The 57,671-nt window shown below is 69.8% G+C and carries 40 protein-coding genes (1 of these 40 running past the window's edge); 23 read left to right on the forward strand and 17 right to left on the reverse strand.

The features are described from left to right. A partial coding sequence (locus tag SOM13_RS02315) for a 3'-5' exonuclease (protein ID WP_320478795.1) occupies window positions 1-897 on the reverse strand: 897 nt, incomplete at its 3' end. Window positions 898-1,180: 283 nt separating this feature from the next. Here SOM13_RS02315 and SOM13_RS02320 point away from each other — a divergent pair. After that, entirely contained in the window at window positions 1,181-1,858 is a 678-nt protein-coding gene (locus tag SOM13_RS02320; RefSeq protein ID WP_320478796.1) for a uracil-DNA glycosylase family protein, read from the forward strand. 192 nt (window positions 1,859-2,050) lie between these two features. Here SOM13_RS02320 and SOM13_RS02325 read toward each other — a convergent pair whose 3' ends face one another. Further along, window positions 2,051-2,791, reverse strand: a complete 741-nt coding sequence (locus SOM13_RS02325) for a DUF4839 domain-containing protein (RefSeq protein WP_320478797.1) — start codon at window positions 2,789-2,791, stop codon at window positions 2,051-2,053. 693 nt (window positions 2,792-3,484) lie between these two features. Here SOM13_RS02325 and SOM13_RS02330 point away from each other — a divergent pair. From SOM13_RS02330 to SOM13_RS02340, 3 genes are all read left to right on the forward strand, one after another. Further along, window positions 3,485-3,811: a DUF4234 domain-containing protein gene (locus SOM13_RS02330; RefSeq protein WP_320478798.1), complete on the forward strand. Its 327-nt coding sequence runs from the start codon at window positions 3,485-3,487 to the stop codon at window positions 3,809-3,811. Between the two features lie 353 nt (window positions 3,812-4,164). Beyond that, window positions 4,165-4,485 carry a nucleotide pyrophosphohydrolase gene (locus SOM13_RS02335; protein WP_320478799.1) on the forward strand — a complete coding sequence of 107 codons (321 nt, stop codon included), beginning with the start codon at window positions 4,165-4,167 and terminating at the stop codon, window positions 4,483-4,485. Then, window positions 4,472-6,280, forward strand: coding sequence for a DNA/RNA helicase domain-containing protein (locus SOM13_RS02340; RefSeq protein ID WP_320478800.1), 1,809 nt, complete (start codon window positions 4,472-4,474; stop codon window positions 6,278-6,280). The genes SOM13_RS02335 and SOM13_RS02340 overlap by 14 nt, the downstream gene beginning before the upstream one ends. Before the next feature lie 159 nt (window positions 6,281-6,439). On the opposite strand, the gene SOM13_RS02345 is transcribed toward SOM13_RS02340, so the two are convergent. From SOM13_RS02345 to SOM13_RS02375, 7 genes are all read right to left on the reverse strand, one after another. Beyond that, on the reverse strand, window positions 6,440-9,505 hold the full coding sequence (locus tag SOM13_RS02345) for a hypothetical protein (RefSeq protein ID WP_320478801.1): 3,066 nt from the start codon (window positions 9,503-9,505) through the stop codon (window positions 6,440-6,442). A 296-nt stretch (window positions 9,506-9,801) separates the two neighbouring features. Continuing rightward, window positions 9,802-11,085: an exonuclease domain-containing protein gene (locus tag SOM13_RS02350; RefSeq protein WP_320478802.1), complete on the reverse strand. Its 1,284-nt coding sequence runs from the start codon at window positions 11,083-11,085 to the stop codon at window positions 9,802-9,804. 130 nt (window positions 11,086-11,215) lie between these two features. Next, window positions 11,216-17,089, reverse strand: a complete 5,874-nt coding sequence (locus SOM13_RS02355; RefSeq protein WP_320478803.1) for a DUF4011 domain-containing protein — start codon at window positions 17,087-17,089, stop codon at window positions 11,216-11,218. Between the two features lie 103 nt (window positions 17,090-17,192). Further along, window positions 17,193-18,857, reverse strand: coding sequence for an alpha/beta hydrolase (locus tag SOM13_RS02360; protein ID WP_320478804.1), 1,665 nt, complete (start codon window positions 18,855-18,857; stop codon window positions 17,193-17,195). Window positions 18,858-19,142: 285 nt separating this feature from the next. Then, the gene (locus SOM13_RS02365; protein WP_320478805.1) at window positions 19,143-20,237 is read right to left on the reverse strand and encodes a type I restriction endonuclease; all 1,095 of its coding nucleotides are present in this window, start codon (window positions 20,235-20,237) and stop codon (window positions 19,143-19,145) included. Between the two features lie 112 nt (window positions 20,238-20,349). Then, window positions 20,350-21,435 (reverse strand): McrC family protein, encoded by a 1,086-nt coding sequence (locus tag SOM13_RS02370; RefSeq protein ID WP_320478806.1) that lies wholly within the window; start codon window positions 21,433-21,435, stop codon window positions 20,350-20,352. A gap of 101 nt (window positions 21,436-21,536) precedes the next feature. Further along, on the reverse strand, window positions 21,537-23,930 hold the full coding sequence (locus SOM13_RS02375; protein WP_320478807.1) for an McrB family protein: 2,394 nt from the start codon (window positions 23,928-23,930) through the stop codon (window positions 21,537-21,539). Between the two features lie 159 nt (window positions 23,931-24,089). Between SOM13_RS02375 and SOM13_RS02380 the strand changes: the two genes are divergently transcribed. Together SOM13_RS02380 and SOM13_RS02385 are read left to right on the forward strand one after the other, a co-directional pair. Next, on the forward strand, window positions 24,090-24,845 hold the full coding sequence (locus SOM13_RS02380; protein ID WP_320478808.1) for a hypothetical protein: 756 nt from the start codon (window positions 24,090-24,092) through the stop codon (window positions 24,843-24,845). Window positions 24,846-24,914: 69 nt separating this feature from the next. Further along, window positions 24,915-25,295 carry a helix-turn-helix domain-containing protein gene (locus SOM13_RS02385; RefSeq protein WP_320478809.1) on the forward strand — a complete coding sequence of 127 codons (381 nt, stop codon included), beginning with the start codon at window positions 24,915-24,917 and terminating at the stop codon, window positions 25,293-25,295. 78 nt (window positions 25,296-25,373) lie between these two features. Here SOM13_RS02385 and SOM13_RS02390 read toward each other — a convergent pair whose 3' ends face one another. After that, window positions 25,374-25,928, reverse strand: a complete 555-nt coding sequence (locus SOM13_RS02390) for a hypothetical protein (RefSeq protein ID WP_320478810.1) — start codon at window positions 25,926-25,928, stop codon at window positions 25,374-25,376. Between the two features lie 224 nt (window positions 25,929-26,152). Next, complete coding sequence (locus SOM13_RS02395; RefSeq protein ID WP_320478811.1) at window positions 26,153-26,434, reverse strand: hypothetical protein; 282 nt, start codon at window positions 26,432-26,434, stop codon at window positions 26,153-26,155. Between the two features lie 172 nt (window positions 26,435-26,606). Between SOM13_RS02395 and SOM13_RS02400 the strand changes: the two genes are divergently transcribed. Continuing rightward, the gene (locus tag SOM13_RS02400) at window positions 26,607-26,969 is read left to right on the forward strand and encodes an SdpI family protein (RefSeq protein WP_320478812.1); all 363 of its coding nucleotides are present in this window, start codon (window positions 26,607-26,609) and stop codon (window positions 26,967-26,969) included. Between the two features lie 178 nt (window positions 26,970-27,147). Here SOM13_RS02400 and SOM13_RS02405 read toward each other — a convergent pair whose 3' ends face one another. Further along, window positions 27,148-28,413 (reverse strand): ROK family transcriptional regulator, encoded by a 1,266-nt coding sequence (locus SOM13_RS02405; protein WP_320478813.1) that lies wholly within the window; start codon window positions 28,411-28,413, stop codon window positions 27,148-27,150. 107 nt (window positions 28,414-28,520) lie between these two features. Between SOM13_RS02405 and SOM13_RS02410 the strand changes: the two genes are divergently transcribed. The 7 genes from SOM13_RS02410 (at window position 28,521) to SOM13_RS02440 (ending at window position 39,172) form a co-directional block, all read left to right on the forward strand. Continuing rightward, the gene (locus SOM13_RS02410) at window positions 28,521-31,034 is read left to right on the forward strand and encodes a glycoside hydrolase family 2 protein (RefSeq protein ID WP_320478814.1); all 2,514 of its coding nucleotides are present in this window, start codon (window positions 28,521-28,523) and stop codon (window positions 31,032-31,034) included. A gap of 288 nt (window positions 31,035-31,322) precedes the next feature. Then, entirely contained in the window at window positions 31,323-33,026 is a 1,704-nt protein-coding gene (locus SOM13_RS02415) for an ABC transporter substrate-binding protein (protein WP_320478815.1), read from the forward strand. Window positions 33,027-33,091: 65 nt separating this feature from the next. After that, window positions 33,092-34,081 (forward strand): ABC transporter permease, encoded by a 990-nt coding sequence (locus SOM13_RS02420; RefSeq protein ID WP_192060532.1) that lies wholly within the window; start codon window positions 33,092-33,094, stop codon window positions 34,079-34,081. 103 nt (window positions 34,082-34,184) lie between these two features. Continuing rightward, window positions 34,185-35,165 carry an ABC transporter permease gene (locus SOM13_RS02425; protein WP_192060531.1) on the forward strand — a complete coding sequence of 327 codons (981 nt, stop codon included), beginning with the start codon at window positions 34,185-34,187 and terminating at the stop codon, window positions 35,163-35,165. Beyond that, on the forward strand, window positions 35,162-36,118 hold the full coding sequence (locus SOM13_RS02430) for an ABC transporter ATP-binding protein (RefSeq protein WP_320478816.1): 957 nt from the start codon (window positions 35,162-35,164) through the stop codon (window positions 36,116-36,118). Before SOM13_RS02425 ends, SOM13_RS02430 begins: the two co-directional genes overlap by 4 nt. Next, on the forward strand, window positions 36,115-37,020 hold the full coding sequence (locus SOM13_RS02435) for an ABC transporter ATP-binding protein (protein ID WP_320477303.1): 906 nt from the start codon (window positions 36,115-36,117) through the stop codon (window positions 37,018-37,020). Before SOM13_RS02430 ends, SOM13_RS02435 begins: the two co-directional genes overlap by 4 nt. Next, complete coding sequence (locus SOM13_RS02440; protein WP_320478817.1) at window positions 37,007-39,172, forward strand: beta-galactosidase; 2,166 nt, start codon at window positions 37,007-37,009, stop codon at window positions 39,170-39,172. Before SOM13_RS02435 ends, SOM13_RS02440 begins: the two co-directional genes overlap by 14 nt. Window positions 39,173-39,430: 258 nt before the next feature. Here the strand turns inward: SOM13_RS02440 and SOM13_RS02445 are convergent, their stop codons facing one another. Further along, entirely contained in the window at window positions 39,431-40,210 is a 780-nt protein-coding gene (locus SOM13_RS02445; RefSeq protein WP_320478818.1) for an inositol monophosphatase family protein, read from the reverse strand. A gap of 314 nt (window positions 40,211-40,524) precedes the next feature. Between SOM13_RS02445 and SOM13_RS02450 the strand changes: the two genes are divergently transcribed. Genes SOM13_RS02450 through SOM13_RS02480 form a run of 7 tightly spaced genes read left to right on the forward strand, consistent with a single transcriptional unit; the run spans window position 40,525 to window position 48,966 of the window. Then, window positions 40,525-42,150 carry an ABC transporter substrate-binding protein gene (locus SOM13_RS02450; RefSeq protein ID WP_320478819.1) on the forward strand — a complete coding sequence of 542 codons (1,626 nt, stop codon included), beginning with the start codon at window positions 40,525-40,527 and terminating at the stop codon, window positions 42,148-42,150. Then, window positions 42,147-43,229 carry an ABC transporter permease gene (locus SOM13_RS02455; protein WP_320478820.1) on the forward strand — a complete coding sequence of 361 codons (1,083 nt, stop codon included), beginning with the start codon at window positions 42,147-42,149 and terminating at the stop codon, window positions 43,227-43,229. The genes SOM13_RS02450 and SOM13_RS02455 overlap by 4 nt, the downstream gene beginning before the upstream one ends. Next, entirely contained in the window at window positions 43,226-44,167 is a 942-nt protein-coding gene (locus SOM13_RS02460; protein ID WP_320478821.1) for an ABC transporter permease, read from the forward strand. The genes SOM13_RS02455 and SOM13_RS02460 overlap by 4 nt, the downstream gene beginning before the upstream one ends. After that, window positions 44,164-46,041 (forward strand): ABC transporter ATP-binding protein, encoded by a 1,878-nt coding sequence (locus SOM13_RS02465; protein WP_320478822.1) that lies wholly within the window; start codon window positions 44,164-44,166, stop codon window positions 46,039-46,041. The genes SOM13_RS02460 and SOM13_RS02465 overlap by 4 nt, the downstream gene beginning before the upstream one ends. Beyond that, a complete protein-coding gene (locus SOM13_RS02470) occupies window positions 46,038-46,256 on the forward strand; it encodes a hypothetical protein (RefSeq protein ID WP_320478823.1) in 219 nt (72 codons plus the stop codon). Before SOM13_RS02465 ends, SOM13_RS02470 begins: the two co-directional genes overlap by 4 nt. Next, on the forward strand, window positions 46,253-48,319 hold the full coding sequence (locus SOM13_RS02475) for a CocE/NonD family hydrolase (RefSeq protein ID WP_320478824.1): 2,067 nt from the start codon (window positions 46,253-46,255) through the stop codon (window positions 48,317-48,319). The genes SOM13_RS02470 and SOM13_RS02475 overlap by 4 nt, the downstream gene beginning before the upstream one ends. Next, window positions 48,316-48,966 (forward strand): TetR/AcrR family transcriptional regulator, encoded by a 651-nt coding sequence (locus SOM13_RS02480; RefSeq protein WP_320478825.1) that lies wholly within the window; start codon window positions 48,316-48,318, stop codon window positions 48,964-48,966. Before SOM13_RS02475 ends, SOM13_RS02480 begins: the two co-directional genes overlap by 4 nt. An 81-nt stretch (window positions 48,967-49,047) precedes the next feature. Here the strand turns inward: SOM13_RS02480 and SOM13_RS02485 are convergent, their stop codons facing one another. From SOM13_RS02485 to SOM13_RS02500, 4 genes are all read right to left on the reverse strand, one after another. Next, window positions 49,048-49,221 (reverse strand): CsbD family protein, encoded by a 174-nt coding sequence (locus SOM13_RS02485; protein WP_192060521.1) that lies wholly within the window; start codon window positions 49,219-49,221, stop codon window positions 49,048-49,050. 150 nt (window positions 49,222-49,371) lie between these two features. Then, window positions 49,372-52,890 carry an ATP-binding protein gene (locus SOM13_RS02490; RefSeq protein ID WP_320478826.1) on the reverse strand — a complete coding sequence of 1,173 codons (3,519 nt, stop codon included), beginning with the start codon at window positions 52,888-52,890 and terminating at the stop codon, window positions 49,372-49,374. Continuing rightward, window positions 52,887-53,792, reverse strand: coding sequence for a DUF4194 domain-containing protein (locus tag SOM13_RS02495; protein WP_320478827.1), 906 nt, complete (start codon window positions 53,790-53,792; stop codon window positions 52,887-52,889). Before SOM13_RS02495 ends, SOM13_RS02490 begins: the two co-directional genes overlap by 4 nt. Then, window positions 53,789-55,648: a DUF3375 family protein gene (locus SOM13_RS02500; protein WP_320478828.1), complete on the reverse strand. Its 1,860-nt coding sequence runs from the start codon at window positions 55,646-55,648 to the stop codon at window positions 53,789-53,791. The genes SOM13_RS02495 and SOM13_RS02500 overlap by 4 nt, the downstream gene beginning before the upstream one ends. Window positions 55,649-55,745: 97 nt before the next feature. Here SOM13_RS02500 and SOM13_RS02505 point away from each other — a divergent pair, with 97 nt between their 5' ends. Both SOM13_RS02505 and SOM13_RS02510 read left to right on the forward strand, forming a co-directional pair. After that, a complete protein-coding gene (locus tag SOM13_RS02505) occupies window positions 55,746-57,209 on the forward strand; it encodes a hypothetical protein (RefSeq protein ID WP_320478829.1) in 1,464 nt (487 codons plus the stop codon). Between the two features lie 152 nt (window positions 57,210-57,361). Next, window positions 57,362-57,671, forward strand: partial view of an alpha-L-glutamate ligase gene (locus SOM13_RS02510; protein WP_320478830.1) — the beginning only. It continues 650 nt past the right edge of the window; only the first 310 of its 960 coding nucleotides appear in the window; its start codon is at window positions 57,362-57,364; its stop codon lies off the right edge, out of view.

Raw genomic sequence — 57,671 nt, forward strand, 5'->3', positions numbered from 1 at the left:
ATCGACGATCCCGTCGAAGTACTCGTGGTGGAGTTCGACACGACGGGTCGGGGTGACGCCGATGGCCTCGGCGACGCTGCGCAATTCTTCGCTCTCGGACACCGACAGGAAGCCGTCGGACAACGCCCGGTCGAGCACGGCGACGTAGTCGAGCTCCCGCCCTGTTCCCTCGATCGGACGCAGACGATCGGTGGTCCGATCGAGGAACGACTTCGAGTCGCCGACCAGCGATGCGCCGGGCTGACCCGCGCGCACGAGAGCCGGGGCGCCGACGCCGAGTCCGCGACGGCGGGACATCCACGGAGCCGACGACCCCGTCGTGAGCACCGGCCAGGGAGCCTGCGCGGCGAGATCGCCCCACTGCGCCCACCAGGCGCTCTGATCACGGCCCGCCTCGAGGTACGCGCTGAGGAGGTGCGCCGTCGCACGCGCATCGGCCAGAGCCTCGTGGGCGTCGATCAATGGGATGTCGAACGCGGCGCAGCAGTCCGCCAGCTTGCGCCCCGACCCCGGCAGATACGTGGTCGCGAGCTTCATGGTGCAGAGCGCGCCGTCGTCCGTGACGGGAGACGTCACGCCCAGCTTGCCGAGCTCGTGACGCAGGAATGTCGTCTCGAACCGGGCGTTGTGCGCGACGAGCACCCGGCCGCGGAGGTGCTCGACGAGCTGCGGTGCGATGTCGGCGAAGGGAGGGGCGTCTTTGACATCCGCACCACGCAGCTGGTGGATATGAGTCGGGCCGAGGTCGCGAGACGGGTTGATCACGGTCTCATAAGAGTCCTCGATCGTGCCGTCAGGAGCGACGTGGACGATGCCGACCTCGATGATCCGATGGTGATGCTGAGGTGAGAGCCCGGTCGTCTCGAAATCGATGACCGCATAGCCGTTGTGCACCACGTTCGTTCTCCTGATCCGACTGCGCATACGCCGAGTGCAATCCTTGATCTATGCTCACATACGCAGGGGCCTCAGTCACACGTGCCGGCGTCCCCGTTCTGGGGCCGCCGGCAGGTGCCGAGCGCTCGGCCTAGCGGCCCACCGGCGCAGGGACAGCCGCGACCAGCCTGCCGAGCACACCCTCACGGTCAGCGAGCCACTCGGGCAGCCACACGCGCATTACCTGGGTTGACCCTCGAGAACGCATGAGAATTGCCTCGTGCTTCCAATAGTGTGAATCCTCGTGATCCCCCGACGAATGAGAGACCCGGCGTATCGAGAAAGCCAGAAGGCTGCGCTGGCCGAGAAGCGGATGCTTCCATTCAAGGACTTCGCGAGTCGGCTCCGAGCCGAGCACCCGGAGCTCCCGGGCATGCCGGACATAGCCCCGCATTATGACCCGTCATCCGCACGCGTCCTGTCGCTGTCCTCGAACCCAGGGCCGAGAGCAGGGGGCATTGAAGGTTCGGGATTTCTCTCGGTTCAGAATGACGATGCCTCGGCCGAACGGCTCTTGCACGTGTACGCCTCTGCTGGACTGACAAGGGAACACGTCGTGCCATGGAACGCTTTTCCCTGGTACGTCCACGACCGCATGCCAGACGGTCTTCCCGTGGAACACATCGAAGAGGGAGTGCAAGCTCTTCGTCGCCTGCTCGAACTCTGTCCGAATGTGGTGTCCATCGTCGCCCACGGCGGTGATGCTCACCGGTCCGTGCGGATGCTCAGATCGACTCGTTACGTCGGCCCCTTCGTGCGACACCGAGGAATACACACTTGGGACACTAGGCACACCAGCAATAGGGCGTTCATCCTGGCTCCACAGCAGAGACAGGACGCCTTCGACGACATGGTCGAGACGTATAGACAGGCGATGGTGCATGCCGATCTTCGACCGAATGAGTCGCTGTCGCTGCGTTAGTGCGGGGGAGTGCGTTGCTGGGGGCGCTGAGGCGGCCCGAGCGCCCGTGCCAGAGCGGCAGGCCGGGGCGGGTCGGCAGGAGGTGTTAGGCCAACTCAGGAGTTTTACGAGTCGGTCGGACGGTCAGGACGATTGAGAGCGGCATGGCGGACAGGATCGCGCTAGTTCCCAGCGCGGCGAGCTGACGTGATTTCAGCGGAATGTGGTCTCGATGGGTTCGAGCCGGAAGAGGCACGACTCGGGTTCAAAGTCACCGACGCGCGCTGTGAGTCGTAGGTTCGTGCCCACGCCGACGGAATCGTTCGTCCTGGCCGAGTAATTGAGATCACTGATCGTATTCACGTCACGGTATTGAAAAGCAGGCCCCAAAGCAGTTGTCGGGCTGAAGTCACCGGATCCAAGCAGGATGTCGTACCGCGTCGTGCTGCTTCCATGATTGTTCAATGCGGCTATGTGGCCGTCGAAGGTGACGATCTGGTCTTCATGAGCTTCCGCAAACAACGCTATGGAGGGATCGCAGTAGTCACCAAGGTTCAGGAGGGCCTTGAATTCTGCATCTCTGTCCTTAGAGACAGCAGTCGAGGTCGCCACGGGAGACGGACTATCGACGCTCGTAGGCGTCGGCAGTCTCGAGACCGTTCGAGAGGGTTCCGCTGAGGCTGCCGACGAATTCTCTTCAGGGGCGTCTCCCGACAGCGCTCCGGCCAGAGCAATGGCACCTATCGCGAGGGCAAGCACTGCGCCGCCGACGGTGTAGAGCAGAACAGGGCGTCGTGGTCTGGGTCGCCTCAACGTGATGTCTGTTCTCAGCCCGCGCGGTGTCTCGCTGATTACTTCCCAGCCATCGGCTTCCCATTTTGATCGCGTACGGGCTTCGAGGCCTCGTAATGAGCGGATCGTTCTGGTCTCGTACGAAGTTTTCTCGTCAGTCATCCGATGCCTCTAGTCGCTGGGTGCGCGGTACCAAAGAGTAGAGGATTCACGACCAAGGCGTTGACGCGGCGATTGTCGAGAGTGCGCCGACCTGGCCGGCCGCATGACCGAATGATCGACGGCAGGTGCATCTGAGTTCAGATCGCCGGCCCGAAGGACGGGACCAACTTGCCGAGGTGGGAGACGGCATCAGCCGTCTCCCACCGGATTGCTACATGCGCTTGCAGTTTCCGCAGAGCGGCCAATCATGGGTTCCGGTGCGCGTGTTGGCGGCTGGAATCTGTTGCCCGTTGGGGCAGTTGCTGAAGACGTGGTGCACGTCGGGGTCGGTCAACACGATGGAATGGTAAGCGGGTACTCGCATAGGTGACTCCTTTGTCGATGAACAGCCCATTGCTGCTCAAGGAGACACTACTGAGCACCCCCGACAATGATGGTTGTCGCAAGGAGCATGATTATCGGCGCCACGCTCGATATGTCGACAAGGCACAACGGTGGAAGAAGTCGATGCCCCTTCTTGCGAACGGACGAGTTCTCGGCGGAACTACCCTTATCTGATGGTCCACCGTCTGGCACAGGCTGCACTGAATCGGCGCGCCATGGGCCGACCTTGTGTGCCAGGGCCCCGTAAGGGGGCTAGGTGTTATGTCTCCTTGGCCCATAGCTTGTGCGGTGACGACAAATACTCAGCTGATGCGACGATCCGCGGCGGCTGTCCTGCTCTTGCCTCTCATCACCTTCGGCATCTACTCGATCGTGTGGTGCGCGAAGACTCGAGGCGAAGTCAACCGTGCCGGTGCTGCTGCGATGACCACCTGGTGGCTGCTGTGCCCGTTCGGCGCTTTCTGGTACTTCTGGTCGCTCGCAAAGGGCATGAACGCCGTGACAGGTCTCGGCACGGGCGGTAATTACGCGCTCATGCTCCTACTCGGAAACATCGGCCAAGCCATCGTGCAGGCACGAATGAATGGCCTTGGCGCCACGGCGGCGACCGCACCGTCGGTTCCTGTCGTCGCCTGACCAGAAGGGTGGCCTCACTACGGCTCCGGCGTCGTGAGAAGGACGTTCGCGCTAAGCAGTTCGACTGATTCGGGCCGCGTGTCGTCGATCCAGGAGTGGTCGTGGTGAGCCCCGCATCCTCGGCTCTCCAACAGGCGTAGAGGTTCGACGGGAACTCCGCACTGCTGACCAGCACCTCGCTCCGCGGCAGACCGACCGCCACCTGCATCAGCCCCAGGGAGGTGCTGCTCGCCAACGCCACCCCGCCGCGCTCTCACCGCGAGAGCGCGAAACGGACAGGCCGGCGGACGGCGCCGTCAAGAATCGTTACTTGAGCAGGTGGTCAGTTCGTCGACGGCTGTTAGCGTTCGGTCATGGCACCTACTAAGGCCCAGGACGCGGTCCGCGCCTTCGTGCGCGAACGTGAGTGGGATCAATTCCATTCGGAGGACAACCTCTCTCGGAGTATCGCCATCGAGGCGGGCGAGCTTCTGGAGTGCTTCCAATGGGGGCCTGATTTCGACCCCGCGCTTGTCCAGGGTGAGCTCGCAGATGTCCTGACGTACTGCCTCCTCCTGGCTGATCGGCTCGGGGTGGACCCGGATCAGATAGTGCTCGACAAGCTCGAGGTGACGCGGCGGAAGTACCCGGTGGAGAAGGCCCGAGGACGAAGCGAGAAATATGACGCCCTCTGAGATCGTGCCTCTGGCCTTCGACAAGGAGTCGGTGGATGTCTGGGGCCTTCTCGACCCGAGGCACAGGGACTGGCCCGTCGTGTACGTGCTCGACCAGACGAGTGCGTCGAAGTCGGGTCGGCACCCGGAAGAACGACTCCGTGACATCTACGTCGGGGAGACCCGCAACGCCGTCGCCCGGCTCAGACAGCACCTCGCCAATCCCGAGAAGCGCCAGCTGGACAGCATCCGCGTCATCGTCGACGAGACCTTCAACAAGTCGGCTTGCCTCGACCTTGAGTCGCGCCTCATCCAGCTGCTCTCCGCCGACGGCTCGTACAGCGTTCTGAATCGCAACGACGGCATCACCGCTGCGAACTACTACGACCGGAACCGCTACCGTTCCGTCTTCGACGGCGTCGTCAACCGGCTCCGCGCGGACGGTGTCTTCACCAGGCCCATCCCCGAGATCGAGAACAGCGATCTCTTCAAGCTCTCTCCATTCAAGGCCCTGACGCAGGATCAAGCCGCTGCCGTCGAGGACATCCTCGAAGGGCTCTTCGACGACATCCGCGAGGGGGCTGGGGGCACCCTCGTGATCGAAGGTCAGCCGGGGACCGGCAAGACCGTCGTGGCCGTCTACCTGCTGAAGCTGCTCATGGACATCGTCGCGCATCCGTCCGTTGAGGAGATCGACGGTGACTCGCTGTTCTCGGACTTCTTCCTCGGGGACTACGCCGAGATGCTCGCAGGTCTGCGCGTCGGGATGGTCATCCCGCAGCAGTCGCTTCGGGACTCGATCAAGAAGGTCTTCCGTAAGACCCCCGGCCTCAGCCCGAGCATGGTGATGACCCCGTTCGACGTCGGGCAGTCGGACGAGGAGTGGGATCTTCTCATCGTCGACGAGGCTCATCGTCTGAACCAGCGGGCGAACCAGTCCACGGGTGTTCTGAACAAGAAGTTCCCCGAGATCAACACGCGACTGTTCGGTGCCGACGATCTGTCCAAGACGCAGCTGGACTGGATCGTCGCGAAGAGCCGCCATCAGATCCTGCTGGTGGACGTGGCTCAGAGTGTGAGGCCGGCGGACCTCTCGAATGAGACCGTAGAAGCTCTCCTGCGCACGGCCCGCTCTGAGGGGCGTCACTACGGGCTGTCGACGCAGATGCGGGTGCAGGCGGGCGCCGACTTCGTGGGGTACGTCCGACGAGTCCTGCGTATCGACGGTCGGACCCCGCAGGTCGACCGACCTTCTCCTCAGCAGTTCGACGGTTACGACCTCCGCATGTTCGACGATCTGGGGGAGTTGCATCGCGAGATCCGAGCACGAGACGCGGAGGGTGGGCTGGCCCGCCTCGTCGCCGGATACGCCTGGAAGTGGGTGTCGAAGAAGGATCCCTCCGCAGCCGACATCGAACTCGACGGCGTGAGTCTCCGGTGGAATGGGACGACGAAGGACTGGATCTCGTCGAAGAACGCGCTCGAGGAGGTCGGCTCCATCCACACGGTTCAGGGCTACGACCTGAACTACGCAGGCGTCATCATCGGGGGCGATCTTCGTTACGACGCGGCGACGGGTCAGATGTTCGTCGATCGGAGCTCGTACTTCGACGTCAAGGGCGTGGAGAACAACAAGCAGCTCGGACGGCGATACACCGACGCGGAGGTGCGCCAGTTCGTCCTCAACATCTACGGCGTGCTGCTGACTCGGGGGATCCGGGGGACTTATGTGTACGTCGTCGACCCGGCGCTCCGCGCCTACCTGAAGCCGTTTCTGGCGCCCAACCGGGCGGCTGTAGGACCGAACGCGACTTAGTTTCGTGACGTTCTGTCCGCCGCGGTCTTGACCGGCGGTAGATGGCCTCGTAGGTGAGGTCGAAGTGACCTCCTACGTGCGCAGAAGACCCACCTTGCTGGGGACCGGTCCCCCACGAGGTCGATCTGCGCTCAGCGGTGTCTAAGCTGACGTCAGGGGCTACGCGATCGGGCTCTCAGCCTGCGCCTCTCCCGTTCCAATGGATGTCGTGTCTCGGGGCGAGGCCATCTTTGAGCGTTCATCTAGCTGTGCCGTCGCAACAAACCTGACGAACTCATCCGAGTCTCTAGTCAAAGCCTCAACTATTTCGACGGGTGCGTTCGGATTCAAGGCGACCATCACAGCAAGCTCGGAACTACGCCCGGCGAGATCAACGAGCACGTCTAGAGGAGTTTCGCGGTGGAAGGCAATCGACACAAGAATGTCGGCGTCATCTCTCATCGCCAATGACCTCAGCACTGTTGAAGGCGTCTTTGGATGGGCCGCGACCGCCCGGCGGACCCTGCTGCTGCGTCGCTCGCCCCCTAGGAAAGCCAAGATGTCAGGTGTCGCGTGTTCGCTGTACGCGACGCGTATGCGCACTTCAGCCCTGGGGTTCGCTGCCATCTCTCGCAGCTCTTCGACAGTCGGAATGGTGCTTCGTGCGGCAAGCATCACCGCGGCTGACCGCGTTTCTTGCTCCTGGCCGGCCTCGGCGTCCATAGCCGGATTCCCGTACGCCGCGAGCCGCACCTTCAGATCGTCATCGAGCAGCAGAGCGTTCAGCGTGTCCTGCGTGAGTCGTTCGTTGCATGCGACGCTTTGGCGCACAGATGCATCCTGGTCATGAGCCAGCGACTCTAAGGTCTTCAGTGGAACGCGAGGATTCTGTGCGAGCGCACTTCTCACCGATTCATCCTTGCTCTTGGCGAGCCGTTCCAATGTCCTTCTGCTCGTCCGCTCATTGCATGCGACGTACAACCTTCCGTCGGGCTCGCGGATCCTGCTCTTCGCGAGGAGGTCAAGCCTGTCTTCGATCAGGGCCTTCTGAAGTCCAAGATCCTGGCGGTGGTCAACGGCCTTTAAAACCAGGTACAGATCGAGATTTTCTGATACCTGCAGCAGTTCTCGCGCGATGGACGTCGCGAGCGACGAGGATGTGCTGGTGTTCGCCAGCACTGCCAGGCAGACGTCGAACGAATGATCTTGTGAGAGCGAGTGAAGAATGTGTTCGGGCGAAGCCGAGTTGCCGGCGACAGCGACTCGAACCGTCACATTCTTGTCCCTGGAGAGGCCCTCGAGAACGACGACTGGGGTACTTCGTGAAGCAGCTAACACCTCACGCGCCTCCTCGGATCGTGTCCTCGACATCTTCTTGGACAGCCTTGCGAGCGACTCGGGGGTGAGTGATGGATTACCAGCCAAAGCGAGTCGCACCTGGGTGGACTTCTCGACAATAAGGCTCGCCAGTACTTCTGGTGGCGTCGACGGATGCCCAGCGACCAGCTCCAGGACTTGCGCGCCAGAGTCGGAAATTCCATTCCATGTGTTGAACGGCTCAAGCCCATCGGTGACGAACTTCAGACGAGCAAAAGTTGAACTCCCGAGTTCAGCCAGCACCTCACCCAGCAGCGGGTCAGGATCTGTGACGGAGCGTCGGAGCGCATCACAGCGGATATGCGCGTCCAGGTCGCTGAAGAGCCGTTGACGAACGGCGGTTTCCGCGACCGGCAGCATTTCGGCGGCTATGCGGCGCACATACGCCGGACGCTGATCGGACATGAGATCGGTGATGACCTCCGTAGGCAGGCCTTGTAGCACTCGAGCGGGCAGCCGGAGCGATCGACCGATCCTAAAAGCCCAGCACCGACTGGCTTCGGGTAAGAACGAGTCGAAGTCGCCTGCTTCATGCCCGAAGAGGACCGACCGCAAGATCGGTCCAAGCGAGACACCCGGTGTCCCAGCAGGATTGCGGTCTTGTCTGATCACTATGGTGCGGTCATTTGTCAGCGCCGAGGAAATTGTCTGCAAATGCGCGATCTCGCCGGGGGAGCCGTTGGCCGAGGTGATATGCCCGCCCGCCGCCTCACCCAGGCTGGCAATCTGAAGCTGCGCCGTTGCTCCGCGCCAGGCCGGGTTCGCGGCCACCGCGCGGCGCACGGACACGCTTCGATCTGCCGACAGATGCTGAAGGAGGTCCGCCGGCGCGGCCGGGTTCATACCGACGCCTTCACGTACGTGTGCATAACGATCAGCTGCGAGCCGCCTGGCGACTTCCATCGACGACGACGTGTTGCGCGCGACCCGGAACCTGAGATCGACGTCGTCGCCCTGAGACAGCATCATCAGCATTGCGTGCGGCGTATGCCGGTTGTCTGCCAGGAGCTGCAATTTGCGACGCTCCGAAACCGGCACGTGAACGGCAATTTGACTTCGCTCCGTCGCTCGCACGAAGCCCTCGCGCAGGGTCGGAAGCAACTTCTCGGGGTCTCCACCAAGCAACTGGCCGAGAGTCCACTCCTGCAAACACCGCTGGCGAGGTAGCCAGACTCCCACTCGGCGAATGCCTAGGGCGTCGTCGAGGTCGAGCATGACGTAGCCCAGCAGTTGGCGCAGGAAGTCTCGCAACCGTGGGACCTTGAGTTCGTTGTAGACCTTGCAGTCGATCAGCGTGTCACCGATCAACCAGTCACCGTCTGCCCCTCCCAACAGCCTCGCACCGCTGAAGCTCGGGTTCGATTCGAAACGGACTCCGGCCGCTATGCGATCGTGCCACGAGTCGAGCTGCGAAGAGTTCAACGCCAGAAGAGCGTCCACATCCGCGAGAACTTCCTCCGGAATTGAGCGTGCGAATTCGCGGCCGTTGGAGGCCGCGTCGCACTGGTCTCCGAGCGCGCCTGCAAGCGCGTCCGCGCCGGCTCGATAGATTTGCTCGCAGTAAGCCAGCAGGATCGACGCTCGCGTGAGATCCGACTCGTTGCCGGTATTGCTCAGCAGCTCTTCGGCGAACTGAAATGCCTCAGCGAGGACCCGATTCCGATGGTCACCGTTCTGTGCTGGATCGACCAAACCAGGAAGGGCCGCGATTCCCTCGGCGGAAGCAGACTCAGCCGCGTCGAAGCCTCCGAGTGCGATCCGCGCACGAATGTCGAAGGCTGTGCCTGAAAGCCCACCATCGACTTCTACTGATGCAGGCACCAAGGACGGCTGACGAGCGAGGTCTGCAAGACCGAGAGCGATGGCCATCTCACGTGCCACTGGACCGCTCCCACGCGTGGCAGCCAAGACAGGCGAGGCCCCATCGAGATACGCACGAATGGGAGAACCCGCATCGCGTAATTCACTCGTAAGGCTCATAGGGCGATCCTGTCAGAACAGGACCTTTAGAGGCGCATGAGTTCCCCGTGGTCGGGAAAGTCTCTTAGTGGCGTCTCATAATGTTTGGCTAGAAGGCACGAAGGAGACAGGCCTTCGAGGTCAATTCTTGGCCAAGTAGTTCGACTCAATGTCATCAGGTCGACAAGCGGACGATGGGCTCAGCTTCACGTCATCTGCAGCAAGGCGCGCAGCTCGGCCTCGCCGACGATCGGGATGCCGTACTGGCGGGCCTTCTGGGATTTGCCGGAGAGGCTGTCGGGGTCGGCGGCCACGAGAAGGGACGTCTTCTTCGTGATGCCGGCCTTCACGACGACCCCCAGCGCGATCAGGAGTGCCTCGATGCGCTCGCGGGGTTCGGACATCTCCCCGGTGAGCACGACCAGATCGCCGGGTGCCAGACGCGTCATGGGTGCCGTCTCCGCGACGATCGCTGTGGCCGCCCGCGACTCGAGTGCTGCGCGGCGCGGCCCGGCGGCGATGTCGAGCATGATGGCCACGGCCTCGATGTCGGCCTTCTCAGCCGGGGTGAGCACGCCGTCCGCCCACGCCGCATCGACGATCCCGTCGAAGTACTCGTGGTGGAGTTCGACACGACGGGTCGGGGTGACGCCGATGGCCTCGGCGACGCTGCGCAATTCTTCGCTTTCGGACACCGACAGGAAGCCGTCGGACAGCGCCCGGTCGAGCACGGCGACGTAGTCGAGCTCTCGACCTGTTCCCTCGATCGGTCGCAGACGATCGGTCGTCCGATCGAGGAACGACTTCTCGTCGCCGACCAGCGCTGCGCCGGGCTGACCCGCGCGCACGAGAGCCGGAGCGTCGACGTCGAGTCCGCGACGACGGGACATCCAGGGAGCGGACGACCCCGTCGTGAGCACCGGCCAGGGAGCCTGCGCGGCGAAGTCGCCCCACTGCGCCCACCAGGCGCTCTGATCACGGCCCGCCTCGAGGTACGCGCTCAGGAGGTGCGCCGTCGCACGCGCGTCGGCCAGAGCCTCGTGGGCGTCGACCAACGGGATGTCGAACGCGGCGCAGCAGTCCGCCAGCTTGCGCCCCGAACCCGGCAGATACGTGGTCGCGAGCTTCATGGTGCAGAGCGCGCCGTCGTCGGTGATGGGAGACGTGACGCCGAGCTTGGCGAGCTCGTGACGCAGGAAGGTCGTCTCGAACCGGGCGTTATGCGCGACGAGCACCCGGCCTCGGAGGTGCTCGACGAGCTGCGGCGCGATGTCGGCGAAGGGCGGGGCGTCTTTGACGTCCGCACCCCGCAGCTGGTGGATATGAGTCGGGCCGAGGTCGCGGGACGGGTTGATGACGGTCTCGTACGAGTCCTCGATCGTGCCGTCGGGAGCGACGTGGACGATGCCGACCTCGATGATCCGATGGTGGTGCTGAGGTGAGAGCCCGGTCGTCTCGAAATCGATGACCGCATAGCCGTTGTGCACCACGTTCGTTCTCCTGATCCGACTGCGCATACGCCGAGCACAATCCTTGATCCATGCTCACATACACATGGTCCGCAGTCACCCGTGGCGGCGACCCCGTTCTGGGGCCGCCGGCAGGTGCCGAGCGCTCTGCCTAGCGGCCCACCGGCGCCGGGACGGCCGCGACCAGCCTGTCGAGCACACCCTCACGGTCAGCGAGCCACTCGGGCAGCCACACGCGCTCGACCGCAGGCCACTTCATCAACCCGCCGAGCACCTCCACGGGCAATGCATCACGATCGGCGACCGTGCCCCGCTGAGCCCAGCTCGGACCGTCGAGCAGGACGGCGGTCGTCGGCGCACCAGGGTGCCCTGCGGCGGAGACTGCGAGGTCGACCTTGAAGTCCGAGAGTCCGACGTCGGTCGTGACCTCGAGACCACGACCCCGCAGAGCCTCGGCCAGATCCTCACGGTGGAGGTCCGACCTCGTCGTGGTGCGGGCGGCCGAGAGGACGTTCTCCGCGCCCCGCTGCGCGAGCTCGAGGTACGCCCGGAGATCGCGGATGCCGCGCGACGTCGTCTCTTCGGCCCGAAGATCACCCGGGTCGAAGCTCGAGAACAGGATCACCTGACGGCGGGCTCGCGTGATAGCCACATTCAGCCGGCGCTCGCCGCCGAAGTTCGTCAGAGGGCCGAAGTTCAACGGAAGCACGCCCTTGTCGTTCGCGCTGAAGGCCGTCGAGAACAGGATGGTGTCGCGCTCGTCCCCCTGCACGTTCTCGAGGTTCTTGACGAACAGCCCGTCGGTGGAGGCGTCCAGCGCGTCGACGATCCGCTCGTCGCCCGTGTCACGTAGCATCGACTCGATGAGCGTGCGCTGCTGGGCGTTGAACGTGACGACGCCGAGCGACGGCGTGCCCGCCGGGTCGGCGGCGAACCGGTGACGGATCTCGGCCACGATCGCGTCGGCCTCGACCTGGTTCGTCCGCAGGGTCTTGGCGGGGCCGGACCGGAGGAACCTCCCGTCGACGCGACGCAGGGTGATCCCGTGACCACCGACGCCGTCGTCGACGGAACCGTGGGCCGGAGCAGGGAACGACGTCAGGCGGTCCTCGTAGTAGTTGCGGTTGCTGAAGGCGATGAGGGACTCGTCTTGGCTGCGGTAGTGCCACGACAGCCACCGGCTCTCGATCCGGGCCTGCTTGCACTCCGCGAGGATCGACTCCTCGTCGCGGGCGAGGACGTCCTCGATCTGGGCCTCGGCGTCGTCGTCGTCGATGGCGGCCTCCGCGAACGACGTGGGAGGCATCTGCTTGCTGTCGCCCACCACGACCACCGAGGTGGCCCGCCCCATCGCTCCGACGGCGTCGGCCACGCGGACCTGCGAGGCCTCGTCGAAGACGACGATGTCGAAAAGGTCGGCCTTCGCCGGGAAGAACCGGGCGACGGAGTCCGGGCTGACGAGGACGCACGGGGTGATCTCGGCCACGAGGTCGCCGTAGGTCGTCATGATGTCGCGGACGCTCATGCGGCCGCGCATCTTGTTGACCTCGGCGACGAACTTGCCGGCGCGGCCCTTGGCCGTCTGATGGTCGAAGCCACGCCGCCCGAGGAGCTGCGCCGGGATCGACTGCGGAAGCTCGTCTCGGATGTCGCGGGCAGAGTCGGTGTAGCGATCGATCGCCCGCGCCTGCCCGAGCGCGTCGAACTCGTCCAGACCGGTCGAGCGTGCGCGTTCGTGTGCGCTGGCCGTCGCGAATCCGCGCTCGAACGCGTCGCGGGCCTCGTCGGCGGGTAGACCACCCGTGAGCACGGTGCCGTAGGCCTCGAGCAGCCCATGAGTCCGCAGCGGGGCGACGGCGCGTCGCCACCTGATCCAGTTCGCGAGACTGACCCCCGCAGGCTGCAGAGGGTCCCGCCCGGCCCGAGTCGACCTCCACGAGACGAAGAACGGAGTCTCTCCGGCCCAGGAGGCCCATGCCTCGGGCGTCGTCCCGGGCGCGGACCTCAGCGCGTCGGTCGCATCGGCCAGCCGGGTCACTCGCGTGGCGGATTCGGGAGCCCCGCCCTGCCGCTCGGCCGTCAGGCTCTCTAGAGCGCTGCGGAACGCCCGCCCACTCGCATCGCCCGTCTCCGGATCGGTCACGGACGACAGCCACCGCAGCCACGAGACCTGAGCGCCGACGTGGCTGCGGTCAGATTCGCGGACGGGATTCCAGCCCGACCAGACACCGAGCCCGGGGACCGCATCGATCTGCGCGGCGAGACTGCGGACGGCGTCGCGCAAGGCGACGAAGCGTGCCGTCGACGACGGCAGCGACTTGAGATCGACGGTCACACCCGGGCGGGTGACGTGAGCGAAGGCGGCGGCCACGGCTCGTCGACGCTTCTTGCGTCCGAAGAACCCGGAGGAGTGCGCGACCGTCGCCTCATGCGCGATGCGGTCGAGGTCGAGCGCCAGGATGTCGGGCTCGACGACCGTCAGCACATCGCCGAACGCCGGGGTGAGACCCTCGAGCTCGGTAAGCAGTCGCTGAGTCTCTGTTCGCCAGTTCGCCGTGCGCGCCTCCTTCAGGACGGATCGGCTCACGCCGCCTCCGTTGAGCGTCCCCACCAGCGTGCGGAGTTCGGAGACGGTCGATGCCGTCTCCAGGACGGCGGCCGTCGTCCCGTCGGCGCTCGCCGTGTCGAGGGCGTCGTCGAGTTCGGCGACGGAGGCGAGAAGGGACGCCTCGTCGATGGTGTCGCTCTCGGTCAGGTCGACGAAGCTCCAAGCGTGCCGTGCAGAGGGGCGGGCGCGACCGGCGTGGTCGGCCAGTTCGCGGAGCGCGGTGTGCACCGCATGCAGATCATCGGCGGAGGCGGTGGCCGCGAAGTGCTCGGGGACCGCGAGCTCGAAGGCCGCGTCGGCATGCACCAGCTCGGCGACGTGGGCGGAGTAGAGGCTGTGACCCGTCGCGTTGACCTCGTGGACCTGGCCGGTGTACCGGGCCAGGCGACGGCGGGCGGAGTCCATCGAGTCGGTCGCGCGGGCGAGCCCCTCGGCGTCCGCGGAGGCGCGCTGAGCCAGAGAGGTCCGCAGGTGCTCGCGGAGGGGCGCCGGCTTGCTGCCCTTGTCGTGCAGGTCGAGCGTGAAGGGCCCGAGACCGACGCCGGCGAGCCGCCTCTGCACGACCTCGAGCGCCGCACGCTTCTCGGCGACGAACAGCACCTTCTTGCCTTCGGTGATGGCCTTGGCCAGCAGGTTCGTGATCGTCTGGGACTTGCCAGTGCCGGGCGGGCCTTCGAGGACGAACGTGCGCCCTGCCGTGGCGGCCGCGACGGCCGCGGCCTGAGACGAGTCGGCCGAGACGGGGAGCGTCGCGAGGAGCGCGTCGAGATCCGTGCGCGCCGGCTCGGACACGCCTTCTGCCGCAGCGGTCGACGCGTCGACGAACGGCTCGGTGGGGGACTCGATCAGGTGACGCACCAGATCGTTGCCGGCCAGCGCCTCCCAGTTGTCGTCGAGGTCCTTCCAGAGTCGGAACTTGGCGAACTGGAGGATCGCGAGATCGACGGTCGGCTCGACGTTGGCCTCGATGCCCGAATCGAGGATGGCCAGACGCGTCTCGGTCAGCACGCGCTGGATGTCGATGCCGGACGCGTCGCCGGCGGGATCGGCCAGAGCGGGGATGCGGAGCCCGTGCTCGGCGCGGAGCTTCTCGAGCAGGCAGTAGTTCGGGGTCGAGGCCCCGGCGTCGTCGAGGATCACCTGGTACCCGCCGGACTTGCCCTTCGCCCGCAGCGTCACCGGTACGAGGATGAGGGGCGACCGGACCGTCTTGTCTTTGACCTTCCAGACGAGCGAGCCGATGGAGATGTACAGGTTGTTGGCGCCGGTCTCGTCGAGCACGGTCTTGGCCTTGTAGGCGAGGGCCCGCAGGAGGCGCGGGTAGGCCTCGGTCGACGCGTCCGTGTACAGCTGATGCTTCGTGTGGAACAGATCGGCGCGGTCGTCGGACGACAGGTCGCGTCCCCACCGGACTCCGCGCTGCACCTCGACGGCCGGGAGAGCGTCGGACGGGAGGAGCTCGAACGCCTTGCCGCCGTTCAGGTAGTCCTCGAACTCGGCGAGGCCCTCTTCGGCGACGTGCAGCGGGAATCGTGCTCGGTCGGCGAAGTTGATGAGACGGTTGCGGAGGCTGAGGTCGAGGAGGGAGTTCTTCCAGCGCTGGACGCGGGGCGGGACGGATGCGACGTCGGTCTGACCGCCGTCGTCCGTCCGGCGTTCGGGCACGTACGCGGCGGGACGCGAGTGCACGGCCTGGTAGTCGACCACGACCACGGCTCCGTCGGCGGATGTCACACGCGCCGGCAGCGGGTAGACCCTGCTCGTGCGCGCCTGGTGCACGTCGGTGATGCCGACGACGCGGTCGAGGTCGCCGGAGAGGTGCTGTTCGAGCGGCAGCCGGCGGATGTCGTGGAGACCGACGTCAGCGTGGTCCTCCGTGAGCATGGTCGTCTCGATCACCCGGGCGTAGTCGGTGCGCACGAGGTTCGGGAGCGCGAACGCGCTCGTGGTCGCCGGGCTCGCCAGCGAAGTCTCCTCGCGCCAGTAGGCAAGGAAGGCGTGGCCTTCGACGACGACCAGCATGGGGCGGATGCCGACCCGCTCGAGGGCCGCGGCGAGGGTCACGGTCGTGTCGAGGCAGGTGCCCAACCGGCCGACGAGGACCTCGTGGGGCGTGCGGACCTTCTGCCCGTCGTCCGACCAGCTGGCCGGCGGCACGCTGTACCGGATCGACCGGGCGCGCATCGCCGTCATGATCGCGTCGACCGTCGCATCCACCCGCTCGGGACCCTGCTGGTATCCGACCAGGGCGCCGCTGCCCGTCTGCCTGGCCAGTTCGTCGGCGGCCTCGGCGACGAGGGACTCGAGGGCGGGGTGGTTGGGCTGCACGTGCGCCGCGAGCATCTCGAGCGACATCAAGGTCGGACGCGCGAGCCACTGGTTCGCGGCGAGGAGCAGCACGTCGACGGTGCCGCGGCCGAGCTCGAGGTCGTCGTGGACGACGGTGACGACGACTCTGGCCGGCCGCGCTTCCTCGATGCCGAGCATCACCGCGGGGTCGACCTTGATGTCGAGCTGGGGGAGCAGCGTCTCGGACCCTGCGACGAGATCGACGAAGTACTCGGTGGGAGCGCCGACGGGCCCGGCGGCCGACTCGATGCCCACGGTCAGTCGAGCGCCTCGGGCCGTCGTGGTCGGGCTCGTCAGGGTCACTTCGGAGATGACGGTCAGGCCGTTGTGCGCCATCGCGTAGCTGATGACCGGGGCGCAGGAGATGGAGACGGTGACGGGTGCGGAGGCGCGGGCGGGCGGTGTCGACGCGGCGACTGCGGTGGGGGCTGCCCACGGCGCGGGTGCGGGCGGTGTCGAGGCTGGGACTGCGGGCGTGGCCGCCGCGGGTGAGGGTGGCATCGAGGCGGGGACGGCTGGAGGCGTCGGAACGCGCGGGGGAGTCTGGGGCGGCGGGGCGAGTGTCAGAGACGCGGGCAGGTCGGGCGTCGTGGCGACCGGAGTCGGTGACGGGGTCGTGGCGGCCATCCGCACCTGCAGGTCGCGCCGGAGGGTGCTGAGCGCGTCGGCGCTCGCGGTGGCGCCGCAGATGGTGAGGAGGCGCTGGGCGGAGTCGACTGCGCGGTAGGCGTCGTCGTCGTCGAAGGCGACATTGTGGGCCCAGTCGTTGCGGACCTCGCGGAGCTCACCGGTGAGACGTGTGCCCGCCAGACCGAGCAGGGTCTCGAAGGGGCGGCCGAGCGCGCCGAGCGACTCGGTCATGGTGCGGAGGATGACCTGGAGGTCGGTCTCGGTGTAGACGCCGCCGTTTCTACCGCCGGCTTCGTCGCGTCGTTCGAGCAGAGTCGTCCACGACATCCCCGCCAGCAGATGCGGCGCGAGAGTGTCGGCGACGACCGGCTGCAGTCCACGGGCGAGTTCGGTGACGGCTCGTCCGACGTATTCGTGGTTCGTGATGCTGGTGCTCACGTGCGCCTCCCGGTGCGGTGTGCGGAAGACCCTGTGACCGCGTCGCTCGACGCGTCCCTCTCGATTCCCCCTGGTGCTGCTGTCATCGTGCCATGCGGCACCGTCACTGCTGTGCGGAGACTTCTCCGGGCTCTAGACCGTTCTCCGTCAGATAGCGCAGCGCTCTCTCGACGGTGAGGATCTTCCGTTTCAGGTCTTTCAGGCCCGGTGCGGACTCGTCGCTGAACTCGTCCATGCGTTCGTGCTGGCGGCGGACCTCGATCTCGATCTGCGCGAGAACGCTCCAGACTGCGGGGTCGGGCTCGAGCCCCTGCAGCTGCCTCAGGATGGTCGCGGCGAGGCGACGCTCGACGATGGCCTCGAGGGTCTCGGCCGTCGTGCCCTGTCCGGCGAGACCGTACGCGATGCCACCGCCGCCTGCCGAGACCAGGGTTCCGGCCGTCAGGAGACCGCCGATCATCCCACCTGGTCCGAACGTCGCCAACGCGCTCGTGATGGCTGCAGCTCCAGCGAGGCCCGGCGCGGCCGCCAACGCCAAACCCCCGGTGGCTACGACGATCGCTGCCGCGCCGACGCTGAGGGCGCCCCACTTGATCCAGCCGGCGCCGCGGCCCGGGCTGAGGACACTCCGGGCGCGCTTAGCAGCCTCGAAGATGTCGATGCCGTACTGCGTGCCCAGCCCCATCTCGGCGCAGAGTTCTTTCATCGCCTCGAGCCACTTCTCACGCGGCAGGTCGATCTCGAAGGGGCGGAGGACGTTCTCGGCCGCCAGCACGGTCAGGAGGACGACCGCCTCGTCTTTGCCCAGGTAGCGCCCCGGCTGCGGTTCGACGAGGTCACCTGTCGGGCTGGGCTGATGGACCATGAGCCGCGTCACGTTGAGGGGAACCTGTCGGCCCTCAGCTTCATTGCGCGTGACGATGTCCGTCACGACATCCGTCTGAACACGGCGGAGTGCGCCGGTGAATCGATCCAGCTCGTCGCCCTTCAGTCGCCTCCGCATGAGATGGGCGTAGCGCAGCGCCATGAGCGCCATCGATTCAGCCGGATCGAGAGGGATGTCCACGCCCTTTTCGACAGCCTCGAGCTCGGTGGACAGGGAGCCAAACAGGGCGTACCCGATCGCTGCACCCACGGCGTCTGATCCCAGGTACTCCTCGGCGAAGTGTCCTCGGACGAATGACGGTGTCGTGGCGACGCGGAAGTCCACCATCCATGGGAACACGGACGACAGCCCGCGGTGAGCCGCGACGGGGTCTGACGAGTTCCAGAAGTTGACCCACCAGGCGAGGTTGAAGGGAGGCTCCTTCAGGCCGTCCTTCAACTTGTCGACGTCGAAGGCGCCGTTCGCGAGAGGGCTCCCGATCGTGACCATCCCGACCACTTCGACCTCGGCAGGAAGGCGGCGCAGGAGATCGGCCGCGATGACCGAGCCGAGGCTATGGCCCACGAGGACGATGCGACCCGTCGAGGGCAGGGCGTTCAACACCCGGTTGAGCACCTGAGCGCGGATCTGCGGGTTCGACAGGTAGTTTCGGGCCTGCTTGAAGACGGGCACGGCCACAGCGGCACTCACCGCGGTGTCCAACCCCAGCAGGCCGTTTCCCCGCGTGTGCTTGCCCAGGCGCCATTCGACAGCACCCATACGGCTTTCGAAGGCTCGGCGGTTGGTCTTGGCGGCTTCGCGAGTCGGAGCCTTCCCGGTGTAGTCCGGAAGTGTCTCGCGGACATCCCAGTCTTTCAGCGCATGGGCGTACTTCGGGGCCACGACCTCCGCCGAGTCGAGACCCGGGTACCCCAAGCGCACCAGAGACTCCGACAGGGTGGCCTTCCATTTGTCGTCTTGATCGCCGTCGCCGACGCCGTGGAGGAAGACGAGGATGGGGGCTGTTGTCACAAGTGGCTCCAGTGCAGTTCGAGAGGTCCTATTGGTGTGAGCGGCGCAGGCTCTCGCCCGGCGACTCGCAGATGTGGCACTCGGTGCCCGTGCTCCTGGGACGGGGCTGACACGACCGACGGGTGCATGCGTCCCTGTCGCGTCGACGGCGCGTGCCTAGGCGTAGGCCTTGACGGACTCGCGGATGGCGTCGGCGTGGGAGTAGATCTCATCGAGGGACTCGATCGCGTGCTTGGTCTCGACCTTGGCGGCGTCGAACAGGCCGAGGTACTTCTGCTTCTTGCCGTTGAAGTGCAGGCGCGCGATCGGCTTGCGGTTGTTGTCGTCGAGCAGCACCGCGAAGTAAGACTTCGCGTCACGATGGACGACCCGCTGCGGCTTGACCTCGCTGCACGCGATCGCCTTGACGATCTGATATCCCTCGAGCTCCTCCAGCGTGGTCTCGGTCTCCGTGTCGCGATCCAGGTCCGCCTCGACGACAGCCTCGCTCGTCACCGCGCCGGTGGGCGCCTCCGCCGGGATCGACGGGAAGCTCGACGAGCCCAGTGCCGTCTTAAGCCGATCGTTCACCTGGTCGTTCAAGAACTGCTTCGAGGCCTTCGTCACGAGCGGCGTGAACTGCTCGCGCACCTTCTGCGTGAACGACCCCTCGTAGACCCGCGTGGTCACGAACTTGATCCAGTCGTCAGACGGCTCGCGGAACTGCGCGGCGATGGCCCGCTTGAGCTGGCCGACGTACTTGAGCTCCTCGGCGGCGCTGATGACGGAGTCGAGGTCGAAGACGTCTTTCGTCAGCTTGCTCAGCTCGGGCAGCAGGGTCTCGTCGATGTCCGACAGATCGAGCACCAGGAAGGGCTTGTCGTCCATGCGGTTCGGCGCGTCGAGGTCCGTGTAGAAGTGGTAGCTCTCGCCGTTCGTGAGGACGGCGATGCGGGCGTTCGTGACCGCGAAGTAGCGGTACAGCTGCGAGGCGTGCTCGATGCGGAGCGGCTCGGTCGACTTCTTGCACTCGATGAGGATCTGCACCTCGCCGTCGCGCATGATCGCGTAGTCGATCTTCTCGCCCTTCTTCACACCGACATCGGCCGTGAATTCGGGCACCACCTCGAGCGGGTTGAAGACGTCGTATCCGAGGATCGTCGAGATGAACGGCATGATGAACGCGTTCTTCGTGGCCTCTTCGGTCTGAATGGCCTCGCGCTGGTTCTTGACCTTCAAGGCGAGTGCGGCGAGCCGCTCGGCAAACTCCATCGTTGTCCCCTTTTGTGACTGTTTCTCAAGACACTAATTCATGTGCATGGAGTGTCCTGACGTATTCTCACAACCGAGGGTCCCAGTTCTGGTGACGTGACACTGGACTCTTTCAGCGGTATGGCCCTCCTGGGGCTGCAAGTCGGGGCGATAGGCCATGGGCGAGCTCCCGCAGTTCACCGAGCAGAGACTCCGGCGTCAGCGCCACGTCGAGTCGAGAGGTGCGGACGGCGACGGTCGAGCCCGCGATGTGTGCCACGCGCGGTGTCGCATTCGACTCACCTGCCAGGTAGATCAGCGTCCCCTCGTTGAGCCCGAGCACCGTGCAGTAGGCGAGCATCTGATACAGATCCTCGACCCGCGGCGCACCCGTCTTGTACTTAGCGTCGACGACCACGGTCGGTCGGCCTCCCACGAGGTGGACGAAGTCGGGGCGGATGGGCTGACGCCGTTCCTGGTCGAGGTGCGTCGGGTACTGGCCGATGCTGACACCCCTCGAGTTTTCGGCGAACGCCTCGGTGAGACCCGCTGTCACGAAGCCCTCGAAGGCCTCGGCCATGTTGACGACGAACGACGCGATGCGCTGTCCGTCTCCCGTCGTCGAGGGGGCCAGGCGGGCGAGCAGCAGCTCGGCGAATCGGAGCGGCGCGTGGAACCGCTCGTTAAGACGCGACGGCTGCCACGACGGCAGCGGGAGACCGGCCCGCAGGGGCGTGACCCCTACGAGCTTCGATTCCAGATGCACGAGTCGACGTCGTGCATCTGAACTGACCCGGGGTAGCGCGAGCAGCATCTTCAGCGCCGCCTGCAGGATCTGGTTCTCCGCGATGTCGACCGTGTACTCGTCGACCGTCAGCTCGACGGGCAGCAGTTGACCCCCACGCCTCGACATCTGGTCGGAGAAGCGGACCCGCCCCCGGATCGCGACGGCGGTCTCGTCGAGCCGACGGTAGCCCTGCAGCACGCCACGACCCAGCGCCCGCTCCAGCAGTCGGGCGAACGTCTCGGCGATCGCCGGGAAGATCTCGGTGCCCTCTCCCGATACCTCTTCGGGACGGAACCCCGGGTCGGCGGCATAGCCGAGCATGAACAGCACCGACGAGAACTGCGCCTTCGGCTGGACGACGAACTCATGGTCGCCGATCGACACGGCACCGACGCGGTTCAGCTGCGGCTTGACCTGAGGGCCCGTGGCCACGATGCGAGACTCGAGCAGTCCTGTCGCGCAGGCCCGCTCGACGGTCTGCGGTTCGAACGGCGCAGCCGCCCACCCGCCGTTCTCTCGCAGCTCGAGGCGCGTCACTCGCTCGCCGCGTCGTCCCGCTCGGAGAGGATGCCCGTGTCGTCGAGAGGGTCGAGGTCGCCGGCCGCGTCGGCGACGAGAGCTGTCAGGCCGAACCGGACCCGCACCTCCTGCCGGGTGAATCGGCCGTAGTAGTGCTCGTCGAGCAGGGGGAGGATGTCGTGCTCCCAGATGCGTGCGAGGCCGGCCGAGGTGCGAGCAGATCGACCCATGAGGTACGACGGGCCGATCTGGAAGTCGCGGTCGAGGTCGCCGATGCGGTCGTTCAGCTGACGGAGGAGTGCTCCGCGGCTCACATCGTGGTCGTTCGCCGAAGACCACCGGTCGAGGAGGCCCCGCACGGGCTCTTCCCCGGGGTGGAGCTCGACGAACGCGAACCGGCGACGGATGGCCGCGTCGACGAGCGAGATCGAGCGGTCGGCGGTGTTCATCGTGCCGATGACGAAGAGGTTCTCGGGGAGGCGGAAGTCCTCTTCGGGCGAGTACAGCAACGCGACATCGGCATCGCGGTATTCGAGCAGCAGGTAGAGCTCGCCGAAGACCTTGGCGATGTTGGCCCGGTTGATCTCGTCGATGATGAGCACGTGCGGCACCGTGGGGTTCTCAGCGGCGGCCTTCGCGAGCAGGCGCACGGGGCCCGGTGCGAGACGGAATGTGGCCGTGCCGTTCTCGTCGACGGTCGGACGGAAGCCCTCGAAGAAGTCCTCGTACGAGTAGGAGGGGTGGAACTGCACGATCTTCATAGCCCCCTCGGGTGCGATGAAGTCGGCCAGTGCCCTCGCGAGGAACGTCTTGCCCGTGCCGGGAGGGCCGAAGAAGATCACCTGGCGACGCTCCTCGAGCAGGTCGATCGCGTCGTCGAGCCAGGTCTTCTCGTAGTGCAGGCGTTCGGCGAACTCGGGGGTGGCGCGAGGGAGGCGCACCGGGGTCGGCAGGTCGAGGCGCGGATCAGGAGTGGGCATGAGGAAGTCGACCTCGGCGATCGTCGGGCTGCTGTCGAGGATGTCGAGAACGGCGTGGGGGAGGTCGGCGGGGGAGACGGGGTCGCGCCAGGTGACTGGGCGTTCTCGGATGGGGTCGAGGTCGCCTACTTCACCGACGCGGATGCCGTCCGACGAGCGGACGAAGATCTGGTCGCCGACCTGCATCGTGACGAGGTAGGCAGTGGCGGCGTCGATCTGGGCGAGGAGGTCGGTGATCGGAAGCTGCTCGTTCCAGGCGCCGAGCACCTCCTGTCGGATCGATCCCCGACTGGAATGGAAGTTGGGACGGGTCGTCTGGCGACGCAGAGAAAGCGCCTCTCCGTGACGTGCTTCGGCCATGACCCAGCCTCTCCGGTGGGGATTCGGCTCGGCCATCCTCCATTCGTCCCGCCAGGGAGACCGATACCAATCGATGTCCAGGTCACCGTTGGCGTCGAATCGGTCGCGAAGCGCTAAGAGGTCACGGTCGACGTCATGTTGCTCGGTGCCATCACGTCTGCCAGGCAAGGCCGCGGCGAAGGCCTCGCGGATGGCCTCCTTGTCGGAGGTGGACACGATGCTCTCGAAAGTGGAGGGCCAGAGGAGGGCGAGGAGCGAGTTGCGCATCGGCGCCGCGTCGGACTCGACGTCGAGAGTGCGGCTGCGGAACGCCCACGGATCGTCGATGGCCTCGAGACGCGTCTGGTCGGGCAGCTGTGCCCAGAGCTCGACGAAGTGCGCCAGCCACTGGACATGCTGGGGGATCTGCTGGTTGAAGCCCTGGCCGCCGTGGAAGGTGCCGGGCGTGGCCAGGGCGTCGACGATCTCGTCGGGCAGCTGCAGGCCATCGGCAAGGACGTCGAGGATGTCCTGCAGCAGCTTGCGCTTGGTCTCGGCTCGGACGTTGAGGAGCGGGAGGCGCTGGAGAAAGCAGAGCTCGGCGGCGAGGAGCACGACGGCGCGGGTCTGACCGGCCAGTTGGGAGAGCAAGCGCTCGCGGAAGGTGCCCTCGGCGTCGGAGGTCTCTAGTGCGCGGCGGAGGGCGCTCGCCGTGTCGGCCGTCCAGGTGATGGTGGCGCCGTCGAAGACGGACGGGCGTTGGTGCAGACCCGTTTCGAGGACGGGGCGGGCGGCGTCGGCTATCGCCTGACGACGGGCGCGGGATGATGTGGGCGCCTGCTCGTCCTTGCCTTCTCGAGTGCCGTGGACGGGGAAGCCCAGGGCGCTCAAGATCCTCTGGGCGCGCGGGGACTGGAACGCATCATGGGAGAGCCCCGTCGCGGCCGCGAGGGCCTGCTTCACGGGAAAGGCTCGGCCGTTGACTTCGATCGAGTAGGTGTTGATCGTCCCGGGCTCGCGGGAAGCGAGAGCTGTGCGCACGCTCTCTTGCGTCAGCTCGTACTGCGAGCCGTCGATGGTGAACTGCATGGCATCCCCTTTGATCGTCCCGGTGATTCTGCCCGAGTCGCGGAAGCGCGTGGGTACGCTGCGTCGCTTTGCGGGAGGATCGAGTGGTTAGAAGATGTCCTTCGCGCGTCGACGAAGGACATGTTCTGACCAGTCGATCACGGGGGACTTCGAATGGCGATGACTCGCAGCACCAGAACCAGCACCCGCGCCCGCGGCCTCGTCGCCGCCGTGCTCGTCGCGACGACGGTGGGACTGCTCGCCGGGTGCGCACCCGGGGCCGAGTCGGCACCGGGTGCATCCGACCGGCCCGACGTGAGCGAGTTCGACGTGAGCCACGACGGCCCGGCACCCACCGCCATGACGATCCAAGACGGCGTCGAGGTCTGGGACCTCACCGTCTCACCCAGCGCCGAGGCCTTCGGCATCGACACGAGCGACGAGTCGATCTCGGACATCGAAGTGGGCGCCTACAGCTCCTCAGGCGGCGGTGGCCGCCCTGTGCGATTCCTCCTGCCAGGAGGGAAGACCGTCGACGCGCACGCGAACGAGGTCGTCTTCGAGCTGCTCGACTCGCCCGACGGAGTCGTCAGCCCGACGACCGGCGAGGTCCTCGTGCCCAAGGGACGCACATTCGGGTTGCGCGTCGACGCTCCCGCCGTCGAGGGGGCGGACGCCGGCGTCGCCGCATACCGGGAAGCACTCGAGGCGATCGGCCTGCCGACGGACAGCGTTCGCGAACTGCAGCAGAAGATCGCCGCCGAACCGACCGACAGTCCGGTCAGCGACTCTGAGCGGATCGCGGTGAGCGCCTCCCTCCCGCCAGCGCAGGGGCTGCGGTTCGGGGTCAGCACCCTCTTCCGACCCGGCCGGGATGTGACGATGTTCCTGCTCGAGTACTCCGCGAGCTGGGACGTCGTCGCTCCGATCCCGTGACCTGACGGGCGACGACACCGCCGGTCGCTTCAGCTCAGCCAGCCACCTAGGCGGCTGCGTCGGCGTCGCATGAGCCGCGGATGCCACAGGGCCACCGGTCCGCTGACCCGGGCGCGCGATCTGCTCGAGGCGATCACGGCGACGACCGAGCTGGTCAAGGGCGCCAGCCGAGGAGGGGCGGGTGACGCCGGTCAGTCGCCCGCCCTGGTCGCGGAGCGGCTGAGCATGAACGTCGACGAGCTCGCGCTCGACGGGGTCGCGCGCATCGTGGCGGCACGGGGAGTCGACCCGCAGCGCATGACACCCGAGGAGAAGATCGCGACCGTGCGCGAGATCGAGCGGGCGGGGGTGTTCCTGCTGAAGGGGGCCGTGGCGCAGGTGGCCGTGGCGCTGCGCGTGTCGGAGCCGACGGTGTACCGGTACGTGCGGCAGGTGCGGACCTCGGGGTGATCGCTGCGCGGGGTCGGGGTCGGTGTCGGTGGTCGGCGTCGGTGCTGCCGCCGCCCTCGAGTGGTCAGAAAGTGTCCTTCAGGCGTGCTGCAAGGACATCTTCTGACCAGTCGAGTCGCGTTCGAGGCGGCGCTGGCGCCTCCCGTGCAGCAGGACGACCACCAGCGTGGCCAGTGCGGTCGCCCCCGCGATGATCGCGGTCGACGTCAGGGTCGTCGGCGCCGTCAGGGGCAGGTCGAGGACTCGGCTGTTCGCCACGACCCAGGGTGCCGCGACCAGCACGGTGAGGATGACGACGGCGAGCGCTGCGCCGAGCGGCCGCAGGCGCGGGCGGCGGCGCAGCAGCCAGTCGGGGAGGCCGGCGAGCAGGCCGGCGACGAGGCCGTAGAACCAGAGGGCGACCGCCCCGCCGAGCATGACGGGGAAGACCATCGCGAGTGCCGCGAGCCCCTCTGCCGACTGCTCCACGATCACCGAGAACAGGACGAAGCCGATGGGGATGAGGCAGAACGCGGCCGCGCCTCCCCAGGCCGTCGTCCAGGGGAGCAGCGACATCAGCGTCGAGCGGCGGCGCTGCGGCTCGGCCCGGGCGGGCGTGCTGGCGGCGGCTGCGGGAGCGTGGGTGAGGGCCATGGTTCGACGCTAGGCAGAACCGGCGGCGGGGGCGTCGTCCGCAGGGTGCAGTGAGGTCGTCCTCAGGGACGGAACACGGCCGACCTCCGAGCGAGCAGGAGGCGCGGGTACGGTACGCGTGCCCGCGCCGGCGGGGTCGTCGGGGAGGGACGTATCGGCGACAGGTGGGGCTTCGCGGATTCGCTCTTACGTCTCCATGCGTTATAGCTCGAATGCGACTCCGGTCAGCGCGAGACCGAGGCGTCAGGGGAGTCCGTGGCGTCCGTCCCGGCGTCGGCGGCCGCGGTCTGCGTGACCCGACCCGCGGGTGCGACGGAGGCGGCGGGCGCGACGTTAGCCGCCTCGGCCTCCTGCCGCTTGCGCTTCAGGTAGAAGATGAAGCCGAACTGCCCGAGACCGCCGACCAGCAGCAACCAGCCCATCGGCTGCCCGAAGACGAGCAGCACGGCGCCGAACACCAGCCCGACGACGGCGTACACGAGCAGGGTCTTCTCGGACTTGATCATTCCTCCACACTAGGGGCGCAGGTGAGACCGGCGCCGCGCCTCCTTGTGGGGGTGTGAGCGGTGAGTCCGGGCCGCACCGCACCTCCTGCCGGGGCGGCGCGGGTCACCAGGGTCACCCCGTGGACGACACTCGACGGATGCGGGCGCGCCGACCGTGACCTAGCGTGGAGGGATGCCCCTCGTCGTGCCGTTCATCGTCCTCGCCGGGTGCGCCGTCATCTTCGGCACCACGCTCGCCGCCGCCCGCGGACGCCTCGGCGTGAACCAGCTCGCCGGCATCCGGTTCCGCCACGTGATGGAGTCGCCCGAGACCTGGCGCGCCGGGCACCGCGCCGCCCTCGTGCCCGTCACGATCGGCTGCGCGCTCGCCGTGGGAGCCGCGTTCGTCCCAGTCGCGGTGCCGCTCCGCGAGGGCGTCGAGGCGCTGTCGATCATCGTGAGCATCGTCTGCATGCTGGTCGGCACGCTCGTCGGGGCGTGGCGGGCGGACCAGGCTGCGACCGCGGTCTCGGCGTCGGCGCTGGCGTCGGACTGAACCCGCGCGCGACGGCGTTGGTCAGAAGATGCTCTTCGCGTGCCGACGAAGGGCGTCTTCTGCCCACCCTGAGACTGGCGTGGGGCTTCGGTGGTCGGAAGTGGTCCTTCTCGCGCCGATGAAGGACATCTTCTGACCACTGGAGCGGAATTCTCCCGGAGCACCGAGGAGGCGCGGGTCAGACCGGCGACACCGGCGCAGTACCCGCAGCACCAGCACCAGCACCCGCGCCCGCACCACCCGGCCCACGACGCGCCCCGACCTCTCTCTGCAGGACCAGCGCCGCGCCTCCTACAGCAGCCGCATCGGCGACGTAGGCCGACAGCTCGACCCTCACCCGGTGCCGCCCCTTGGCGAAGAAGTCGTCGGCGATCCGCTGCCGCACCACCTCGAGATAGAGCGGCCCCGCGGTCGTCAGCGACGGCCCGGCGAGCACCACCGAGTCGAGATCGAGCAGGTTCGCCATCGACACGACCGCGTTCGCCAGGTGGTCCGCCGACTCGGTGATCAGCTCGACGGCCAGCGCATCGCCCTCGACCGCCGCCTCGGCGACCAGCGTGAAGTCGGCGAAGGGATCCTCGTTGTCGGTCAGCACCAGACTCGTCGCCCGCCCCGCCGCCACCGCCGCCCGCGCCCCGAGCGCCACGCTCACCGGCCCGGCGAGCTGCTCGGCCGACACCCGGTGCGCCACCGGCCCCGGCCCCCGGTACCGCATCTGCCCGAGCTCGCCGGCGTTCGAGCTCGCCCCCCGGTAGATCGCCCCGTCGAGCACGATCCCGGCGCCGATCCCCGCCCCGAAGTACACGGTGCAGTGCGCCGCGCTGTCGCCGACGGCACCGCCCCAGAACTCGCCGATCGCCGCAGCCGTCGCGTCGTTGTCGAGGATCACCGCGAAACCCGTCGCCTCGGCCGTCGCCTCTCGCAGCGGAAAACCGGCCCATTCCTCGAACGGCGGCGCGCCCAGGATGCTGCCCGTCGTCAGATCGATCGGCCCGGGCGTCACGAGGCCGAGACCGGTCACCCGGTCGGCCTCGACGCCGATCGATGCCAGGAAGGCCGAGACCGTCGAGGCGATCCACGCGACGGCCGACTCGGGCGACTGCCCCCAGACGCCGGCGACGCGGCTCCTCCCCACGAGGGCGCCGCCGAGATCCGTCAACACCACCGTCACGAAGTCCGCCCCGAGCTGCACCCCGAGGGCATACCGTGCTCGTGGGTCGATGGTCAGCAGCACACGGGGCTTGCCGCCGGTCGACTCGCGACGCCCCGACTCGACGACGAGTCCGTCGAGCAGCAGCTGGCGCACCACGTTCGACATGGTCGCCTGAGTGAGGCCGGTGGACTCGGCGAGCTCGACTCGACTGATCGGCCCCTGCGAGCGGATCAGGTCGAACGCGAGCGCTCGGCTCGTGGGCACCGCCAACAGCGGACGCGGGTTGACCATGTCGTACCTCCTGGCGATATCGTAGGCTCTGCACGGCTTAATAAAGTCGATTGACAAAGTGCGAGCGCGCGACACCGACGTCCGAACCTCTCCTAGCAAGGGCACCCATGGTCTTCTCACCCCTCCACGACGGCTGGACACTCGAGGCCGTCTCCGGCCCCGTCCCCGACGACCTCGCCGCCCGCCTGGCCGGCACGCGCCTCCCAGCGACCGTGCCCGGCTGCGCCCACACCGACCTGCTGGCCGCCGGTCTCATCACCGACCCGTTCGACGGCGACGCCGAGGCCGCCCAGCAGTGGATCGGCAGCACCGTCTGGCGCTACTCGACGGTCTTCGACTGGAGCGACGACGGCTCCGACCGCCACGATCTCGTCGCCGAGGGCCTCGACACCGTCGCCCGCGTCGAGCTCAACGGGGTGCTCGTCGCCGAGACCGAGAACCAGCACCGCAGCTACCGGTTCGACGTGAAGGAGGCGCTGGTCGCCGGGGCGAACCGCCTCACCATCACGTTCGCCGCCCCCGTCACCGAGGTGGAGGCGCGGGTCGAGCGGCATGGCGCCCTCCCGCACGTCAACCACCACCCCTTCAACATGCTGCGGAAGTCGGCCAGCAACTTCGGCTGGGACTGGGGCATCGACGTCGCGACCAGCGGCATCTGGAAGCCGATCGGCCTCGACAGCTGGTCGGGGGTGCGGATCGCGTCGGTCCGGCCGCTCGTCGACGTCACCGACGAGGGCGGCGTGCTCGACGCGCACGTCGAGCTCGAGTGGGCGGGCGGCGAGGGTGCGGGCGGCGGGTCGACCGAGGTGACCGTCGTGGTCGACGGGCACCGCGCCTCCTCGGCCGTGACGGCGGGGGAGGCCTCGGCGCGGCTGCGACTGGTCGTGCCCGACGCCGAGCTCTGGTGGCCGCGCGGTCACGGCGCCCAGCCGCTCTACCCCGTCAGCGTCACGCTGAGCACCTCGCCCGACGAGCCGTGGGAGGCGCGGGTCGGCTTCCGCACCGTGACCCTCGACACCGCACCCGACGCCCACGGCACGCCGTTCACGGTGTCGGTCAACGGCGAGGTCGTGCAGATCCGCGGGGCGAACTGGATCCCCGACCACGCGTTCCTCACCGAGATGGACGCCGCCCGGTACCGTCGCCGGGTCGCCGACGCCGTCGACGCGAACATGAACCTGCTGCGCGTGTGGGGCGGCGGCATCTACGAGTCGCACGACTTCTACGGCGCCTGCGACGAGGTCGGGGTGCTCGTCTGGCAGGACTTCCTGTTCGCGTGCGCCGCCTACGCCGAGGAGGACTGGCTGGCGGGTGAGGTCGAGGCGGAGGCGCGCGAGGCGATCACGCGGCTGAGCCGCCACGCGTCGCTCGCGATCTGGAACGGCAACAACGAGAACATCTGGGGCTTCGTCGAATGGGGCTGGCGTGCCGCGCTGGCCGGGCGCACCTGGGGCGACGGGTACTACCGCACCCTGCTGCCGCGCCTCGTCGCCGAGCTCGACGGCACCCGCCCGTACTCGCCCGGCAGCCCGTACTCGTTCGGCGACTACCTGCACCCGAACGACCACCGGCACGGCACCATGCACATCTGGGACGTCTGGAACGACCGCGACTACACCGCCTACGCCGAGTACCCGGCTCGCTTCGTCTCGGAGTTCGGGTTCCAGGGGCCGCCCGCCTGGTCGACGCTCGCCGCGGTCGTGCACGACGAGCCGATGGAGCCCTACGGCCACGAGATGCTCGTGCACCAGAAGGCCGAAGACGGCAACCTCAAGCTCGAACGCGGGCTGCGGGGGCACCTGCCGACGCCGACCACCATCGACGAGTGGCACTGGGCGACGCAGCTGAACCAGGCGGCGGCCATCCGATTCGGCGTCGAGCACTTCCGGTCGCTGGCACCGCTCAACACCGGCACCATCGTCTGGCAGCTGAACGACGACTGGCCCGTCGTCTCGTGGGCCGCCGTCGACTTCGACGAGCACCGCAAGCCGCTCTGGTTCGCGCTGCGGGCCGCCTACGAACCGCGGCTGGCGACGATCCAGCCCCGCGCCTCCGGCCTGTCGCTGGTGCTGCTGAACGACACGGCCGCCGAGTGGCTGGGGGTGGCGCGCGTGCGGGTCGTGCCGCTCGAGCGCGACTCGGGTGCTGGTGCTGGTGCTGGTGCGGGCCGGGTGGCCGTCGACGTGCCGGTGGCCGTGGATGCGCGGGGCGCGTCGCCGACGCTGCTGCCGGCCGAACTGGTCGCCGGCCTCGACCCGGCCACCGAGGTGCTCGTCGTCGACCTCGACGGGTTCGGGGCCGGGCGCGCCGTCTGGAACGCCGCCGAGGTCGTGGGGCAGCGACTGGATCCGGGGGCGGTCACGGCGACGGCCGTGCTGTCGGACGACTCGGACGGCGACGTGCTCGTCACCGTGACGGCGTCGGCGTACGCCCGCGACGTCACGCTGCTCGTCGACCGGGCCGCACCCCGGGCCACGGTCGACCGGGGTCTGGTGACGCTGCTCGCGGGGGAGAGCGCGGTGTTCCGGGTGTCGGGGGCCGGCGGGGTCGAGCCCGAGCGCTTCGCGGCCGACGACGTCGTGCGGCATGCCGGGGCGCTCGCAGGGGTCGCGGCGCTCTGAGTCGAGCGCAGGGCCGCGCGGCACGTGCCGCGCGGCCCTTCGGCGTGCCCGGAGGGGTTTAGCGCGAAGGAGTTTCGCGCGGAGGGTGCGGCGGGTTCCCGTCATCCGTGGCGGGTCAGCGCTGACCCGCCGCCGATGACGGGAACCCGCCGAAGCACAGGACGCACGAGAAACTTGACTAGCTTTATTTAGTGGGGTAACAATGGGCCATCGGGGCGACGACGCCCTGTGACAACGATGTCAGCACCGCCCAGGGCAGCCCGCGGCGGTGCAGCGAAAGGATCGACGATGTTCCTCCGTGCTTCGACCGGCCACCGGCCCGTCCGCCCCCGATGGGTCCTGGGGGCCGCGGCCGCCGCCTCCCTCGCGCTCGTCCTCACCGGCTGCTCCGCCGGCGGCTCCAACTCGAGCTCCACCCCCTCCGACACCCTGGTCGTCTACACCGGTCAGGCCGGCGACTACCAGATCAACTTCAACCCGTACTCGCCCTCGAGCATCGGCGGCATCGGCGCGATCTACGAGTCGCTGTTCTTCGTCACGAACGTCAACACCGAGGCCTACGAGCCCCTGCTCGGCACCGAGTACGCCTGGAACGAGGCCGGCACCGAGCTGGCCGTCACCCTCCGCGACGACGCCACCTGGAGCGACGGCGAGCCCTTCACCGCCAACGACGTCGCCTTCACCTTCCAGATGCTGCTCGACACCCCGTCGCTGAACACCAGCGGCTTCGACGGCACCGTCACGGCGACCGACGACACCCACGTCGTCTTCACCTGGAGCAAGCCCGCGTTCGTCGCCGGCCCCACCCTGCTCGGCCGCACGCCGATCGTGCCCGAGCACCTCTGGTCGGGCATCGACCCCACCACCGACGTCATGGCCGAGCCCGTCGGCACCGGCGCGTTCACGCTCGACGACTTCAAGGCGCAGGCGTTCACGCTCGCCTCGAACCCCGACTACTGGGGCGGCGAGCCCGAGGTGAAGAAGGTCCGCTACCTGTCGCTGTCGGGCAACACGGCCGGCGCCGACGCGCTCGCCGCGGGCACCATCGACTGGCAGACCGGGCCCGTGCCCGACATGGAGAACGTCTCCGAGAACTACCCCGGCTACGACGCCGTCACCATCCCGCAGAACCAGGTCGCCCTGCTCACCTGCTCGAGCGTCGAGCTCGGCTGCGAGGGCCCGCAGACCGACCCGGCCGTCCGCCAGGCCATCTACTACGCGCTGAACCGCGATCAGGTGAACTCGCTCGCGTTCCAGAACACCGCCAGCGAGATCTCGCCCACGTTCGCGCTCACCTCGACGCAGGAGGACCTCATCTCGGCCGACGTCGCCGAGCCCGTCGCGCCCTCGGCCCCCGACCTCGACAAGAGCGGCGAGCTGCTCGAGGAGGCCGGATACACCAAGGGCGGAGACGGCGTGTACGCGAAGGACGGCGAGCCGCTGAAGCTCACGGTCGAGGTCGTCACCGGCTGGACCGACTACATCACCGCCATCGACACCATGGGTCAGCAGCTGAAGGCCGCCGGCATCGAGCTCACCGCCTCGCAGTCGTCGTGGAACGAGTGGACCGACAAGAAGAGCAAGGGCAACTACCAGCTCGCGATCGACTCGCTCGGCCAGGGCCCCGCGTCCGACCCGTTCTACCTCTACGACCAGTACTTCAACACCGCCTACACGGCAGAGGTCGGCGAGGCCGCCCCGACGAACATGGCGCGCTTCAGCGACCCCGCCGTCGACGCCGCACTCGCCGAGCTGAAGGCCGTCGACCCGGCCGACACCGCGGCCCGTCAGGTGCAGTTCGACGTCATCCAGGCCGCGATCGTCGAGGACATGCCCTACATCCCCGTCATGACCGGCGGCACGACGAGCGAGTTCCACTCGTCGAAGTTCACCGGCTGGCCCACGATGGACGACCTGTACGCGTTCCCCGCGATCTGGGCCTCGCCCGACAACGCTCAGGTCTTCAAGAACCTGAAGCCCACGGGCGAGTAGGCGATCGTCGTGACCGAGGAGGAGACGGCGGCCCCCGAGACGACGTCGAGGCCGGGTGAGGGGTCGTGAACTACTTCGTCAGGAAGCTGGGCTTCTACGCCATCGCGCTGTGGGCGGCGTTGACCCTGAACTTCATGATCCCGCGGCTGCTGCCGGGCAACCCCGTCGACATCCTGCTGGCCAAGCTGCAGCAGCGTGGCGGCGTGGTGACGGCGGACACCCGGGAGGCCTACACGCTCCTCCTCGGCGGCGACTCGTCCGAGCCGCTGCCCGTGCAGTACTGGAACTACCTGATCAACATCCTCCGCGGCGACCTCGGGGTCTCGGTGAGCTACTTCCCGGCACCGGTCAGCGAGGTCATCGCGGGGTCGCTGCCGTGGACGATCATGCTCGTCGGCATCGCCACCGTGATCGGCGCCGCCCTCGGCGTCCTGCTCGGCGCCTTCGTCGGCTGGAAGCCGGGCACCTGGCTCGACTCGCTCGTGCCGGCGACGACGCTGCTCGCGGCCGTGCCGTACTTCTGGCTCGCGCTGATCCTCGTCTACGTGCTCGCCACGTCGATGCGGCTGTTCCCCTCGCAGGGCGGCTACGACGTCGTCCTCGACCCGGGCTGGGACTGGGCGTTCATCTCGTCGGCGATCGAGTACGGGTTCCTGCCGGCGCTCACCATCGTGATCGCGTCGCTCGGCGGCTGGCTGCTCGGCATGCGGAACATGATGGTGTCGACCCTCTCGGAGGACTACATCCTCACGGCGCAGGCCAAGGGACTCAGCCAGGGGCGCATCCTGCGGGGCTACGCCGCCCGCAACGCGGTGCTGCCGAGCGTCGCCGGGTTCGCCATCTCGCTCGGCTTCGTCGTATCGGGGTCGATCGTCACCGAGCAGGTGTTCTCGTACCCGGGCATCGGCGGCAAGCTCCTCTCGGCCGTGACGAACAACGACTACGCGCTGATGCAGGGCATCTTCCTGTTCATCACGCTGGCCGTGCTCGGCGCCAACCTCGTGGTCGACCTGTTCTACGGGATCATCGACCCCCGCACCCGGGCCCGCAGCTGATGCGCGGCGCACGGACCGGAGCCCAGGAGGCGCGACCCACCCGGGTGGGCCGCTCCCGGACACAGACACCGCGCCTCCTGCAGGCCGATCTCGGAGATGACTCATGACGAACGTCGCGCCCCTCACGGAGGCCGCGGTCGCGGATCCGACCGCCGAGCTCGCGTCGGCGTCCGCCGACAGCGGCAAGCCGCCCCGCTCGCCCTGGCGGCTGATGCTGCCGACCATGACGCCGTGGCTCGCCACCGGCCTCGCCCTGATCGGCGTGATCGTGCTGTTCGGCGTCGTCGGCCCGTTCTTCGTCGGCGACCCGGCGGCCATCCGCGACATCGGACTGACGGGACCGTCGGCCCAGCACCTCCTCGGCACCACCCAGACCGGGCAGGACGTCTTCGCGCAGCTGGCCTGGGCGACCAGGGGCTCGCTGCAGATCGGGCTGATCGTGGGCGTGCTCGCGACGGCGCTGTCGGCGTTCTTCGGGATCCTCGGCGCGTACATCGGCGGGTTCACCGACGAGGCGTTCTCGTTGTTCTCGAACGTGTTCCTGGTGATCCCCGGACTGCCGCTCGTCATCGTGATCTCGGGCTTCGTGCCGCAGGAGCAGCGCGGGCTGTGGACGATCGGCGTCGTGCTCGCCATCACCGGCTGGGCCGCGTCGTCCCGCGTGCTGCGGGCGCAGACCCTGTCGATCCGGTCGCGCGACTACGTGGCCGCGTCGCGGGTCGCGGGCGAGCGGCCGTGGCGGGTCATCACGGTGGAGATCCTGCCGAACCTGCTGCCGGTGCTCGCGTCGCAGTTCGTCTTCGCGGTGATCGCGGCGATCCTCGGCGAGGCGGGGCTGTCGTTCCTCGGGCTCGGGGCGTCGAACTCGTCGACCCTCGGCACGATGCTGTTCTACGCCCAGAACGGCTTCGCGCTGCCGCTCGGCGCCTGGTGGTGGTTCGGCCCTCCCGGTCTGATCATCGCCCTGTTCGGCACCGGCCTCTCGCTGATCAACTTCTCGATCGACGAGATCATCAACCCCAAGCTCAAGAACGTCCGACTGCACCGCAAGCAGGCGCGTCGGGCCCGGAAGGCAGCACGATGACCCCCACCCAGGAGGCGCCGGTCGCGTCGAGCACGCGCACCCGCCGCGACGCCGTGCTCACCATCGACGACCTCACCGTCGTCTACGAGGTCGAGAACCCGGTCACCGCCGTGAAGTCGGCCAGCCTCACCCTCGGACCGGGGGAGATCCTCGGGCTCGCGGGCGAGTCGGGCTGCGGCAAGACGACCCTCGCCTACGCGATCAACCGGCTGCACCGGCCGCCGGCGCGCATCGCGACGGGGTCGGTGACGTTCCACGACCGCGACGGCACCGACGTCGACCTGCTCGCCCTCGAGTCGGAGGAGCTGCGGGCGTTCCGCTGGTCGAAGCTGTCGATGGTGTTCCAGGGCGCGATGAACGCCCTGAACCCCGTGACGACGGTGCGGACCCAGCTGGAGGACGTCCTGATCACGCATCGTCGCGGCATGTCGAAGAAGGAGCGCCGCGAGCGGGCCGCCGAGGTGCTGACCCGCGTCGGGGTCGACCCCGTGCGCCTGTCGTCGTACCCGCACGAGCTGTCGGGCGGCATGCGGCAGCGCGTCATGATCGCCATGGCCATGCTGCTCGAGCCGCAGATCATGATCATGGACGAGCCCACCACGGCGCTCGACGTCGTCGTGCAACGCGACATCCTGCGCGAGATCGTCCGCCTGCGCGACGAGCTCGACTTCGCCGTCATCTTCATCACGCACGACCTGCCGCTGCTGCTCGAGATCAGCGACCGGATCGCCGTGATGCTGCAGGGCGAGATCGTCGAGCTGTCGACGGCGCAGCGGATCTACACCGACGCGCAGCACCCGTACACGCGCCGGCTGCTCAGCTCGTTCCCGAGCCTCAGCGGGTCGCGCGGGGCGTTCATCCGCACCGGCGTCGACGAGGGCTCGCCCGTCGACACCGACACCCGCTCCGTCGTGCTGCCCACGCCGGACGACCTCGAGGAGGGGCTCCGATGACGAGCATCCAGATCACCGACCTGACCAAGGACTTCGCGGTCGGCTCGGGGCTGTCGCGGAAGGCCTTCCGGGCCGTCGACCACGTCTCGTTCGACCTGCTGCCGGGTCGCACCGTCGCGCTCGTCGGCGAGTCCGGCTCGGGCAAGTCGACCATCGCCCGGATGCTCGCCAAGCTCGAGAAGCCCACCTCGGGCACCATCGACGTGCAGCTCGACGACGGCACGCCCGTCATGGGGTCGCTGTACCGACGGCACGTGCAGATGGTCTTCCAGGACCCGTTCGCATCGCTGAACCCGTTCCACTCGATCGAGCACCACGTCGCCCGACCGCTCAAGATCCACCGGCGCACCCGCGGTGCCGCGCAGACGCACGAGCGGGTGCTCGAGATGCTCGAGCGCGTGAACCTGAGGCCGGCCGCGGACATCGCGGCCCGGCGACCGCACGAGCTGTCGGGCGGGCAGCGGCAGCGCGTCGCCATCGCGCGGGCCCTCGCGCCGGGCGCGCAGGTGCTCATCGCCGACGAGCCCGTCTCGATGCTCGACGTGTCGATCCGCCTCGGCGTGCTGAACCTGATGGGCCGACTGCAGCGGGAGGACAACCTCGCGGTGCTCTACATCACCCACGACCTGGCGACCGCCCGGCACTTCTCCGACGAGATCCTCGTGCTCTACCGCGGTCGCGTCGTCGAGCGCGGGCCCGCCGACGCCGTCATCCTCGACCCTCACCACGACTACACGAAGCTGCTCGCACTCGCGGCGCCCGATCCCGAGCGCGTGGGCAAGATCGTCTCGGACGAGGCCGCCCCCGACCGCGCCTCCCTCGACAACTCGGTGTGCTTCGACCACTACACGGGCGCGTGGGAGACGGCCCGCGAGAAGGGCGGGGCGCGTGCACGGGTCTGACGAGGGCGGTGGCGGTGCCGGTGCTGGAGCCGGCGCGGGGGCCGGGGGCGGGCGCGGGGCCGGTGCGCGCCTCGCCTGGCCGACGGACGGGCTCTCGTTCGGCGGCGACTACAGCCCCGAGCAGTGGCCGTGGGAGGTCGTGCTCGACGACATGCGGCTGATGCGCGAGGCGGGGGTCACCCTCGTCACGCTCGGTGTCTTCTCGTGGGTGGTGCACGAGCCCCGCGAGGGCGTGTTCGACTTCACCTGGATCGACCGGATGCTCGACCTGCTGCACGAGAACGGCATCGCGGTCGACCTCGCCACCCCGACGGCCGCCGTGCCCATGTGGCTGCACCGGCTGCACCCCGAGATCCTGCCGCACGACGAGCTCGGCCACCCGCTGGCCCCCGGCGGCCGCCTCGGCTTCTGCCCGTCGTCGCCGACGTTCCGCCGCTTCGCGCTGCGCATCGTCGAGGCGCTCGCCGAGCACGTCGCCGGGCACCCCGCCGTGCGGATGTGGCACGTCGGCAACGAGCTCGGCGGCGGCAACGCCCGCTGCCACTGCCCGGTGTCGAACGAGGCGTTCCGTCGCTGGGTGGAGGCGCGCCACGGGTCGGTCGACGCGCTGAACACCGCGTGGGGCATGGCGTTCTGGGGCAACAGCTACTCGTCGTTCGACGAGGTCACGACGCCGAGCGGCGTCACGGCCCACAACCCCGGGCAGCTGCTCGACTACGAGCGCTTCTCGTCCGACGCGCTGCTCGAGTGCTACCGGGCCGAGAAGGCGGTGCTGAAGAGCGTGACGCCCGAGCTGCCGGTGACGACGAACTTCATGGTCGGGCTGGGGCCCGACGTCGTCGACTACGCGCGCTGGGCGCCCGAGGTCGACATCGCCGCGAACGACCACTACACCTACGGCCCCGATCCGCTGCGGCACGAGGAGCTCGCCTTCAGCGGGGACCGCATGCGCGGCATCTCGGGCGGCGGCCCGTGGATGCTCATGGAGCACGCGGCGGGGGCGGCGAGCTGGCACCCGATCAACCAGCCGAAGGCGCCGGGCGAGATGATCCGGCATGCGATCGCGCACCTGGCGCGCGGGTCGGACAGCGTGATGTTCTTCCAGTGGCGGGCGTCGAGGTCGGGCACCGAGCAGTTCCACTCGGCGATGCTGCCGCACGCCGGTCCGTCGTCGCGTCGGTTCGCCGAGATCACGCGCCTGGGGCGGCATCTCGAGGCGCTGCGCGAGGTGCGGGGGAGCGTGGTCGTCGGCGCCCGGGTCGCGCTGCTGCACGACGACGAGGCCGGGTGGGCGCTGAAGAGCGGTCTGAAGCCGATCAACCGGCCCGATTACGCGGCGACGGCGCGGGCGATCCACACCGCACTGTTCGAGCGCGGCGTGACGGTCGACGTCGTGCCGGCCTGGCATCCGCTCGAGGCCTACGACCTGGTCGTCGTGCCGGGGCTGTTCCTCGTGTCGGACGCCGACGCCGACGCGGTGCGACGCTTCGCGGAGGCGGGCGGCACCGTGCTCGTCACCTGGTTCTCGGGCATCGTCGACGTGAGCAACACAGTGCGGACGGGCGGCTACCCGTGTGCCTTCCGCGAGCTCCTCGGCGTGCGGGGCGAGGAGTTCTCGCCGCTGACCGACGAGCAGACCATCGAGCTCTCGACCGGTTGGCGCGCCCGGCGCTGGGCCGAGGTCGTGTCGCCGGTCGACACCGGGACCGAGGTCGTCGCGTCGTACCGGGTGGGAGGAGCCGTCGACTCGGGGCCTCCCGGCGAGGGTGCCGGTGGTGCTGCGGTCGCGGCGGTGCCTGGCGGATTCGGCGGCGTCGTGGCCGACGGGGTCGACGGCGGGCTCGCGGTGTCCCGCCGACCAGTCGGAGCGGGAGCGGCCTGGTACCTCGCGTCGGACCTCGAGCCCGAGGGGCTGGGGGAGCTGCTCGAGCGGCTGCTCGACGAGAGCGGGGTGCGGCCGGCGGCCGCCGCCTCGGCCGGTGTCGAGGTCGTCCGGCGCGCCGCGGGGGAGTCGTCGTGGCTGTTCGCGATCAACCACGGCGCCGTCGAGGGCTGGGTCGAGGCGACCGGGGTCGACCTGCTGACCGGGACCGCGTGGGAGGGGCGCGGCGTCGTGCCCGCCGGGGGCGTGGCGGTCGTCCGCGAGGAGTAGCGCCCGCCCCGCGCGGCGACCCGAGCCGCGCCTCCTCGGGGCCGGTGCGGCGCATCGAGGTGACGCGAAAAGGCGCCTCCGGCCTCCGCAGGCTGCCCTTCGGGTCACCTCGACGCACGGCCCGCCGCGCGACGCCGCAAGCCCCGCATCGAAGTGACGCGAAAAGGGGCCCGGGGGCGCCGAAGGGCCCGCTTCGCGTCACTTCGATGCAGGGCCGCCCGCAGGGTGACGCGAGCCGCGCCTCCTCGGGGCCGCCGGTCAGGCCCGTCCGCCGGTCGCGAGCTCCGCGGAGAGCACAGCCTCGACGGCCTCGGCGACGGCCCGGGCCGAACCGGCGATGTGCCAGCGGCGACCGAGATGCTCGACGATCTCGGTGCTGCCAGCCGCTCCCTCGACGAGGGCGCGCCCGGGCAGCCAGTCCCAGTCGTCGCAGTCGGCCTGCACCCACAGCCCGATCCGCCCGGCTGCCACGTCGGCCAGATCGCAGGTGCCCGACCCGCTGACCCGCACGGTCGCCGACGAGCCGAGGAGGCGCGCCATGACCGCCACGGACCCTCCGTCACCGAGATCCCCCGACTTCACGAACGTGGCCACGCCGCACTCCGCGAGGGGTCGATCGACCAGCGGTGCGACACGACGACCGTTCAGGCGCGTTCCGTCGACGTCGGCCACCCAGGTCTCGTCGAGCGCAGAGCGGTGCACGGCGCCGACCGCGAGCACGCCGTCGACCTCGAGGGCGACCGCGCTGCACCACGACGCCAGACGGGACAGGAAGTTGAACGTGCCGTCGATCGGGTCCGCGACCCAGGCGCGGCCGTCGCGCGACACGGACGCCGCGCCCTCCTCGCCGATCAGCCCGTCGTCGGGCCGCTCGCGCGCCAGGGTCTCGCCGATCAGCTCCTCGGCGGCGCGATCCGCCGCGCTGACCAGGTCGGCGTTCGAGGTCTTGCGCTCGGACGCGACGCCCTCGTCGCGCATCCGGATGGCGAGGTCCGCTGCGCCGCGGACGAGGTGCTCGGCGAGCTCGACGTCGTTCATCGCTCCACCCTAGGGGCCGGTGCGGCGCGTCGAGGTGACGCGAAAGGGCGCCTCCGGCCTCCGCAGGCGGCCCTTTGCGCCACCTCGACGCACGGCCCGCCGCGCGACGCCGCGAGGGGCCGCAGGCCCCGCGTCGAGGTGACGCCAAAGGGGGCCCGGGGGCGCCGAAGGGCCCGCTTCGGGTCACTTCGACGCAGGGCCCGCCGCACGGCGCCGCGACGTAACGAGTGCGTTAAGCCTCGGCCCTCGAATCGTGGATACGCCGCGACTGCCTTATCGTTCACCCGAACGATAAACCGGAAGGCCATACCCGTATGACACCGATCGTCCCCGAACACCCGCGCCCGGGCGGAGAATCCCGAGGCCCGAGCCGCCGCACCGTCCTCGCCGGCGCCGCCGGGCTCGCGAGCCTCGCCGGCCTCTTCACCCTCGCCGGCTGCGCCCCCGCCCGCAGCGACCCGACCATCCCCGAGGCCGCCGCCACCGGCACCGCGCAGCGCGGCGGACGCCTCCGCATCGCGCGCCCCGCGGCCTCCGCCGCCGAGACCCTCGACTCGGCCAGCTCCCTCTCGGCCTACGAGTACCTCGGCGCCCTCTACAACCGCCTCGTCAAGCTCGACGAGCAGGGCGTCACCGTGCCCGACCTCGCCGAGGAGTGGTCGGCCACACCCGACGGCGTCACCTGGACGTTCCGCCTGCGCAGCGGCGTGCGGTTCCACGACGGCCGCCGCTTCACCGCCGCCGACGCGATCTACTCGATCGAGCACATCCTCGACCCTGAGACCGCGTCGCCGCAGGGCGAGGTGCTCGCCGCCATGATCGGCCCCGGCAGCATGAGCGCCCCCGACCCGCTCACCCTCCGCATCGAGCTGCTCACGCCGAACGCCGAGTTCCCCTCGCTGCTGACGGCGTACCAGTGCTACATCATCCCCGAGGGCAGCGCCGAGCCCGCGAACGGCCCCACGATCGGCACCACCGGCATCGGCACGGGCCCGTTCCGCCTCAGCGGCTTCGAGCCCGCGGGCACCGGCAGCATCGAGGCGTACGACGACCACTTCGCCGGCCGCCCGGCCCTCGACGGCATCGACTTCTACTCGATCCAGGACACGACGGCCCGCGTCAACGCGCTGCTCGCCGGTCAGATCGACCTCATCTCGCAGACGAACCTCGACTTCGCGACCGCGCAGGTCGTCAGCGCGTCGAGCACCGCCACGGTCGCCCGCTCGGCGAACGCGCAGTGGTACACGATCCCGATGCTGTTCACGAGCGCCGAGTTCAGCGATCCGCTGGTGCGCCAGGCGATGAAGCTCGCCTACGACCCGCAGGCGATCGTCGACACGGCCCTGCAGGGGACCGGCACCGCGGGCTGGGACAACCCCGTGCCTCCCACCCGGGCCGTCTGGCTCGACGAGCAGCGCGAGTACGACCCCGAGAAGGCCCGCGCCCTGCTGAAGAAGGCCGGCCGCGAGGGCTTCCGCACCGACATCCACACCTCGAGCTACGAGTCGGTCTTCACGCCGATGGCCGTCGCCTACCGCGACCAGGTGAAGCAGGCGGGCATCGACCTCGTCGTCAAGAACGCCAGCGCCGACTCGTACTACACGCAGATCTGGATGCAGAAGCCGCTGATGGTCAGCTACTGGTTCACCGGCCGCCCGATCGACCAGCTGCTGAACCAGATCTTCCGCACCGGCTCGTCGTACAACGAGAGCGCCTGGTCGAACCCGACCTTCGACGCCCTGCTCGACGACGCCCGCGCCGAGATGGACGACGGCCGTCGCGCCACCCTCTACCAGGACGCCCAGCGTCTGATCGTCGAGGACAGCGCCGACATGACGCCGATGTTCGGCGACCGCCTCGTCGGCATCGGTCGCGACGTCGTCAACTACCGCGAGTACGGCTTCGAGTTCGACTACCTCCAGATCGGACTGCGCGCATGAGCCCCACCGACATCCCCACCGACACCCCGACCGGCTCCGCCGTCGAGGCCGATCTCACGAGCCGAGGAGGCGCGCCCACGACCCCGCGCCCGTCACGTACCGGCAGCCCGGCCCTCAGCACCCTGCTGCTCGTGCTGCGTCGCGTCGGCACCGCGCTGCTCACGGTGCTGCTCGCCTCGTTCCTCGTGTTCTTCGCCGTGCAGGCGCTGCCCGGCGACGTCGCGCAGCAGCTGCTCGGCCAGGACGCCACGCCCGAGGCCGTCGCCGCGCTGCGCGACACGCTCGGCCTCGATCAGAACGTCTGGGCCCGCTACGGCGAGTGGCTGCTCGGCGCGAGTCACGGCGACTTCGGCGTCTCGCTCGTCAGCGGCGCGCCGGTCGGCCCCGATCTGCTGATCGCGTTCCGCAACAGCATGCTGATCGCCGTGCCCGCGATGCTCGTCGGCGTCACGATCTCGCTCACCCTCGGCGTCGTCGCGGGGGTGCGTCGAGGCCGTCCGAGCGATCACGCGATCTCGCTGATCAGCCTGATCGTGATGAGCGTGCCCGAGTTCATGGTCGCGACCATCCTCGTGCTGCTGTTCGCCGTGGCGATCCCGATCTTCCCCGCGGTCGTGCTGCGCGGCGACAGCGCCACCGTCGTCGAGCTGCTGCCGAGCGTCTGGCTGCCCGCGATCGTGCTGACCCTCGCGATGGCCGCGTACATCGTGCGGACCGCGCGGTCGTCGACGATCGACGTGATGGCGTCCGAGTTCGTCACCACCGCCGAGCTGAAGGGCCTCTCGACGCGTCAGGTCGTCTGGCGTCACGCCGTGCCGAGCGCGCTGCTGCCGACCCTGAACGTCGTCGCGCTGAACGTCGCCTGGCTGCTCGGCGGCGTGGTCGTCGTCGAGAACGTCTTCAACTACCCGGGCATGGGCAAGCTCATGCTCGAGTCGGTGTTCAACCGCGATCTGCCCACCATCCAGGCGATCGCGGTCGTCAGCGCCCTGGTCTACGTCGTCTGCAACCTCGCGGCCGATCTCATCGCCCTCGTGCTCGACCCCCGACTCCGCACCCGACGGAAGGCCCGCTCATGAGCACGACGACGAACGGAACCGAGGAGGCGCGGGTCGCCTCGACCGGTCGGCCCGACGCTCCGAAGACGGTCGGGGCGCGACTGCACGGTCTCGCGACCGGTCTGACCGGCAGCATCAGCGCCTCCTCGGCTCTCGGCATCGGTCTGGGGCTCATCGCGCTGCACATCGCGCTGTCCCTGCTCGCCCCGCTGATCGCCGGGCACGACCCCGTCGCGACCGGCTCGGCCGCGGCCCTCGCCGGCTCGAGCTGGTCGCACTGGCTCGGCACCGACCAGTACGGCCGCGACATCCTCTCGCGCACCCTGCACGGCGGGCAGTACGCGCTGCTCGTGACGTTCCTGGCGACGACGATCGCGGTGAGCATCGGCACGGTGCTCGGCTGCATCACGGCGTACGCCGACAACTGGTTCGACGAGGTCGTCATGCGCATCGTCGACGCGCTGCTCAGCGTGCCGTCGATCCTCGCGCTGCTGGTCGTCGTGACCGTGTTCGACTCGGGGCTCTGGGTGATCGTGCTCGCCGTCACCGTCGTGTACGCGCCGGCCGTGACCCGCGTCGTGCGCGGCGCCGCCCGCACCGTCATCACCCAGGACTACGTCACCGCCGCCCGGGCGCGCGGCGAGGGGTCGCTGAGCATCGTGTTCCGCGAGATCCTGCCGAACGTGCTCGACGTCGTGCTGGTCGAGTTCGCGATGCGCGCGTCGTGGATCGTGCTGCTCATCTCGACCCTGTCGTTCCTGGGGTTCGGCGCCAACCCGCCGACTCCCGACTGGGGGCTGATGGTGCAGGAGAACCGCACCGCGCTCACCGTCGTGCCGATGGGGACGCTCGCCCCCGTCGTCGCCCTCGCCACCCTCGTGATCGGCCTCAACCTCAGCGCCGACGGACTGAGCAAGACGCTCGGCGTCGACCGCGCGCAGAAGGGCGCCACCTCATGACCACCACCAGCACGAACCAGGGAGGCGCGGTGCCCGTCACCGACACCGCCTCCGCCCCCGTCGTGGTCGTCGACGACCTCTCGATCTCGTACGCCGCGGGGCGCCGCGAGGTGCCCGTCGTGCGCGGCGTCGGCTTCGAGATCGCCGCCGGCCGCGCCCTCGGACTCGTCGGAGAGAGCGGCAGCGGGAAGTCGACCGTCGCCCGCACTCTGCTGGCGCACCTCCGGCGGGGGTCGCGGATCGTCGGCGGCAGCGTCCGCGTGGCCGGCGACGACGTCTTCGCGCTCGACGAGCGGGCGCGACGCGCGCTCCGGGGCGGCACCGCGGCCCTCGTCGCGCAGAACGCCGGTCAGGCCCTCACCCCGTCGATGCGCGTCGGGCGGCAGCTGCGCGAGGCGCTCGAGAGCCACGGGCTGCCCGGCGGGCACGACCGCGTGCTCGAGCTCGTGCGGCACGTGCGCCTGCCCGACCCCGAGACGATCGTGCGCCGCTACCCCCATCAGCTCTCGGGCGGGCAGCAGCAGCGCATCGCCATCGCGATGGCCGTCGCCGCGCGGCCGCAGCTGCTCGTGCTCGACGAGCCGACCACCGCGCTCGACGTCGTGACGCAGTCGGCCGTGCTCGAGCTGATCCGCGATCTGGCGGTCGAGCTCGACATGGCGATCCTGCTCGTCAGCCACGACCTCGGCGTCGTGTCGAGCATGGCCGACGAGATCGCCGTCATGCGCGACGGCGTGATCGTCGAGCACCGGCCGACCGCCGAGCTGTTCGGTGACCCGCAGCACGAGTACACGCGCGAGCTGCTCGCGAGCATCCCGCGCCTGCACGCCCACGACGGCGGCCCCGCGGGCGAGTCGGGACGAGACGCCCGGTCGCTCCGCGGGACGCTGTCGGGCATCGCGCACGCCGCCCACGTGCGGGCCGTGCAGGTGCTCGCCGTCGCGCGGGGCGAGGAGTCCGCCGGCGATCCCGGTGCGCAGGCTGCGCCTCGTGTCGGCAGCACCGAGCCCGTCGTCGCCGCGCGCGACCTCGTCGTGCGCTACGGGCGCGGTCTGCCCGCCGCGGTCGACGGCGTGTCGCTCGAGATCGGCCGCCGCGAGACGCTCGCCGTCGTGGGGGAGTCCGGCAGCGGCAAGTCGACGCTCGCCACCGCGATGGCCGGGCTGATCCCCGCCGAGTCGGGCGCCTTCGCCTTCCGCGGAGCAGCCGGCCTGGAGGGAGACCTCACCCAGCCCGTCGGCCGACGGAGCGCCGACCTGCGACGCGCCGTCCAGCTGATCTTCCAGAACGCCGACACCTCGCTGAACCCCCGCCGCACCGTCGGCGCCGCGATCGCCCGCCCGCTCAAGCTGTTCACCGGCAGCAGCTCGCCCGACCGCGTCGCCGAGCTGCTCGTCGAGGTCGGTCTCACGCCCGACTTCGCCACCCGCCTGCCGGCCCAGCTCTCGGGCGGCCAGCGTCAGCGCGTCGGCATCGCCCGGGCGCTCGCCGCCGGCCCCGAGCTGATCATCGCCGACGAGATCACGACCGCGCTCGACGTGCGCGTGCAGGCCGGCGTGCTCGAGCTGCTGACGCGACTCCGCGACGAGAAGGGCCTGAGCTGCCTCTTCATCAGCCACGACCTCGCCGTCGTGCGCGGAGTCGCCGACCGCGTCGCCGTGATGACCGGCGGACGCATCGTCGAGGTCGGCCCCGCCGACCGCGTCTTCGGCGGCCCCAACCACCCCTACACCCGCACCCTGCTCGACGCCACCCTCGACCCCGGCACCACCGAGCTGCCCGGGGTCGGCGACGAGCGCGCCCGCTGGCGCGACGCCGACGGCTGGACCGACCACGGCGGCGGGCACCACGTCAAGAACTGGAAGGCACAGTGAGCATCACCCACCCGAACGACGACCGCCTGCGCGACGGGGCCTCGCACGAGCGCGCCTCGCACGAGCGGGCCTCGCACGAGCGCGGCTCCTACGACAGAGCCCTGGACGAGGAGGCGCAGGCCGGCCTCGCGACGGAGGCTCACCTCGAGCGCAGCGCGAGCCGCCGCGAGCAGACCCGCGAGGGCGGGCGGCCGTCCGACAGGACCGGTCTGTGAGCGGCGACCAGCGCCTCCTCGGCGACCCGCGCCTCCTGCACGAGATCGACGTGCGCGACGAGTGGGTGCCGCTGCCCGACGGCACGCGACTGCACGCCCGCGTCTGGGCCCCACGCGTCGAGCACCCGGTGCCCGTGCTGCTCGAGTACCTGCCGTACCGGCTCGACGACTGGACGGCTCCCCGCGACAGCGAACGGCACCCCTGGTACGCCGCCCGTGGGTACGCGTCGGTGCGCGTCGACATCCGCGGCACGGGCTCGAGCGACGGGCTGTTCGACGACGAGTACTCCGAGCAGGAGCTCGCCGACGGCATCGCCCTGATCGAGTGGCTCGCCGCGCAGCCCTGGTCGACGGGGGCGGTCGGCGCATTCGGCATCTCGTGGGGCGGGTTCAACGCCCTGCAGCTCGCCGGCCGCGCCCCGGCCGCGCTCAAGGCGATCGTCACCGTCTGCTCGACCGACGACCGCTACGACAACGACGTGCATTACATGGGCGGCGCCGTGCTCGGCATCGACATGGCCGCGTGGGGCGGCACCATGTTCGCGTTCAACTCCCGCCCGCCGCGCCCAGAGGTGGTCGGCGCCGACTGGGTCGCGCGCTGGCGCGAGCGCCTCGAGCATAACCGGCCGATGACTCCGGTCTGGCTCTCGCACCAGGAGCGCGACGACTACTGGCGGCACGGCAGCGTGTGCGAGGACTACTCGTCGATCACGGCCGCCGTCCTCGCCGTCGGCGGCTGGGCCGACCCGTACCGCGACGCCGTGCTGCGCCTCGTCTCCGAGCTCGACGCACCGGTCAAGGGCATCATCGGGCCCTGGTCGCACCAGTACCCCGACCGCGGGCTCGCCCCCGGCCCGGGCATCGGATTCTTGCAGGAGACCCTGCGCTGGTGGGACCGCTGGCTGCTCGACGAGCCGAACGGCGTCGACGACGAGCCGGCCCTGCGAGCGTGGATTAACGACTCCGAGCCGCCAGCGACGTACTACGCCGAGCGGACCGGACGCTGGGTCGGCGCCGAGAGCTGGCCGTCGACCGCCACCCGGGCCCGCGTCGAGCCGCTCGAGCTGCTGACCGGCGGCGAGCACGGACCCGTCGTCGTGCGCTCGCCGCAGAGCACCGGGCTCGACGCCGGGCGGTTCTTCCCGTTCGGCAACGCCACCGACCTGCCGCCCGACCAGCGCGCGGAGGACGGCCGGTCGGTGTGCTTCGACCTCGACGTGGGGGCGTCTTCGGAGGGGGGCAACGGGGCCGGTGCGCCGCTGGACGTGCTCGGCGTCGTCGTCGTCGACCTCGCGATCACGAGCGACCGGCCCGATGCGAACGTCATCGTGCGGCTCTGCGACGTGGCGCCCGACGGCAGCTCGACGCTCGTCACCCGCGGAGTCCTCAACCTGAACAAGCGGAACGGCCGGCACCGCGACGACCCGATGGAGGTGCGGGTCGAGCAGACCGTGCGCGTCCCGCTGGTCTCGACCGGGCACTCCTTCCCGGCCGGCCACCGCCTCCGGATCGCCGTGTCATCGGCCTACTGGCCGTGGATCTGGCCGCACTCCGACGAGGCCACGCTCACCATCGACCCCCAGCGCAGCGCCGTGACGCTGCCGGTGTGGACGCGGGCGGGCGACGACGGGGTGCGCTTCGACGAGCCGACCCGCGCGACGCCGCTCGCCGTGCGGGCACTGCCGCCCGCGTCGGATCTGCCGCAGCGGAGCGTCACGCACGACGTCGGCACCGGCGAGTGGGTGCTCGACGTCGACCCCGGCTACGGCGGCGGACGCGAGTACCCCGACGGGCTCGTCTTCACCGAAGACAGCCGCGAGACCTACCGCATCGTCGACGGCGACCCGCTGTCGGCCTCGGCGGAGTCGCGCTGGGCGATCGGACTCGAGAAGCCCGACTGGCGGGCCTGGCTCGAGACGACGTCGCACGTCTCGGCCACCCACGACGACTTCGTGATCGTCAACACGGTGCGGGCCTGGGCGCGCGACGGCGGACCGTCGACGGAAGCGGTGCTCGTCGCCGACCGGCGGTTCGAGGACGTCGTGCCGCGGACGTCGGCATGATGTCGGCGGAGGGTGTCGCGCCAGCGGGCGCCGTCGGCGGCGGGGCGCGTCGCAAGCCCGCCGAGCGACGGGCGCAGATCGTCGAAGCGGCGCGCGGGGTGATCCTCCGCGAGGGGCTCGGTGCGACCCGGCTGCGCGACATCGCGGGGGAGGCGGGGGTGTCTGTCGGCACCGTCACCTATCACTTCGAGAGCGTCGCGCAGATCCTCAACGAGGTCGTCGTGCTCGAGACGGCGCGGTTCTACTCGTCGATCATCGAGGCGGTCGACGCCGAGCCCGACCCCGTCGCCGGGGTGCGGATGCTGATCGAGCCCCTGTTCGCCGCGACCGACGCGAGCGACGAGCACTGGCGTCTGTGGTCGGACTACTGGACGGCGGTCGCCCGCAAGCCCGCGGTGGCCGAGGAGTACGTCGAGCGGATCCGCGTGTGGGAGGCCTGCCTGACGCGCACGCTGCGTCGTGGGGCCGGCGGGGTGTTCCCGTCGCTCGCGGTCGGCGACGCGTCGGAGCTGGCGCTCAAGCTCGCGGCCTACAGCGACGGTGTGGCGACGCAGCTCGCTCAGAAGGCGCCGGGGCTGACCTCGGAGCTCGCGCTGGAGTGGATGTGGGTGTTCGTCGAGCACGAGACCGGCGCCCGCTGCGCCTGAACGACGAACCGCGAGGCGGACGAGAGCCGGCGTGATCGCGGCGTCTCGTCCACCTCGCGGTGCGTGATGCGGTGGGGCTGCCTACTTGAGGTCGCCGTCCTTGGCCTTCTCGGTCTGCAGACGGTCTTCGCTCATCGACTTGTCCTTCTGGCCCTGCGCGGTGAGCTCGGGGTCGTCGGTCTTCTTGCCGACGGCCTCCTCGACGTGACCGGCTGCCTTCTGGACGAAATCTTTTGCCTTGTCTCCAACGGACATGTTGTCCCCTTCGGTCTCTCGCCGGAGAGTCCCGGCTGACGTGGACGGTAGGCCGAAGCCGGGCGCCGGGACGGCCCCCGGGCGAGTTCCCAGCCGCTGCACGGGAGGGGTGCAGGCAGCGCGCGGCGGCGCCGGACGGCGCCGACGAGGTCAGGCGAGCGCGGCGGGGTCGAGGCCGTGGCGTTCGACCTCCATCGCCTGGCGGATCGTCAGCGGGTAGATGCGCGACAGCTCGGGATGCGCGGGGTCGCTCGAGATGTACGCCACGCTCTCGACGTGCTGCTCGAACGCGTTCACCTTGTCGCGGGGCGCACCCACGACGAGCTGGAACCCGAGCGACGTCAGCGCCGCGAGCGACCGCCCGGTGTACTCGTCGTCGGCCTTGACGAACCCCTCGTCGAGCACGATCGGCGCGTAGGTCGGCACCCGGTCGGTGCCGTCGCCGAGCCGGAAGCGGAGGGCCGCGCCGAGCACGAACGCGATCAGCTCCTGCCCCTCGCCGCCCGACTTGCCGGCCACGCCCTCGTGCACGATCTGCGTGCCGTCGACCCGGGTCTCGATGGCGCGGAACTGGTAGTGCTCGCGCGCGTCGAGCACGCGGCGGCGCCAGGCGTCGCCGATCTTCGAGCGCTCCTCGAGGTGCGCGAGGTCGCGTCGGAGGGTGACGAACCGCCGCTCGATCTCGGCCGCGTCGCGGGGAGCACCCGCCCGATCGCCGATGTGCGTGCGCAGCGTCCGCTTGAACTCGACGAGGTCGCTGTTCGACACGGGCTTCGGCTCGATGTCGAGCGTCGACCCCTGACGGAACTCGATCGCCCGAAGCGCCTGCGAGATGGGCCGCACGCCGCGACGGATGACGTGGCCGTCCTCCTCGATCTGCACGAGCAGCGCGCGCAGGCTGTCGCCCATGTCGGCGCCGGCCTTGACCAGCCAGTCCTCCTTCGCGTTCGGCAGGGCGTCGTCGACGAGCGTGCGGTGGATCGCCTTGACCGCGTCGAGGCTGTCGATCGACGCGTCGATCCCGGCCGTGCGGTCGAGCTCGAGGTACCGCTCGAAGATCAGCACGAGGGTGTTCTCGGCCTGCGTGCGTTCGCGGTCGTGGCCGTCGATCTGCCCGCGCAGCAGCGACAGCGCCTCGCGGTGCGACCGCTCGACGTCGGCCACCTCGCGCGGCGCGGCGAACGGCAGCGGTGCGAGCAGGGCGCGCTCGTGGTCGGTGAGCGGATCGGCCCCGGTCAGGGCGTCGCTGAAGGCGTCCTCGATGTCGACCAGGGTCGAGTGCTCCGCCTCGAGTCGCGCGAGCTCGTGGTCGAGCTCGGCCAGACGACGCGTCGCCGCCGAGCGCTCGTCGTCGTGACGGCGCGCGTCGGCCTGCAGCGTGGCGAGCTCGGGCCGCTCGTCGGCGAGCCGGTCGAGCTGACCCTGCAGATCGTCGAGTCGCGCCTGCGCCGGCGCGGTGTCGATGTCCGCCCACGAGAACTCGGTCGACCGCGCGACGGCGTCGAGCACCCGGCGTCGCGCCGACGACTCGGCCTCGGCGGTGTCCCACGCGGCGCGCGCGACGGTGAGGTCGCGTTCGAGCGACGCGATCTCGTCGGCGAGCTCGGCGACGCGGGAGCCGTTGTCGAGGCCGATCCACGAGCGCGAGCGGCGGTCGTCCTTCACGACGCGGCCTCGCGAGCCCGTGCGGAGACCGGCACGCGTCACGGCGCCCCGCGCCCCGGCGGGCAGCGAGCCGTCGAGGTCGTCGGGCCCCTCGACGCAGAGCACGCTGCGCTCGGCGACGATCTCGTCGAACAGCCAGCCGAAGAACGGGCTGCCCTCGTCGAACTGCAGCATCGCGGGCACGGTGCGCGGCACGGCGTCGTGCTCGGGCTCGACGCCGGTCGCCGCGGGCACCAGCGTGATGCGGCCGCGCATGTCGTGGTCGTTGACGAAGCGGCGCACGGCGTCGAACTGCGCGCGGTCGACCAGGAGGTGCGTGGCCAGGTCGCCGACGACCCGCTCGATCGCGACCGTCCAGTCGGTGTGCGCGGCGGCGACCTCGAACAGCTCGCCGGCGTAGGGCAGACCCGCGACGGGGATCCCGGTGCCCTCGGCGATGCGCAGTCGTCGTTCGGCCGCGTCGTCGGGCACGTTGCTGCCGCGCAGCTCGAACGAGCGGCGCTGCGCCTCGCGGGCCGACAGTGCGCGCTTGGTCTCGCCGATGCGGGCGGCGAGCTCGCCGCGCACATCGTCGGCGGCGGCGCGGGCGGCCGCGTCCTCGTCGGCGAGTCGCTCGGCGCGCTGCCGCAGCGCGACGAGCTGCTTCTCGGACGTCGGCACGGACTCGCCCGTGCCGTCGAGGGCCGTCGCGAAGCGGCGCCGCTCGCGCTGGACGACGGCGAGGTCGCGCTCGGCGGTCGCCACGAGCTGACGGAGCGACTGGGAGGGGTCGCCGCCGAGATCGCCGATGCGGGCCAGAGCCTGCTCACGGGCACGGAACGCGGCGGTGTCGTCGTCGGCCGCGCGCCTCCTCGCCTCGGACAGGGCGCGCTTCTCGGTCGTGACCCGGTCGACCTCACCGCTGACCCAGCTGCCGACCTTCTCGGCCAGCCAGACGCGCAGTCGGCTCGGGCCGTGGCTCTCGTCGACGAGGCGGCGCTTCTCGGTCGCGTCGTGGCCGGCGATCTCGTAGCGGTCGGCCAGCGCGGGCACCGGCTCGAGCACGCCGAGCTTCTTGCGCGTCGTCTCGAAGACGTCGTAGAGCGCCGAGGCCTCGCGGTACGTGCCGAGCGTGGTCTCCCAGCGCGAGAGCGCCTTGGGCTGCGTGAGCACGAACGACTTGAACAGCTCGTCGATCGAGAAGACGCCCTTCGACGCCTGCGCACGGCGCAGCAGCGTCAGCGCCTTCAGCTGCGACTCGTCGCTGCCGCCGATCCCGAGCTCGCCGCACAGCTGCACGCGGAACTCGGGCTGCGAGTACGTGACGAGATCGCGGACGGGGTCGAGGAGGCGCGCGAGGGAGCCCTTCGTCAGCGGACTCGAGCTGCTCGCATCGCGCTTGACCTCGGTCAGCCGGCTGAGATCGAAGGGCCCGCGGACGAGCAGGTAGACGCTGGCCTGCGTCACGTCGTCCTGGCTGGAGGTGTCGGTGCCGATCCAGGCGAGACGCACCGCGGTGAGGGTCTGCCCGAGCTCGGTCGCGTACGTGATGGCGGCGCCGCTCGCGAACGCCTGGCCCAGCGGACGGAGGAACCGCGTCGTCGTGCGATCGGACGCCGCGTCGCGGACCTCGTCGGTCTTGCCGCGCGCGTAGCTGTAGACGGTGCGCTCGGAGCGCTGGCGGCTGTCGTCGCGCGCGGCCCGGTTGAACTCCTGCGGGTTCGGCATGATCACCGCGGCCATCGCGTCGAGCACCGTCGACTTGCCGCGCCCGGTCGGCCCGAGGATCGCGATGCCGCCACGCCCCACCGGCATGCGGTGCAGCCCCGAGTAGCTGCCCCAGTTCAGCAGCTGAACCTTCTCGATGCGGTACTGACCGGAGTGGAACATGCCGAGGTCGGGTGCGTCGGCGTGGTCCGCCGTGCCCGTCGCGGCGGCGATGCCGGCGGTGCCGGGAGCGTCGGCGGCGTCGGCGGCGTCGGCGTCGGGAGCCGAGGAGGCGGTGGTCGCGTCGGCGGGGATCATGCCTGGTCTGCTTCCGGGTCGAGGGGGAGATCGAGGGCGACGGCGGTCGGGTCGGGTCGGGGCTCGGCGGCCTGATCGGGGTCGGCCTCGGCGTCCGCGTCGAGGTCGGAGTCGTCGTCGCCGTCGGGCTCCGAGTCGTCGTCGGCCGGTCCGTCGGCGTCGGCTCCCGGCTCCTCCACGGCGTCGAGCGTGCTCGCGTCGGCGGGCGCCTCGGCCCCCGCCGCCTCGAGGAACACGCGCTCGAGGTGAGCCAGCTGCTCGGCCGTGATCAGCGGCACGATCGCGGGGGCGACGACGAAGAGGGCGGGGTCGTCGGGCTCCGGTTCGAGGAGGTCGCGCGACACCATGGCGGCGAGGGCCGCGTCGACGCGGCGCATCGAGCGGATCTCGTCGTGCGCGGTGTCGTCGTGGTACCGGCCGAGGAACTCCGCGACCTGATCGCGCGACACCACGACCGATTCGTCGTGCGCGTCGCTGAACGCGTGCTCGCGCCGCAGGAAGACCATCAGCAGCGACGCGTCGCGCGACAGCGGCTTCTCGCGCCGCAGCAGGATGGGCACGTCGTCCTGTCCGCTCTGTCGCTTGAACGCGACCTCGTACTCGTGGTCGACGACCAGCACGAGGAACATCTCGTCGAGCCGGGCCCGGATCTCGGGCTCGTACGCGAGCAGCGCGGCCCACGCCTCGCCCTGCCGGGCCCGCGACATGAAGCGGTGGGTCAGCAGCGTGACCAGCGCCTTGCGACCGGCCAGCGGCAGCTCGTCGCGGAGCCCGCTCGACGGGTCGGTAGCAGCGCCGTCCACCTCCGTCGTGCCGTCCGGATCGGCACCGTCCGGATCGGTGCTGTCGAGGACGGTGCCGACTGCCTCGGTGCTGACGTCGTCGATCGGATCGGGGGTCATACGGTGTCTCTCTCGGGCTGCGGGGTCGGGGCGGAGGCGTCGTCGCCGGGGGCGGGGGCGTCGTCGCCGGGGGCGGGGGCGTCGTCGCCCGGTGCGGGCTGTCGGCGGAAGACGAGCCGGGGGAGGACGACGCGACGACCCGCGCCTCCTCGACCCGCGCCTCCTGGGCTGCTGCCTCCTGGTGCGGCCGGTTCGCCGGCGGTCAGGGTGACGGTCTCGGTGGTCTCGTCGACCACGCCGCGGTCGATGGCGAGGTCGAGCATGCTCAGCACGAGGCCGAGCCGGCGGAACTCGGGGTCGGTGGCCTCGTACAGCTCGGCGCTCGTGACGGTCTCGTGCTCGTCGAGCAGGCGGTCGAGGGTGGCCGCGACGGCGGCGGTGCTCGTGCCCGAGCTGATGCGGAGCGCGGCGCGGTCGGCGGCGGGCAGCGTGGCGTCGCCCTCGGTCACCTGCACGTCGACGGTCGGGCGCCCCCGGTCGCTGTGCAGCTGCGCCTGACTGATGTCGACGACGTCGAGCGCGCCGAGCCCGAGCACGTCGACGGGCAGCACGGCCGGGCCCGGTCGTCGCTCGGCCCAGACGCCGCCGGCGTGCAGCGCCCGTTCGGCGAGGGTGAGGAGGCGCTGGTGACGCTCGGTCGACGATCGGCTGAGGAACCGGCGGAGCGACGACGTCCAGCGCCCGTACGTCTCTTGCACCGACTGCTCTTCCGCGAGCAGCGACGAGATCAGCGACTCGAGCTGCGTCCGCTGCCGATCGGTCAGGTGCTCGGCCGCGGCGGGGTGATCGAGGATGAGCTCGATGTCGGCGCGCATCACGTCGATCTCACGCGACGACAGCATCTGCGCGAAACCGCGGTAGGCCCGACCCTCGGGGGTCTGCTCGAGCAGATCGTTCTCACGCAGGTACTGCTCGACGAGCGCGCCCTTGCCGACGTGCCCGACCGTCGCCCGGCGCGCGACCTCGCGGTGCCGCTGCTCGACCATGCTGCTCAGCTGCCGGAAGTCCTCGGGCAGCGACGCCGTCAGCCGCACCACCTCGCGCACCTGCCGCTTGAGGACGTCGGGGCTGACCGGCTCGGTGCCGTGCTGCTCGATGCGATCACGGCGACGCTGCAGCTCGGCGATCTGCTCGTCGATCCGAGCGGTCTGGGCCTCGCGGCTCGGGTCGGCGAGACCGGCGAGCTGACCGACGGCGTGGGCGATGCTGCCGAGTCTCGCCTCGCTCACCGCGTTGTCCTGCTCGACCAGCTCGCGCACGATCCGCAGTGCCTTGAGCGCGGAGGGCGAGAGCCGGTACTGCGCCCGGGCCTCGCCGCGCGGGGGCGGGCTCGAGGCGCGGGTCGGGGCCGACCCCGCCGCGCCGCTCGGGTGCGCGGCGCCGAGCGCGCCCCAGCCGTCGGCCGCGGGGGAGGTGCCGGTCGTCGTGCCGCTCGGGCCGCCGTGGCCTGCCCCGCCGTGGCGTGCCCCGCCGTCGTCCGCCGAGGAGGCGCGGGTGCGGATCAGCCACCGGCTGTCGACCCAGCTCCGGCAGTAGTCGGCCGGGGTGGTGCGGGTCTCGGGGGCGGCCGTCGCTCCGGAGTCGCCGACCCGCGCCTCCTCGGCTCCGGCCCGGACGGGCGCGGTCTGGTCAGGTGCGGTCTGATCGAGCGCGTTCAGCTCGAGGGCCTGCGCGACCTGCTGGTGGAACCAGTCGGCGGAGACCGGACCTTCGGCGTGCTCGAGGTGACGGGAGAAGAGCGGGAGCATCCAGCGGCTGTTGTAGCTGCGGAGCAGGGCCCACGTGGGGTCGTCCTCGTGCGCGACGCGCACGTCGTCACGGCTCAGGGCGTCGTCGGGCCCTGACGATTCGTTCACCAAGCGGACCTCCGGCAGTCGTCGGACGAGGATACCAACTGGCGCGTTCCGCCCCGCGACGGAAGCGCCGACGGTGCTCGGGGGTCAGACTGAGCGGATGCGGAGCGGACTGAGACGATGCGTCACGGGATCCCTCGTCGCGGTGGTCGTCCTCGCCGGGGCCGGGTGCGCCGACTCCGCCGAACTGGGCCAGCGCTTCGAGTCGCTGATGGAGGGCGTCGACGGCATCGTCGAGATCGAGACCGGCGGCATCGACTACCCCCTGGGCAGCGCGACGGCCGAGGCCACGGTCGTGGTCGAGAGCGATCTCGGCGACGACGACCTCGCCGCCGTGGCCGAGCGGATCAGGCCGTTCGTGGCCCGCGAGGTCGGCGACGAGTGGCAGTACGTCGACGTGCGCCGGGGCGCCGTCACCTTCGAAGTGCTCGCCGACGAGGCCGACACGGCGGCCCAGCTCGACCTCGCCCACCGGGTCGCCGACGATCCGGTCTTCGCGGAGGCGTCGCTCGGCACGCACGAGTTCGGTGCGACGACGAGCGACTCGGAATCGCCGCGGCGGGGGTTCGGGATCACGGTGGTCCCCTCGGCGTCGTCGGACGTCCTCACGGCGTGGCAGCGGGCGCGCGCTCTCCGGGATGCGGAACCGCAGCTGGCCGAGGTCGACGTGTCCGCCTGGAGCCAGGACTCGCGCCGGTTCATCACCGAGAACGTCAGCGGGTTCCCCTCGGCGCTCGACGACCCCGCGACGTCCGACGTCGTCCTCGACGCCGCCGATCAGGCGGATCTGCTCGCCGCGGTGGGGGACGACGACCTCGGTGCGGGGCGGGTCCTCGTGCTGCCGGAGGGCATCAGGGTCGACCTGAAGCAGCCGACCGTCACAGGGCAGCAGCCACCGGACGAGGTGGCCGAGGCGTCCGGCCGTGCCGAGCGGATCGCGAGCGCCCTCGCGGCGACGTCCGGCGTCTCGGGCACGACCATCGGCACCGTCTCGTCGCCGGACGAGTCGCGCGAGGTGGACGGCGACCTGTCCGACGCCGAGTCGGTCGTGGACGCCGTCGACTCCGACGCGGTGACCTACTCGGCCATCAGCGCCCGGTCCGTCGAGGTGCGGACGGTGCGGCCCGATCAGGTCGTGCCCGCCCTGCGGGCCATCGGCGGGTCGGCGGACGTGTCGCGTCTGGATGTCGTCCGCGTCTCGCCTGACCGGTCGGACCCCCGCGGCCTCGCGTTCTCGAGCGACCCCGCGACCCTCGACGTGCTCGTCTCCGTCGCGGACGCGGTGACGGCCTCACCCCGGATCGAGGGCGTGTCCGTCGCGAGCACGGAGGCGAGGGTGGACGTCGTGCTGGGCGACGCCGTGACCGAAGGGTCGCTCGACGACGTGGTCGCCGCGGTGCAGGCGGCGCCGCGCGGCACCGTCGTGGCGTTCCGTCGCGACGTCCGGGAGCCGGTCGACCTCGCCGTCGAGACGGTCGGTGACGAGGCCGTGGCCGACTGCTCCGCGCTCGAGACCGACGATCAGCGCCTCTGCGAGGTGGTGCGCGCGGCCTGGGCGGAGTAGCCCCGCGTCGGGTCGTCCGTGTCGAGCCGCTCCTGGCGAGCAGCTCCTGGCGAGCAGCTCGCGTCGGGCGGCTCGCCGGGTGGGTGCGTGTGCCCGTCGTCACGCGCCGACATCTGCAGGATCGCCGGAGGCGCGTGGTGCAGTCTCGGGGGATGAGCGCTTCCGTAGACGTCGCCGACCGGACGCCCGTCGTCCACATCCTGCACGACAACGCCGAGTGGCTCCCTCCGCTCGTCGCCGCCCTCGACGCGGCGGGTGTGCCGCATCGCGAGCACCTGCTCGACGGGAGCTCGTTCGATCTGTCCGCCGAGCCTCCTGCCGGGGTGTTCTGGTCGCGCCTCAGCGGGTCCGCCCACACGCGAGGCCGGGCGACGGCCAAGGAGGTGGCCCGGGCGACGCTCCGCTGGGCCGAGCGCCACGGACGCCGCACGATCAACGGCAGCGGCGTCGTCGAGCTCGAGG

This window comes from Frigoribacterium sp. CFBP9030, from assembly GCF_034045195.1.
Taxonomy (GTDB): Bacteria; Actinomycetota; Actinomycetes; order Actinomycetales; family Microbacteriaceae; genus Frigoribacterium.

Coding starts and splice junctions, on each gene's coding strand:
- SOM13_RS02385 (WP_320478809.1), top strand. CDS start 24,915: ATGAGCCGCGGATGCCACAGGGCCACCGGTCCGCTGACCCGGGCGCGC.
- SOM13_RS02465 (WP_320478822.1), top strand. CDS start 44,164: ATGACCACCACCAGCACGAACCAGGGAGGCGCGGTGCCCGTCACCGAC.
- SOM13_RS02415 (WP_320478815.1), top strand. CDS start 31,323: ATGTTCCTCCGTGCTTCGACCGGCCACCGGCCCGTCCGCCCCCGATGG.
- SOM13_RS02505 (WP_320478829.1), top strand. CDS start 55,746: ATGCGGAGCGGACTGAGACGATGCGTCACGGGATCCCTCGTCGCGGTG.
- SOM13_RS02450 (WP_320478819.1), top strand. CDS start 40,525: ATGACACCGATCGTCCCCGAACACCCGCGCCCGGGCGGAGAATCCCGA.
- SOM13_RS02335 (WP_320478799.1), top strand. CDS start 4,165: ATGGCACCTACTAAGGCCCAGGACGCGGTCCGCGCCTTCGTGCGCGAA.
- SOM13_RS02330 (WP_320478798.1), top strand. CDS start 3,485: ATGCGACGATCCGCGGCGGCTGTCCTGCTCTTGCCTCTCATCACCTTC.
- SOM13_RS02325 (WP_320478797.1), bottom strand. CDS start 2,791: ATGACTGACGAGAAAACTTCGTACGAGACCAGAACGATCCGCTCATTA.
- SOM13_RS02445 (WP_320478818.1), bottom strand. CDS start 40,210: ATGAACGACGTCGAGCTCGCCGAGCACCTCGTCCGCGGCGCAGCGGAC.
- SOM13_RS02485 (WP_192060521.1), bottom strand. CDS start 49,221: ATGTCCGTTGGAGACAAGGCAAAAGATTTCGTCCAGAAGGCAGCCGGT.
- SOM13_RS02460 (WP_320478821.1), top strand. CDS start 43,226: ATGAGCACGACGACGAACGGAACCGAGGAGGCGCGGGTCGCCTCGACC.
- SOM13_RS02410 (WP_320478814.1), top strand. CDS start 28,521: ATGGTCTTCTCACCCCTCCACGACGGCTGGACACTCGAGGCCGTCTCC.
- SOM13_RS02405 (WP_320478813.1), bottom strand. CDS start 28,413: ATGGTCAACCCGCGTCCGCTGTTGGCGGTGCCCACGAGCCGAGCGCTC.
- SOM13_RS02430 (WP_320478816.1), top strand. CDS start 35,162: ATGACCCCCACCCAGGAGGCGCCGGTCGCGTCGAGCACGCGCACCCGC.
- SOM13_RS02425 (WP_192060531.1), top strand. CDS start 34,185: ATGACGAACGTCGCGCCCCTCACGGAGGCCGCGGTCGCGGATCCGACC.
- SOM13_RS02495 (WP_320478827.1), bottom strand. CDS start 53,792: ATGACCCCCGATCCGATCGACGACGTCAGCACCGAGGCAGTCGGCACC.
- SOM13_RS02380 (WP_320478808.1), top strand. CDS start 24,090: ATGACTCGCAGCACCAGAACCAGCACCCGCGCCCGCGGCCTCGTCGCC.
- SOM13_RS02455 (WP_320478820.1), top strand. CDS start 42,147: ATGAGCCCCACCGACATCCCCACCGACACCCCGACCGGCTCCGCCGTC.
- SOM13_RS02375 (WP_320478807.1), bottom strand. CDS start 23,930: ATGCAGTTCACCATCGACGGCTCGCAGTACGAGCTGACGCAAGAGAGC.
- SOM13_RS02390 (WP_320478810.1), bottom strand. CDS start 25,928: ATGGCCCTCACCCACGCTCCCGCAGCCGCCGCCAGCACGCCCGCCCGG.
- SOM13_RS02490 (WP_320478826.1), bottom strand. CDS start 52,890: ATGATCCCCGCCGACGCGACCACCGCCTCCTCGGCTCCCGACGCCGAC.
- SOM13_RS02400 (WP_320478812.1), top strand. CDS start 26,607: ATGCCCCTCGTCGTGCCGTTCATCGTCCTCGCCGGGTGCGCCGTCATC.
- SOM13_RS02395 (WP_320478811.1), bottom strand. CDS start 26,434: ATGATCAAGTCCGAGAAGACCCTGCTCGTGTACGCCGTCGTCGGGCTG.
- SOM13_RS02340 (WP_320478800.1), top strand. CDS start 4,472: ATGACGCCCTCTGAGATCGTGCCTCTGGCCTTCGACAAGGAGTCGGTG.
- SOM13_RS02435 (WP_320477303.1), top strand. CDS start 36,115: ATGACGAGCATCCAGATCACCGACCTGACCAAGGACTTCGCGGTCGGC.
- SOM13_RS02480 (WP_320478825.1), top strand. CDS start 48,316: ATGATGTCGGCGGAGGGTGTCGCGCCAGCGGGCGCCGTCGGCGGCGGG.
- SOM13_RS02365 (WP_320478805.1), bottom strand. CDS start 20,237: ATGGAGTTTGCCGAGCGGCTCGCCGCACTCGCCTTGAAGGTCAAGAAC.
- SOM13_RS02345 (WP_320478801.1), bottom strand. CDS start 9,505: ATGGCCATCGCTCTCGGTCTTGCAGACCTCGCTCGTCAGCCGTCCTTG.